The following is a 57671-nucleotide window of genomic DNA, read 5'->3' on the forward strand; positions in this document are numbered from 1 at the left end:
ACCGGGCTGCGCTGGATCGCCGCCCTGCTGGTCTTCGGCTTCCACGTCGGCACCATGGGGATCGTCGCCGAGCCCGACCTCCGGGCCGTGGTGAGCAAGGTCTTCAGCCTCGGCCTCTCGGGGGTGGAGTTCTTCTTCATCCTCAGTGGATTCGTGCTGGTCTGGTCGTACCGCGACGGCGAGCCGCGCCGCACCTTCCTGCGCCGCCGGCTCGCCAAGATCTACCCGAACCACCTGGTGACCTTCGTGGCGGCGCTGGCCGTCGCGTACTGGTTCGCCGACCCGGTCGCGCCGTGGGCCGCGCTCGGCAACCTGTTCCTGGTGCAGGCCTGGATCCCGCTCGACGGCTACTTCTACAGCGTCAACAACGTGAGCTGGTCGCTCTCCTGCGAGCTGGCCTTCTACCTGTGCCTGCCGCTGGTGCTCCCGTGGCTGCGCCGGGCCCGCACCGGGACGCTCCGGGCCGTGGTGGTCGCCGTGCCGCTGCTCATCCTGGCGCTGTGGCCCGGCCAGCTCCTGGTGCCCGAGGAGAGCCGCTGGTGGGTCACCCAGATCTTCCCGGTCACCCGCTCCTTCGAGTTCTGGATGGGCGTGGCCGCCGCGGAACTGCTGCGCCGGAACCGCTGGCGCGGACCGAACCTGACCGTGGCCAGCGTGCTGTTCGTCGCCACCTGGGCGGTCGCGGCGCTGTGGATCCGCGCCGAGTTCTGGGCGGCCCTGCTCGCGGCGGCGTACCTCCTGGTCATCACGGCGGCGGCGGACGCCGACGTGCGGGGCCGGCGCACGCCGTGGCGGTCCCGTCCGATGGTCTGGCTCGGTGAGGTCTCCTTCGCCTTCTACCTGGTGCACGTGCTGGTCATGATGACCGTGCTGCGGCTCACCGGCGACTGGGGCACCGGCCTGCGCGGGTGGTGGGGGCCGCTCGCCGTGCTCGGCTTCCTGCTGCTCAACCTCCTGCTCGCCGCGGCGCTGCACCGCTGGGTGGAGATGCCGATGATGCGCCGCCTCGGCCCGTCGCGCCGGGCCCGTCCGGCGCGGGCGGCCGCCGCGCCGGCGCCCTCCGTTCCCGCCCCACGCGCGGCCCCGGACACCGCCACCAGGCCCGTCGAGTACGCCGGGCGGCGCGACCCGGCGTGAGCCGGGCAGGTCCCACCCGGCGTCGCCGCAGCCGGCACCCGTCCACCCTGGCCGGTGCCGCGCCTGCGGGCCGGTGCGACACGCGCGGCGGCGGTGCGGTGTGGCGGGATCGACGGTAGTTTGTACCCGTGCTGCCGATCGCGCTCACCTGTCCGCTGTGGTGGGTGGCGCGCTGGACCGCCCGGACGCTGGCCACCCTGGCCGTGCTCGTCGCCTGCTCGTTCGGCACGGCGACGCTGCCGCTGGGCGGGGCGGCGACCGCACCGACGGCCCCCACCGTGGTGGCCTCCGCCGAGGGTCCGGCCCTCCGGGCCGCCACCGGGCCGCATCTCCAGGCTGGAGCCGACGGGACAGCCGCCGACTCGGTGCGCGGGCCGGCCTCCCGGGGCGGGGCCGTTCACGCCGCCGCCCCTGGCCTCCGCGGCGACGCCGTCGACGGGCCGGCCCGGCCGGCCGGTGAACCCGGACCGCTGGCGGCGCTCGCGCCCGTCACCCGCACGGCGGACCGCCCCGTGGCCGTGCCCCGCCCGGCGGACCGGCCGCTCGTCCCGGCGGGGCTCGTCCCGGCCACGGTCGGCTCCCGGGCACCGCCCGCCCGCTGACCCGTCGCGGGCCCCGCGCCCGAGCACGCACCGAACCTCACCCCCGCACCCGCCCGTGCGCGGCCCGGCGGCACGCGTCGCCGCCGCTTCGGCGCCGGTCGTGCGGACACCTCTCCACCACGATCTCCCCCGTGAGGTGCCGACCATGTCGCAGACCGTTCTCTACCGTTTCCTGACCGAGGTTCCCGAGGCCGCCGCGATCTGGTCGGCCCTGCTCGTGCTCGCCCTCGGCGTGCTCGCCGCACTCGTCGCCCGCCCCGAGCGGGACACGGCGCCCGAGCCGCCGTCCGACCCGGCCGCCGAGGAGGCCGCCCGCCTGGCCGACCTGCGCCGGTACGCCGACGAGGTGGCGGTGGCCGCCGCCGGCGCCCGGCAGACCGCCCGGCGGCGCCGTGAGCAGTGGGCCGCCGCCCAGGACGAGGCCGACCGGGCCTGGCGGGCGTTCGACGAGGCCGAGGCCGCCGCCCGCCGGTTCGCCAACGCCGGCGCGCTGCCCGCGCCGCAGACCCCGCGCACGCCGGCCGAGTACGCGGCCCGGGAGCGGTGGCTGCACCACGCCGCCATGACGGCGCACTGGCGGGGCGACCTGAGCGCCCGGCAGCTCGCCGACGTGCTGGCCCACCGCAACGGGTGGGACCCGCGCCGGCACCCGGCCGAGCAGGAGATCGTCCTGGCCCGGGCGGTACGCGAGGCCCGCCGGGCCGGTTGGGCGGCGGCCGCCGAGCGGGAGCGGCGGGCGTGGCGGGACGCCGAACTGGCCGCCGAGGCGGCCCGCACCCTGGCCGCGGAGGCGTACGCGGCCACCGGCGCCCTCCGTCCGGCTCCGGCGAACGGCGTCACGCCGGCGACAACCCCGGTCGCGGCGCCCGCCGCCGTCGCGGGCGCCCGCTGGCGTCCGGCCCGCGCCGGCTGACCCTCGGATCGGCCCGGTGCGGCGGCGAATTCGGCCGAATCGTTATCCGAAAACCGTGAGCCCGGTCACCCGGCCCGGGGAAACGGTCATCCGGGGGCAGGCGGTGCGTCCGTGCACCGCAATTCCGGGATGCTCGCCACCGGATGTCCGCTTTTCGCCGCACGGTGCCGCCGGAACTGCTCGTCCCATTGAGTGAAGTCAGTGACGGACTGTTCCGAAATCTGTAGTCGCATCGGAGGTTTACGCAGGTGGGAGTGCTTGGCAGGCGAGGTACCCACCGGTAGTGTCGGCGCGTCCGGAGCGGTTTCCGATCGCAAGAGGCGACGCCGCGCCGACCCGCCTAATCGTGCTTTCACGAACCGGGGAACCACAGCAACACCGGGGTGAATCCGCGGGCCACGGCCCGCGGTAGGGCGAACTTCCCGCCCGAATCCGTCAGCTAACCCGGTCGGCGGTTCTGGAAGGAGTGCCATTCCTCGTGCTCAGCACCCCCCGTTCGTCCCCCCGCCTCCACGGCATCCTGGTGCCGGCGCTCGCCTGACGGCGACCGGACCCGGCAACCGCCCCGACCGCCCGGCTCCCCGGGCGCTCCCTTTCCGCGGCGACCCGCCCCGCCAGCGCGTGTGAGTTCCTCCGCGCGTGGGGCCGGTGTGTGCCGCGCACGCCCCCGTGGAGGAACCCGTGAAGCACCACCTGAAGCGTCAGCTGCGCCGTCTCGTGACCGAGCGCCCGTACCAGATCATCGCCGGCTCCGCCGCGGCGCTCGTGCTGGCCGGCGGCACCAGCGCGGCCCTCGCCGCCACCGACAACGCCGACACCCCGGCCCGCCAGGAGAACACCGCCGCCGTCGCCGAGCTCGGCTCGCGCCTCGGTGAGGTCGCCAGCCGCGGCGAGGCCCGGGCCGCCGTCCCGTCGCCGTCCGTCTCGCCGAGCGCGTCGCCGTCGGCCGTGAAGGCCGCGGCCAAGGCCACCGCCGACCCGGACACCACCCCGAAGGCGAAGCCGAAGCCGCCGTCGACGAAGGTGCTCGACTACACCTACGAGGCGCAGACCGCCTACTGGAACTGCGGCCCGGCCGCGGTGCGCAACGCCCTCAGCGCGAGCGGCGTGGAGACCACCCAGGACGCCATGATCGCCCCGCTGAACGCCGGCGAGAACGGCACCAACTCCGCCGAGGACACCACCCGGGGCCTGAACCAGATGGTCAAGGGCAACCCGTACCGGACCCACATGTTCGGCGGCTCGGCGAGCCCGGCGGAGATGGACCAGCTCCAGGCGGACGTGGTCAAGGCGATCACCGACGGGCGGGGCGTGGTGGTCAACATCGCCGGCGACGCCACCGACACCGACGGCGGCTGGCACTCGTTCCCGGGCGGCCACTACATCGCGGTGATCGGCTACAAGAACGACGGCCGCACCGTCCGGATCGCCGACTCGGCGAACCCGGCGCTGCCCGAGTACTGGATCAGCACCATCGACCTGGCGAACTGGGCCGCCACCCGCGGCTACTCCGCCTGATCGCAGCTTTCCCCCGTCGGGCACCGGCTCCCTGGAGCCGGTGCCCGACGTCGTCGTGCCCGCTGCTCTCGCGCGTGGTGTCCGTCCGGTGGCACACTGCGGCCTATGGGCGACGAAACGGGTACCCGCCATCTGCTGCTCCTGCACGGCATGGGCGCCACCGGCGAGGTGTGGCTGCCCTGGGCGCCGCTGCTGGAGCACTCCTGGGCGGGGCGCTGGCTCGCCCCCGACCTGGCCGGTCACGGCTGGTCACCCCCGCTGCCCGGGTACTCCTTCGACGGCCTGGCCCGGCGGCTGGTCGAGGGGCTCGGCCCGGTGGCCGAGCGGCTCGGTCCCCGCGACCGGCTCGTGCTGCTCGGCCACTCGCTCGGCGGGGTGGTGGCGCTGGCACTGGCCGCGCGGTCGCGGCGCCTGCCCGTCGACGCGGTGGTCGGGCTCGGCATCAAGGCCGTGTGGTCTCCGGCCGACCTGGCGAAGGCCCGCGAGCTGGCCGACCGCCCGGTCACCTGGTTCGCCACCCGGGACGAGGCCGCCCGCCGCTACCTGCGGGTCTCCGGGCTGGCCGGGCTCTTCGCCCCCGACCATCCGGTGGTGGAGGCGGGGCTGCGCCGCGAGGACGGCCGCTGGCGGCTGGCCATGGATCCGGCAGCCTTCGCGGTGGGGGAGCCGCGGCTGCCCGCGTTGCTCGCCGCGGTCGACGTCCCGGTGCTGCTGGCGCGTGGGGAGCTGGATCCGATGGTGACCGACGCGCAGCTCAAGGAGCTGGGCGTCCCGGTCGCCACCCTGCCCGGCCTGGGCCACAACGCGCACGTCGAGGACCCGGCGGCGGTGCTCGCCCTCCTCGACGACCACCTCTGACCGGCGACGGTCAGGCGGCGGGAGAGGGGAGCGGCGCACCGGCTCGCGGGGCAGGCACCGTCCGGCCCGGCGCGAGCTCCCGCCGGGCGGCGTCGAGGAACACCTCGGCGTACGACTCGGCGGGGAAGTCGCCGAGGTAGCGGGACCGGGTGACCCAGCGGGCCGCCGCCTTCGGGTCGGTGTCCAGCAGCTCGGTCAGCACCTCGTCCACGTTGGACATGTCCCGGCGCAGCACGTAGCCGGAGCCGGCGAGGGGGAACCGCTCGACGAAGTGCACACCGTCGACGCCCATGTCGGTGACCGCGTACGGCTTGCCCGAGTAGAGCCAGTCGGAGATCACCCCGGACACGTCCGAGACCAGCGCGTCGGCGCGGTTGACGCACTCGGTGAGGGTCAGCTCGCGGCCGGCGGCGGCACCCCACAGGTGCGGCCGGCCGGTCCGGGCCCGGTCGGCGGAGAGCAGCTCGGTGAGGCGGGCGAGCTGCCGCGCCGAGGCCGGGTTCTGCGCGGTGTACGGGTGCGCGCGCAGGATCACCGTCGCGCCCCGGTCGAGCAGCCGGCGGATCATCGTCTCGGCCACCGGCAGGGAGCAGTAGTCGGCGTCGGCGTGGTGACCGGTCCACGTGGGGGTGTAGAGCACGGTCGGGTGGGCGAGGCCGGTGACCGGCTCCCGGCGTACCTCGATGGCCTCGACCTGGGGGCGGCCGACCACGACGAACTTCTCGGCGGGGATCTCCACGCCGGCCCGGGCGTACCGCTCGATCGCGGCCGGACCGGCCACGAAGATCCGGTCGAAGATCGCCGAGACCGGGTTGACGCTGGGCGCCTTGTCGCTGTCGCCGTGGTGCAGCTGCACGTGGGTGAGCTGCGAGAAGCGGATGCAGTGGCTGTTCTTCGCCCCGTGGTTGACGTAGAAGGCCGCCCGCAGGCTCGGCACCAGCGCCTCGTCCATCGTCTTCAGCGTGGGGCAGAAGACCACCGGGGCGCTGGTCGCGGCGGCCACGGTGGGCAGGAACTCGGGCTCGCGCAGCAGCACCATGAACGGCCGGCCGATCCGCTCCAGGTAGGGCAGCCACATGGTGACCTGGTACTCGGAGCCGGGCGGGGCGGAGAAGTAGAGCACGAACTCGGGCTGGTGCCGGCGCAGGGCCCGGCCCACCGGGCCGCCGCCGGGCGACGGCCGGAACCGGCGCCGCGCGAGGTCGAGGGCGACCGCGCCGCAGCCCGCCCCGACCAGCAGGGCGGCGGCCAGGGCCACCCAGGCGGGCAGGGCCAGGCCGGCGGCGAGCGCCGCCAGGGCGAGCAGCACCGGCAGCGCGTCGCCGAGCCGGGCGGCGACCAGCGGCGTCCAGGACCGGACCGGGAGGTTGGCCGCGCGGATCTCCAGGGCGCCGGCGTCGCGCAGCGGCCCGACCAGCAGCACGAGGCCGAGCAGGACGAGCGCGGTGGCCACCAGCGCCGGGTCGAAGCCGGCGTCGAGCCGGCGGGCGTAACCGACCAGGATGCCGGCGGCGACCAGCACCGTTTCGGCGACGCCGTCGGCGCTCGGCCGGACCCGGCGCTCCCAGGCGGCGGCGGCGAGGGCGGTGACCGCGATCGCCAGCCCCCAGCCGGTCGCTCCGGTGAGCGCCACGACGAGGAAGGCCAGCACCGCCAGCCCGGTGGTCAGCACCCGGGCGAGCAGCTTCCGGACCAGGTCACCACGCATCTGGCTCGTCCCGTCTCGCGGCTCAGGCGTCGATGCCGGCGGGCAGTTGCTCGGACGGATCCGCGCCGGGCTGGGCGGGCACGGCGGCGACCGGCTCGCCGGGTGCCCGGCGGACGTCGATCACCTGGCCGGTCAGCTCGGAGATCAGCACGTCCAGGGAGGCCTGGGCGACCGCCTCGGCGGAGAGCAGGGTGTGCTCCGGCTCCTCGCCGAACGCCTTGGTGCGCATCGGGGTGGCGGTGCGCTCCGGGTTGACGCAGTTGACCCGTACGCCGAACTCGGCCCACTCGTCGGCGAGCGCCTGGGTCAGGTTGACCAGCGCGGCCTTGGTGGCCGAGTAGAGCGCGTAGCGCGCCCGGCCCCGGGTGTAGGAGCTCGAGGTGTAGAGCAGCAGCTGGCCCTTCGTCTGCTGGAGGTAGGGCAGCGACTGCCGGGCGATGGTGACCGGGCCGACGAAGTTGACGTGCAGGAGGCGGTCCATCGTCTCCTCGTCCATCTCGGCCAGGGCGCCCTTCTCCAGGATCCCGGCCGTGACCACCACGTGGTCGATGCGGCCGGTCGCCTCGAAGGCGGTCTTCAGCGCGGCGGCCACGTCCTCGGCCCGCTCGACGTGCGTGCCGGTGGTGGAGCGGCTGAACGGGAAGACCTGGGCGCCGTAGCGGCGGGCCAGCTCGGTGAGGTCGTGGCCGATGCCGTAGCTGCCGCCGAAGACGACGATGGTGCGGCCGGTCAGCTCCTCGGTGTAGCTGCGGTGGTCGCTGAGCTTGGGCGCCTGGGCCGCGGCGAGCTGGAAGAGCTTGTCCGCCAGGTGTACGTCGACCGGGTGGGTGACCTTGATGTTCTCGTCCGAGCCGTCGATCACCTTGATCGGCGTGCCGGGCAGGTAGCGCAGCACCACGCCGCAGTCGTCGGTGGCCGCGAAGTCCGGGTCGCCCTCGGCCCGCCGGTACGCCTCGCGGATGGTGCCGGAGCGGAACGCCTGCGGGGTCTGGCCGCGGCGCAGGCTGGCGCGGACGGGGATGTCGGTGATGCAGTCGTCCCGGTCGACCTGGATGATCGTGTCGGCGGACGGGATGGCCACGTCCACGGCCGCGTAGGTCCAGAGCGCGTTCACGCACTCGCGCACGATGCGGGCGCTGACCAGGGGGCGCACGGCGTCGTGGAAGAGGATGTTGACGTCGCCGTCGCCGACGGCGTCCAGCGCGATCCGGGTGGTGTCGTTGCGGGTGTCACCACCCTCGATCACCTTGCTGACCTTGCGGAAGCCCGCGTTGGCGACGATCCGCTCGGCGTCGGGCACGTGGCCGGCGGCCATCAGCACGATGATCTCGTCGATCTCCGGCGCGGCCTCGAACACCGCCAGGGTGTGCTCGATGATCGGCTTGCCGGCGATCTTGAGCAGCTGCTTCGGGATGCCCAGCCCGAGACGCGTCCCGGTCCCCCCGGCGAGGATCACGGCCACCGTCCGCGAGGGCCGCCAGGGTGCCGGGCTCCCCGGCGCGGCGTCCGGTGCGGGGGTGCGGTCCTGCGTCATTGCCGTTCCTCACTTCTGCGGTGGATGGGGGGTTCGCGCGTCGGTGACCGGGTGGTGAACGTTGGTCGTGGCCGAGGTGAACCTTAACGCGGACGACGGAGCGCACCGACCGGGGCGAGCCCCGCACCGGTGCGCTCCGGGCCGCTACTTCTGGTTCTCGTAGGCGTCGCAGACCTCCTGGGTGGGCCCGTCCATCCGAAGGACGCCGCTCTCCAGCCAGATGGTCCGCTCGCAGGTGTCCCGGATCGAGCCGATCGAGTGGCTGACCAGGAAGACGGTGCCGGCGCTGTCGCGCAGCTCCCGCACCCGCTGCTCGCTGCGGGCCCGGAACTTGCGGTCGCCGGTCGCCAGCGCCTCGTCGATGAGCAGCACGTCGTGCTTCTTCGCCGAGGAGATGGCGAAGCGCAGCCGGGCGCCCATGCCGGAGGAGTACGTCCGCATCGGCAGCGAGGCGAAGTCCCCCCGCTCGTTGATCCCGGAGAACTCGATGATCTCCGGCGCGACCCGCTTGACCTCCTCCGGCTGCATGCCCATGGCCAGGCAGCCGAGCACCACGTTGCGCTCGCCGGAGAGGTCGTTGAGCAGGGCCGCGTTCACGCCCAGCAGGGACGGCTGGCCCTGGGTGTAGACCGCGCCCCGGGCCGGCGGGAGCAGGCCGGCGATGGCCCGCAGCAGGGTCGACTTGCCGGAGCCGTTGCTCCCGATCAGGCCGATGGCCTCACCCTCGTACGCGGTGAAGCTCACCCCCTTGACCGCGTGCACCTCGCGGATGTTCGGGGCGCTGGTCCGGGACACGATGCGCTTGAGGGCGGAGACCGGGCTGTTGGCCCCGGTGGCGCCCTTGTGGATCTTGTAAATCACGTGCACGTCGTCCACCACCACGGTGGGGATGCGCCCCGAGTCCACCACGCCGGCACTGCCCGCCGGCTGCGTGAGGTCAGCCACGGCCGTACTCCTCTTCTCCGCGCCAGAAGTAGACGAACCCGCCGATGCCCATCACGATCGCCCAGGCCACGCCGAGCAGCCAGAGCCGCGCCGGGGGGCTGACCAGCTGCGCCTGGTGGGAGTCGAGCAGCGCGTACCGGGCCAGCTCGATGAAGACCAGCGGCGGGTTGGCCTCCAGCAGGGTGGCGGCCCAGTGCGGCAGGTGCTGCCGGAACAGCGCCACCGGGTAGAGCACGCCGGAGGCGTACAGCCAGGTCCGCATGATGAACGGCATGACCTGCTTCAGGTCCGTGATCTTCGCGCCGAGCCGGGCCGTCACCATGCTGAGCCCCAGATTGAAGATCGTCTGGAGCAGCAGCATGGGCACGATGAGCAGCCAGCGCAGGGTGATCGGCTCACCGGTCAGCAGGACGATGGCGGCCAGCACGACCATGGACATGAGCAGCTGCTGGAGCTGGACCAGCGTGACGGTGACCGGCAGGGCGGCGCGGGGGAACTGCAGGGCCCGGATCAGGCCCAGGTTGCTGGTGATCGCGCTGGTGCCGTTCGAGACCGCGGTCTGGGTGAACATGAAGACGAACACGCCCGTGCACAGGTAGGCGATGAAGTTCGACATGTTCTTGTTCTGCGAGACGATCACGCCGAAGATCAGGTAGTAGACCGCCGCGTTGGTGAGCGGGGTCAGCACCTGCCAGAGCTGGCCGAGCTGGGTGTTGCTGAACGACGAGGCGACCTTCGCCCGCGAGTACGCGGTCATGAAGTGCCGGTACGCCCACAGCCGGCGGGCGTACTCGACCAGGTGCGGGCGTTCCCCGGCGACCCGCAGCCCGTACCGATGGGCTAGCTGGGCCCGGGTGAGCCCGGATTCGGGGTCGGCCACCGCGGTGTTGGCCATGGTCAGGCGCTCCGATCTTTTGTGCCGATGGGGAGCAGGGAGATGTTGTCGCGGCGTGGAAATCTAGCGCGGCCGGGCGGGGAGGGTGCCTCGCTGCTGCCGGAAAGGTAGTCCAAAACACGTCGGGACGCAACCGTAGCGTCGTTGCGCTACATTGTCCCACGTGACGACCGAGAAGAGGCGTGCTCCGGCCGGCGCGGCCGTGCTGCGCGGGGAGATCACCAGTGCCATCCGCGCCGCCGTGATGCAGGAGTTGGCCGAGGTCGGCTACGGCCGCCTCTCCATCGAGGCGGTGGCGCGCCGGGCGGGGGTCAGCAAGACCGCCATCTATCGCCGCTGGCGCTCGAAGCTCGATCTCGTGCTGGACATGGTCTCCGCGGCGGCGGGCCGCAACCTGCCGCTGCTGGACACCGGGAGCCTCCTGGGCGACCTGGAGATCCTGCTCCACGTGATGGCCCGTGCGCTGCGTCACCGCCTGGCCTCGCAGATCATCCCGGACCTGCTGGCCGAGGCGGCCCGCAACCCGCAGATCGCGGAGAAGCTCCAGGCCGCCCTGGACGACTACCAGCAGGCCGTCGGCCGGATCCTGATCGGCCGGGCGGTCGAGCGGGGGGAACTCTCCCCGGACACCGACCGGCGCGCCGCCGTGGACCTGATCGTCGGTCCGGTCTACTGGCGGCTGGCCATCGCGCGGGCGCCGCTGGACCTCGACGAGGTGCCCCGGCTGGCCGCCGCGATCGTCGCGGCCCTGCGGGTAGCATGCTTGGGGCCTGTCCGCGGCGAGGTGGAAGTCTGACCCCCGGGTTCCTGCCCGTGGTTCGCCAGTCGATCATGAACATCAGGTCACATCTGATCGGACAATGGGTGCGATCAGGCTGTTAACGGCACGAACCGCTACCATTCCCCCACAACGTCCCCCAACGAGATTCTGTCGACAGGAGGAAGCCCCATGGTCGGGCCGCATCCAGAGTTCATTCCCCCAGCACGACCGATCATCGGTGAGGCCGAGATCGAGGCGGCTGTCCGGGTGCTGCGGAGCGGCCGGGTCGTGCAGGGCCCCGAGGTCGCGGCGTTCGAGGAGGAGTTCGGCGACCTGGTCGCCGGTCGGCACTGCGTCGCCGTCAACTCCGGCACGTCCGCGCTCCAGCTCACCCTGATGGCGCTCGGCTTCGGCCCGGGTGACGAGGTCATCGTGCCCTCGTTCTCCTTCGCGGCCAGCGCCAACGCCGTCCGGCTGGTCGGCGCCGAGCCGGTCTTCGTGGACATCGAGCCCGGCAGCTTCTGCGTCGACCCGCAGGCGGTCGCCGCCGCGGTCACCCCGCGTACCGTCGCCATCATGCCGGTGCACCTCTACGGTCACCCGGCCGCCATGGACCAGATCATGGCCATCGCCGAGCGGCACAACCTCGCCGTGGTGGAGGACGCCGCCCAGGCGCACGGGGCGACCCTGCACGGCACCCCGGTCGGCGCGTTCGGCACCGCCGGCTGCTTCAGCTTCTACCCCACGAAGAACATGCACGCCCTGGAGGGCGGCATGGTCACCACCGCCGACGCCGAGCTGGCCCGTACGCTGCGGCTACTGCGCAACCAGGGCATGGAGCAGCGGTACGCCAACGAGATCGTCGGCGCCAACATGCGGATGACGGATGTGGCCGCCGCGATCGGCCGGGTGCAGCTCACCCAGCTCGCCGAGTGGACCGAGCAGCGCCGCGCCAACGCCAAGTTCCTCGACTCGAAGATCACCGGCATGGTGACCCCGCCGGTGGCCGACGCCGCCAAGCACGTCTACCACCAGTACACGGTGCGGGTGCAGGGCAACCGCGACGCCGCCATGGCCCGCCTCACCGAGCTGGGCATCGGCAACGCGGTCTACTACCCGACCCCGATCCACCGGCTCAAGCCCTACCTGAACTCCGACGGCAAGCCCGGCCCGTGGGACCTGCCGGAGACCGAGCGTGCGGCCGCCGAGGTGGTCTCGCTGCCGGTGCACCCGTCGCTGAGCCCGGCCGACCTGGAGCGGATCGCCGAGGGCGCGAACCTGGCCGGGGGTGCCCGGTGAGCGCCCGCAAGCTGCGCGCCGGCCTGATCGGCCTGGGCGCCATGGGACGCAACCACGCCCGGGTGCTGTCCAACCTGGACGGCGTGGAGCTGGTCGGCGTGGTCGACCCGGCCGGCGACGTGACCGGCACGCTCCGCGCCCCGGTCGTTCCCGAGCTGTCCGACCTGCTGGCCATGGGCATCGACTACGCGGTGGTCGCCTGCCCGACCGCCCTGCACGAGCGGATCGGCCTGGAACTGGCCGCCAACGGGGTCTGCGCGCTCATCGAGAAGCCGCTCGCCCAGTCCGTCGCGGCCGCCACCACGCTGGTGGAGGCGTTCGAGAGCGCCGGCCTGGTCGCCGGCGTCGGGCACATCGAGCGCTACAACCCGGCGCTGCAGAGCCTGCGTACCCGGCTGGAGGCCGGCGAGCTGGGTGAGGTCTTCCAGGTCGTCACCCGGCGCCAGGGCCCGTTCCCGCACCGGATCGCCGACGTCGGCGTGGTGATGGACCTGGCGACCCACGACATCGACCTGACCGCCTGGGTGACCGGCCGCGAATACACCTCCGTGTCGGCCCGGACGGTCTCCCGCAGCGGCCGGCTGCACGAGGACATGGTCGCCGTCGTCGGCCAGCTCTCCGACGGCACGATGGTCAACCACCTGGTCAACTGGCTGAGCCCGCTCAAGGAGCGGTCCACCGTGGTCACCGGCGACAAGGGCTGCTTCGTCGCCGACACGCTCACCGCCGACCTGACCTTCTACGCCAACGCCGCCATCGACACCGAGTGGGAGGCGCTGCGCGCGTTCCGCGGCGTGGCCGAGGGCGACATGGTGCGCTTCGCCATCCCGAAGCGCGAGCCGCTGCTGGTGGAGCACGAGCGCTTCCGCGACGCCGTCGAGGGCAAGCAGAGCGACATCGTGACCCTGCGGCAGGGCCTGCGCACCGTGCAGGTGGCCGCGGGCCTGCTCGAGTCCGCCGCCGACGGCAAGACCATCACGGTCAGCCCGGCCGACACCGCTCGCGCGGCCGAGAACGCCGTGGCCTGACCCGCTCCGCCGGGCCGGATCGTCCGATCCGGCCCGGCCGGGCCCGGTCAGGCCGGCTCGACGCCCAGCATCGCGTCGAAGTCCGGCGCGTTGACCGACCAGTCCCAGGTGGCCAGCGCGTGGTCCGACGCCGCCGCGCCGGTGGTCCGCCAGACCTCCTCGTCCGCCGTGGTGGCCCGGATGCGGGCGGCCGCCTCGGCCGGGGTGGCGACCACCCAGTCGGCCGGGAAGACCGTACGCGCGCCGTGTTCCCGCCCGGCGAAGAAGGGCCAGTCGCGGACCACGGGCACCGCTCCGCTGGCGGCACCCTCCACCACCGCACAGTGGAAGCTCTCGCGGACGGAGCTGCTCAGGATGACACCGATCTCCGTCAGCACCTTCGGCACGTCGTCGGTGTGACCGATGCGCCGCACCGCCCCGGCCGGCTCCAGCTCGGCCAGGTCCGCCTCCAGCGCCTCGGCGTAGCGGCGGGCCGCCCTGCTGAGGCCGGTGTCGATCCCCTTGCCGACGAGGAACAGGCGGTACCGCTCGTCCTCGGCGCGCAGCCGGCGCAGCACCTCGACCGCCCAGCGCGGGTCCTTGGCGACGGCGCTGGTCCCCACGAGGCCCAGGGTGAAGCGGGCCGTGGCGTCCTTGGGTTGCCGGAACGGCTGTAGATGCAGCGCGTTGGTGAGCACGTGCGACCGGGGCGCGTTCGGGCCGGTGAGCCCGAGCGCCACCGTGGCGGCGAAGTCACGGAGGTGCGTGGAGACGAAGACCACGTCGTCCACCCGGCTGAAGTCGATCACGTGCGGCCACTGGCCGAACGCCTCGTAGCTGTGCAACCGGATGACGACGCGGGTGTCGCCGGGGTCGACCAGGGTGACCATGGCGGCGGTGCCGACGGCCCAGTCGACGAAGACCGTGTCCGCCCAGTCGAGGTGCGGCCGGAGCCAGCGCTCCACCTGCGCGCCGTAGTCCGTGCCGCCGATCAGCGCCTCGGTCACGATCCGGGCGTTCTGGCGCACCAGCTGCGCGGCCACCGGGTCGTCGGCGAGGTGCAGGTAGCGCAACTCCACACCGGGGTGTCGCGCGTACCGCTCGCGGATCTCGCGCAGGAAGTGGGCGCTGCCGTTGACCAGCACCAGCAGTCGCAGCGGCCGGTCGGTGGGCGGTGGGGCCGCCGGCACCGCCCGGCCGCGGGGCGTGAGCAGGGCGCGGCCCACGGCGCTGCGGCGCAGTGCACCGAGGTAGCCGGCGGGGTCGTCGACCAGGGGAGACGTGAGCTGATCGAAGTGCAGCACCCGGTGGGACTGGGTGCGCAGGGCACGGTGCAGTCGCCGGGCCGCCGTCTTCCCGTCGCCCCGCGCGTACGCCTCGTCGGCCGCGGCCAGCTCGGCCTCGACGGCCTCCATGAGGTGCGCGGGGGTCCGGCCCTCGGCCAGCTCGTCGGTGGCCTCCTGGATGAGGAGGTCGGCGCGGGCGGCCGGCTCCACCGCGCCGGCCACCGCCACCAGGGCCGCGCGGGACTCGGCCACCGGCCATCCGGCCCGCCTCATGCCGGTCCGCAGCCGACGGGCCAGCGCCCCCCGGGCCCGGGTGGGCAGCAGCGGCGCGGACGCCAGCCCGCGGATCAGGCGCGCCGCCGCGCGATGCCGGACCACCCGGGGAGCCGTGACCCGGCGCAGCGCACCGTCCACGAGCCGGTTGCCCATCAGGACAGGTCTTCTCGGAGCATGGAACGGTCTCCCGATGGCTGTGCGGAACCCGCCGACCCGCGCGGGCCGACTGAGCACGATCGACAGCGTGCATGTTAACGTGGCGTCGTGTGCACGTACGACGAGGAAGGTTCGGGTGCCGACAACTTCTGAGCGGAACGTCGTCGTCATCACACCGTGGTTCCCGACCCGGGAGCTGCCCTTCCGGGGGTCGTTCGTGCAGGCGATGGTCGATGCCACCGCGCCCGGGTGCGACCAGATGACGGTCTACCACTGCGACGCCTGGGTCGCCGCCCTCGACACCGGGGCCGAGAGCAGGGTCCGTGAGGCCCACCACGCGCTCCTCGCCCGATCCCTGCACCGCACGCCGACCGTCGGCGGCGCAGATCTGATCTTCCTTCCGGTGCCCGTGCCGCGTGGCCTGGGTCACGCCGAGATCGCCGAACGGCACGACGTGGCGCTGCGCGCCGCGCTCGGCGGCCGGCCGATCGACGCGCCCGTCGTGCACGCCCACGTCGGCCTGCCCAGCGGCTGGGCGGCGATCCGCAACGCCGGGCCCGACACCAGGGTCTTCGTCACCGAGCACGCGAGCTTCCTAGACAAGGTGCTCGAAACCCCACGCGGCCGGGAGATGTACGACGAGGTGCTGCACCGGTGCGCCGGTTTCCTCGCCGTCGGCGAGGGGGTGCGACGCCCGCTGGTCGAGGCGTTCCCGCACCACGCCGAGCGGATCGGTGCGATCTCCAACCCGATCTCCTTCGACCAGCAGCGGCCCGAGCCGATCACCGAGCTCCGGCGCTGGCTCTTCGTCGGCGCGCTCTCCGAGCTCAAGGGCGTGCCGCTGCTGCTCGAGGCGTTCGCCCGGTGCCGGTCGCAGGATCCCTCCCTGACCCTGACCCTGGTGGGGGAGGGCGCGCTGCTGGCGAGCCTGACCGCCCGGGCCGCAGAGCTCGGGGTGGCCGACGCGGTCACCTTCACCGGTGCCGTCCCGCCGCAGGAGGCGCTGCGGCTGATGCGCGAGCACGACCTTCTGGTGCACCCGAGCCGCAAGGAGACCTTCGGCGTGGCGGTGCTCGAAGGGATCGCGGCCGGGCTTCCCGTCCTGGTCACCCGCTGCGGCGGTCCCGAGCGGACCCTCGCCGGCATCGAGGAAGCGGCCGGCGTGATGATCGACGTGACGGACGACCCGGAGACGATCGTCGCCGGCTACCAGGAGCTGAAGTCCCGCTTCCCGGCCGGCTTGGACCCGGCGCTCGTCCGTAAGGTGCTGTCCGCCCGCTACGGATACGCCGCGGTCGCCGACACGCACCACCGCCTGTGGTTCTCCGACGAGGCCGCTCCGTCGGCCTGACGCCGGAGCCGGAGCTGATGGAGTGACATGCACGTCCTTTTCCTGTCGGTCGGCGGTGTCCGCCGGCGCGCGGTAGTCGAGGAGTCCGCCCAGGTCATCGCCGACGGTGGCGCGGCCACCGTGGTGGTCGACCGGATGGCCCCCTGGAGCCGCGAGACGTTCGCGGACGGTGTCCGGGTCGTCGAGTTGGCCACCCTGCAGCGGCGCATGCCGATGACGCGGATCGAGCAGGCGGTGCTCTACAAGGCGCCCCGCAAGCTCCTGCGCACCGTCGGACGGGGTCCGCTGCGGGGCTTCTCCCAGCGGGCCGAGCGTGCGTATCAGAAGCGGTTCGCCGACCGGGCCCACCGGGCCTTCGTCCGGCTGCGCGGCGACACCCGGGCGAAGGTGATCGCCCGGGTCGGCGCGCAGCCGCGGGTGGATGTGCTTGTCGTCACTGATCCGGTCGCCATGCCGCACGCCGCGCGCCTGATCGGCGGCGATCACGCCCCGTCGATTCCGAGAGTCTGCTTCAGCTACGACTACGCTGGTCTCACGCCCGAAGGCCAACACCGGCCAGATCCGGACTTCGTCCAGGGGGACAATCAATGAACCGGTCGCGGACGCCGCGCCGACCGCGCATTCTCTACCTCTCGTTCTACTTCCCGCCGTCGCGTGCCAGCGGCGTCTACCGGGCCCGCGCCACCGCGAACTACCTCGCGGCCAACGGCTGGGAGGTGACCGCCTTCGCGTCGCCGCTGAGCTTCCTGCACCGGGTGATCGGCTCGGTGGACGAGCAGCTGGCCGAGACGGTCGACCCGTCGATCCGGGTGGAGCGTCCCCCCATCAGTCACTTCGCCTGGGAACGTGACCTGCGGGAGTACGGGCGGTTCCGGGGCCTCTCGCCGATCCTGGCCCGCAACCTCTACAACTTCGGGTTGAAGAGGTTCTTCCCGGAGCACTACCTGTCGTGGGCGGTCGCCTCGGTCCGCAAGGCCCTGCGCATGCACGCCCGGCGGCGGTTCGACGTGGTGCTGGCCACGGGCAACCCGTTCGCCTCGTTCGCCGCCGCGTGGGTGATCCACAAGGCGACCGGCGTGCCGTTCGTCGTCGACTACCGGGACGCGTGGACGCTGAACATGTTCACCGAGGAGCCGGGCTACGAGCCGGGGCACCCCGCCTGGAAGTGGGAGCGGCGGATCCTGCGCGACGCCGCCGCGTCCGTCTTCGTCAACCAGCCGCTGCGGACCTGGTACGCCGAGCGCTACCCGGACGCCGCCGACCGGATGATGGTGGTGCCGAACGGCTGGGACCCGGATCTGCTCACCCAGCTCGAGTCGGCGGAGCCGCCGACCACCGCCGACCGCACCCGCCCCCTGCGCTTCACCTTCCTGGGCACGATGAACGCCACCCAGCCGGTGGAGCAGCTCGCCGAGGCGTTCCAACTGGCCCGGCGTCATCCCGACCTGGCCGACGCGGAGCTCAACATCCACGGGCACCTGGGCTACTTCAAGCAGAGCAAGGGCGAGCTGATCGACCGGCTCGGTCTGACCCAGGGCGAGCAGGGTCACTCGCTGCCGGACACCGGCATCCACTACCGCGGTCCGGTCTCGAAGACCGAGGTGGGCCGGGTCTACCAGGAGAGCGACGTCCTGGTCTTCCTGGCGGGCGGCGCCCGCTACGTGACCTCCGGCAAGATCTTCGAGTACATGGCCAGCGGCCATCCCATCGTGTCCGTGCACGCTCCCGGCATCGCCGCGCAGGACGTCCTGGCCGGCTACCCCCTCTGGTTCAACCCGGAGAGCCTGGACGTGAACGACATCGCCGAGGCGATGATCGCCGCCGGCAAGGCCGCCCGGGACATGTCTCCCGAGCAGCACGCCGAGGCACGCGCCCATGCCGCGACGTTCACCCGCGAAGCGGTGACCGCGCCGCTGGAGGCCCGGCTGCGCAGCATGGTGAGGCAGAAGATCGCCGAGGGGAGGATCGGATCGTGACGTTCGTCGACCAACACGAGGCGCAGGCCGTGGAGCCGGGTGCGGCCCGGAAGCCGAGGGTCCTGCTGCTGGCGTTCAACCGGAAGCCGCACGAGCGGGTCGTGGCGCTCGCAGAGCGCCTGCTCGACGAGGGCGCCCGGGTCGACGTCGTGGTGCTGAGCGACAAGAACTGGGCGGAGCTGGCCGACCGGCCCGACCTGCGTTTCTTCACACTCGACGAGGCGGAGAAGCGGCATCCGGTGATGCGTGCCGAGCGGATCGTCGTGACCAACGGGCCCCGGCGGGCGCTCAACGGGCTGAGCCGGCTCTCCGGCGAGGGCGCGGCGTCCCGCCCGATCGAGGGTCTCCGGCGCGGTCAGCAGCGGGTGAGCAAGGCCTTCCACAAGCGGGTGTTCATGAAGGTCTACCAGAACTTCCGGCCGTTGGTGCTGGCCCGGCTGTTCGACAAGCGGCTGACCGGGATCGACCTCGAGCACGATCCCGCGGACCTGATCGTGGCCTCGGACGCGCTGTCGATCACGCTCGGCTGGCGACTCGCCCGCCGCTTCCCGCACACGGCCGCCACCACCTCGCTGGTGCCGCCGCCGCTGGCGGAGATCCTCGCGCGCCCCTGACCGACCTGCCGGTCTCCGGGTGGCCGCCCGGCCACCCGGAGACCCGTGCTCACCGGACGTGTTCGGCCAGGACCCGCACGACGTTCTGAGCCGCCCGGCCGTCACCGTACGGGTTGCCCCGTCCCGCCGCCGGCCGGCTGCGGGTGGCCACCTCGGCCCAGGCGGAGCGACCGAGCGCGGCCGGGTCCGGCACGAGCCGGTTCCAGTCGTCGGCCAGGGTCTCCACCCACTCCGTCTCCGGCCGCAGCGTGGTGCAGGGCCGGTCCAGAAGGTAGGCCTCCTTCTGCAGCCCGCCGGAGTCGGTGACCACACCGACGGAGCCGAGCACCGCGGCGACCATCCCGGCGTAGGGCAACGGCCGGCCCACGTGCAGGGCCCCACCACCCAGCTTGATGCCGTGCTCCTCGGCCTTGGCCAGCAGCCGGGGGTGCGCCAGCAGCGCGACCGGCACGGGCAGTTCGGCGAGCGCGGACACCAGGGCGCCGAGCCGCCGCGGGTCGTCGGTGTTCTCCGCGCGGTGCAGCGTCGCCAGCAGGTAGGGGGCGTCCGGGTCGATGCCCTCCGGCAGCTGCGGGCGGGGCTGGCCGCCGGCGCGCACGGCGTCGCGCACGCGGAGGCAGACGTCGACCATCACGTCGCCGACCAGGACGACGCGCTCCGCCAGCCCCTCCGTGGCCAGGTGGCGCACGGCCTCCTCGGTCGGCGCGAGCAGCAGGTCGGCGCAGTGGTCGGTGAGCACCCGGTTGTGCTCCTCCGGCATCCGCCGGTTGAACGAGCGCAGCCCGGCCTCGAGGTGGGCGACCGGCAGGTGCATCTTCACCGCGGAGAGCGCACCGGCCAGGGTCGAGTTGGTGTCGCCGTAGACCAGCACCCAGTCCGGCCGCTCGGCAGCCAGCACCGGGTCGAGCGCGGCCAGGGTCCGGCCGGTCTGCACGCCGTGGCTGCCCGAGCCGATGCCCAGGTGGACGTCCGGGTCCGGGATGCCCAGGCCGGAGAAGAAGACGTCGGAGAGGTCCGCGTCGTAGTGCTGACCCGTGTGCACGATCACGTGCTCGTGGTCCGTGGCGGCGAACGCCGCGGCGATCGGGGCGAGTTTGACCAGCTGCGGCCGGGCGCCGACGATGCTGACGACCTTCATGTGGCTGATTCCTCCGATTGTCCTGTCCGCGGTCGGCGTGGATGTCCGTCTCGCCGGATTGAGGGCGACCCAGGCTAACATCGCCCACCTGTGACCGGGCCCGCGCCGACGCTCTCCGAGCCGACGGGACATGCGGACGCCGCCGGGCTGGTCACGTCCCCCCGCGCCGAGCGGGGTCGCCTAGAGTGTGCCTCGGTCCTGACCGGTGGCGGCTCAGCCTGCGAGCTAGGGAGTCTACGTGAACGAAGCACCCCGCGACGATCCGGCGGGCAGCGGCGGGGGCGTCGACGTGGCGACCGCCGTGGCCGACGACCCGGCGCCCGGGGCGGCTGAGCCGACGTCGACGCCGACGGTGCGGTGGCGGTACTGGCCGGTGGTCGCCATGGTGCTCACGGGTGCGGCGCTGTACGGCTTCTGGCACCTGAGCAAGGTGCTGCCGCCGATCGGCTACGGCTACTTCGCCCGTCCCCCCCTCTACGGGATCATGATCCCCGTCTGGGACCGGCTGGCGCTCACCGTGATCCCCGCGGCGGTGCTGCTGGCCGGCGTGGGCTGGATGATCACCTCCTGGCGGCGGGTGCCGACCTGGCTGGCGCTCACGCTCGTGGTGCTCGCCGGAGCCGTCACCGCGACCACGGTCAACCTGGTGCGCGGCGACGCCGGTGATCTCACCCGGGGCATCGACACCGGTCCGAAGTCGCCCTATTACACGTCCGACCTGCACCTGGTCTACGAGTACGGGCTGCGGGGTTTCGTCGAGCGGCACGCCGAGCTCACCGACCGGTTCCACTCGTACAGTTCGCGGACCCACCCCGCGGGCGTGTTCGTCTTCCTCTACCTGCTGTTCCGGGTCCTCGGCGCGTCGCACGAGCTCCGGATCGCCGCGGTCATCGCCGTCGTCGCCCTCACCTCGGCGGTCTCCGCCTGGCTGATCGGCCGGACCCTGGGCGGCGAACGGGCCGGCCGGATCGGCGCGGTGCTGTTCGCCGCGGCTCCCGGGCCGCTGATGCTCGCGTACAGCAACCTCGACACCGTGTACGCGGTGCCGATGTCGCTGAGCGCGGCGCTGTTCGTGCTGGCCGCTCAGCGGCGGTCGGTACGGGTGGCCGCGGTCGCGGGTGCGGTGCTCGGCGTCGGCACCCTGCTGACCTTCGCCACCTCGTTCATCGTGCTCGCCACGGCCGTCGCCCTGGTGATCCAGGTGGGCTGGCGCACCGCTGTCCGCCTGCTGGCCGCCGCGGCAGGCGGCGGGGTGGCGGTGCTGCTGCTGGCCTGGCTGACGCTCGGGTTCGACATCCTCGCCTCCTACCAGGTTTCGCCCTCGTCGTCGTCCAACAACTACCGCTGGTACTGGCTGCTGGGGAACCCGGCGGCCCTGCTGATGTACGCCGGGGTCCCCCTGGCCGCCCTCGGGGTCTACGCGCTGTTCCGCCGGGTGCCGGGGGCCGGACGGCCGCTGCTGGTGACGGTGCTCGTGCTCGGCCTGCTCGTCTGGGCGGCCCTGCCGCCCGAGGTGACCAAGCTGCGCCAGGGCGAGATCGAGCGGACCTGGGCCTTCCTCTACCCGATGATCGCGGGCTGTGCCGGGCTGGTGGTGGATCGGTGGACCGCCGGGTTCGACCGGCGCTGGCTGCGCGGCGCTGTCGTCGCCGCGCTGGTGCTCGTGTCGGTCGGTCAGGCGGTCCTGCTCCAGGGCCTCTACGACAACATCTTCTGATCCGCCGGCCGGCGCCGGGTGGACGGGGCCGGCCGGCCCGGGTTTCGTAGACTCTTGCGCCATGACCACGTCCGGGCCCGAGACCCGAACCCACGACGGCGCTCCCGCCGACGCCGACGCCAGGCAGGCGCCGGTGGACTCCGGCGACAGCGGAACCGCGGAGCAGTCGGCCGGGGCGCCGGGGGCCGGCACGCCGGCCCGGTGGTGGCGGCGGGTTCCCGTCGACCTCGTGGTCGCCGCGGTGTTCCTGGCCGGTGCCCTCCTGGTGACGGCGCGCGGCTGGCGGGACGTCGACGGCCGGCTCCTCGGCACGCGCCCGGACGACCAGGGCTTCAACGAGTGGATGCTGGCGTACGCCGCCCACGCGGTCAGCCACCTGGAGAACCCGTTCTTCACGACGCTGCAGAACGCGCCCGACGGCGTCAACCTGATGACCAACGTCGGCATGCAGCTCCCGGGGCTGGTGCTCACCCCGTTCACCCTGCTCTTCGGGGCCTCCTTCTCCTACCTGCTCCTCATCACCCTCAACCTGGCCGGCACCGGCTACGCCTGGTACCACGTGCTCTCCCGGCACGTCGTGCGCTCCCGCCTCGCCGCGTTCGTCGGAGGCGTGTTCTGCGCTTTCGCGCCGGCCCTCGTGTCGCACAGCAACGGGCATCCGCACATCACGGCCCAGTGGCTGGTCCCGTTCATCGGGTGGCGGGTGCTCGTGCTCGCCCGGCACGGCCGCGTGGTGCGGGACGGTCTGCTCCTCGGTGTGCTGATCGCCGCCCAGTTCTTCGTCAGCCTGGAGATCCTCTTCCTGCTCGCGCTCTGCTGCCTGATGGTCGTCGTCGCCCACCTCGTCGTCGAGCCGCGCGTGGCGCTGCGCCGTGCCGGCCGCCTGGCCGGCGGCCTGGCGGTCGCCGGATCCGTCGTCGCGGTCGCGGCCGCCTACCCGCTCTGGATGCAGTTCGCCGGTCCGCAGCACCGGGTGGGCCACCCCGGTGCCGCGGACGTCTACGCGCTGAAGCTCGGCTCCTACGTTCGCTACGCGACGGAGTCGATCGCCGGCAGCCCGACCAGCGCCAGCGGCTGGGGGCCGAACACCACCGAGCAGGCCAGCTTCTACGGCTGGTCGTTGCTGGTGGTCGCGCTCGCCGCGGCGTGGTGGCTGCGCCGGGAGGTGACCGTCCGGGTGCTCGCCCTGGTCGCCGTGTTCTGCGGGCTGCTGTCCATCGGCACCACCTGGACGTGGGGCACCGAACGGACCCGCATTCCGGCGCCGTTCGCGCTGGTGGAGCACCTGCCGGTCTTCGACTCGGTGGTGGTGGCCCGCTTCGCGCTGATCACCACCGGCGCGATCGGCGTGCTGCTCGCCCTCGCGGGGGACCGGCTCGTCGCGCGGAGCAGGGCGGGGCAGCCGGGGGACCGCCTGCTCCTCCGCCTCGCCGGCGTGGCGACGGTGGCCGCGCTGCTGCCGATCCTGCCCACTCCGCTGGCGGCACAGGGGCGTCAGCCGGTGCCGCACTTCGTCACCGGAGGCGCGTGGCGGGATCACGTCGCGCCCGGCCGTACCCTGGTGCCGGTTCCGGTGGTCAACATGACCTCGGTCTACTGGAGTTCGGCGGCGCTCGCCGGGTTCGCGGTCCCGCAGGGCTACTTCCTCGCTCCGGTCTCGAAGACGGACGCGACCGGCCGCTGGGGGGTCGAGCCGCAGCCGACCGCGAAGCTGCTCACCGAGGTGGCCGCGGGCCGGCGCGGCGCTGCGGTCACGCCGGCCGAGATCGCCCAGGCCCGCGCCGACGCCCGGTACTGGCGGGCGGACGCCGTGGCGCTGCCGGCACACCGCCGGCAGGCCGAGCTCCGGTCGGTGCTCGACGCGCTGTACGGCCCGGGCCGGCGGGTGGACGACGTCTGGCTCTGGGACGTGCGGCCGTTCAGCCGCTGAGCCGCCCGGGGCCGGGCGGCCGCGGCGCGCTCACGGGGAGCGGTTCCAGATCATCAGGACGTACCCGCCGAAGTAGGCGGAGAGGATGGTCAGGGTCGCCAGGACGGTGATCGCCCGCGCCCGGCCCGCCCGGGCCAGCGCGACCGCGACCGGCAGCAGCAGCGGGAAGGCGGGCAGCAGGAAGCGGGCCTTGGCGTGGTAGTAGCCGGCGGCGCCGAGCGTCGTGGCCAGGACCAGCCCGCTGTACAGCAGGAGCTGCCACGGCTGCCGGTCGATCAGGCTGATCACGAACAACGCCACGGCCACCAGCACCACCAGGGTCACCACGTACATGGCCAGCGCGGACGGATGCGCGAGGACCCGCTGGCCCACCCGCACCGTGTCCACGCCCAGGTCGAACGTGGTGCCCCAGCCGGCGTCCTGGATGTGGAACCACCCGTCCGGGCGCCCGGTGCGCCAGCCGACCCAGGCGAGGTAGCCGACCCAGCCCGCCGGGGCGAGCAGCAGCGCCGCCCAGGGCCGCCAGCCGTCCCGGCGCTTCAGCACCGCGATCAACGCGGCGAGACCGACCGCCGCGACCAGTGCCGAGCCGGTCGGCCGGGTGAGACCGGCGCACAGGCAGAGCAGCCCCGCGGTGATCCAGTTGGCGCGCAGCAGGGCGTAGAGGGACCACGCCGCGAAGGCGGTGAAGATCCCCTCGCTGTAGCTCATCGACTGGACGATGCTGTGCGGCAGCGCACCCCAGAGCACGGCGAGCAGGATGCCGACCCGCCGGTCGTACACGTGTTCGCCGACGGCGAACAGGCCCCAGGCGGCGGCGAGCGCCCCGACGGCGGCGACGGCCAGGGCCGTGTTGCGGGCCCCGAGCGGGGTCAGCGGTTCGAGCGCCCCGACCAGGTGGGGGTAGAGCGGGAAGAACGCCATGTTGCTCTGCGTGCGCTCGAACGCGTCGTAGCCGTGCTCGGCGATACCCAGGTACCACCTGCCGTCGGATTCGGTCAGCAGGCTGCCGGGCCGCTCGCCGACGTTGCGGGCCCAGACGTAGAGGGTGACCAGCCCGACCAGTCGGACGACCACGTAGCCCGCGAGCGCGGGCAGGGCCGACCGGAAGGCGGCGGCCAGCCGGGCCGAGGCGGTGGCGCGGGCGGGCCGGTCCGCGGTCGCCGACTCCGGCGGCCGGTGCTCCTCGCTCGTCAGCAGCGTCATCTCCGAGTCCTGTCCGCGTGGTGTCCGCCGTGCCCTGACCGGCCCGGCTTCGGCGGCTGGCCTGCGGTGACGTGGAGCGGGTCACGCTCAGGAGCCGCAGGCAGGGTAGCAATGGCCGCGACGCGGCCCGGAACACCCAGTGGTGGAGACTTCCGGCGGCCCGGTTGTCGTAGACTCGCTCGGGTCCGCGGGTGCGGTGCTGGTTGACACGGAGACGGACGGGCATGGGTTCTGACAGCACGATCGCGGCGGCAGGCCTGCGGGCGGGCGACCCGGGGCGGGGCGACGCCATGATCGGCTCCGGGCCACGGCCGCGGAAGGCGGCAGGCCGGTGACGCAGCCGGACGTGACCGTCGTCATCGCGGTCTACAACACCATGCCGGATCTCACCACCTGCCTCGAATCCCTCGTCAACCAGACGATCGGGCACGACCGGCTCGAGATCGTTGCGGTGGACGACGGTTCGACCGACGGCAGCGGCGCCGAGCTGGACCGCTTCGCCGCGGCCCACCCCGATGTGATCAAGGTCCGGCACCAGGACAACTCCGGCGGTCCGGCGGCGCCCAGCAACCGGGCGCTGGAGCTCGCCACCGGGCGGTACGTGTTCTTCATCGGCGCCGACGACCACCTCGGCCCGGAGGCGCTGGAGCGGATGGTGGCGGCCGCCGACCGGTGGGGCTCGGACGTGGTGCTCGGCCGGATGGTGGGTGTCAACAAGCGGTACGTGCACCAGGAGATCTTCGAGCGGACCCGGTCCGACGTCGACCTGTTCACCTCGGCGCTGCCGTTCGCCCTGTCCAACACCAAGCTCTTCCGGCGCGAGCTGGTGGAGCGGCACAACCTGCGGTTCCCGGAGGACATGGCGGTCGGCAGCGATCAGCCGTTCACGCTGGAGGCGTGCTTCCGGGCCGGCCGCATCTCCGTGCTCGCCGACTACGACTACTACTACGCGGTCAAGCGGCTCAACGCCGGCAACATCACCTACCGCAGCGACCACCTGGCCCGCCTGGACTGCGCCGAGCGCGTCGTCCGGTTCGTCGCCGGGCTGATCGAGCCGGGGGAGCGGCGCGACGCGGTGCTCCGGCGACACTTCGCGTGGGAGCTCACCAAGCTGTTCCGGTCCGACTACCTCGAGCTCGAACCCGACGCCCAGGAGCAGATCCGCGGCCGCGTCGGCAAGCTCGTCCGGGAGCACCTGACCGATCGCATCCGCGACGGGCTCGAGATCGCGGCGCGGGTGCGGCTCGGCACCGCCGCGTACGGGCGGCGGGCGGACCTCCTGGCCATCATCGGGCAGGACCCGAAGGACGGGCTCCCGCCCACGGTGGTCAAGGATCAGCACTGGTACGCGGCCTACCCGGGCTTCGGTGATCCGGAGTCGGGTGTCGCCGACGAGTGGTTCGAGCTGGACACCTCCGCGACGCGGTGGCTCGCCAGGCTGGACGCGGTGTCGGTACGCTGGGTCACCGGAGCCGACGGTGATCGGGGGATCCAGGTCTTCGCCCGGAGCCCCCGCTCCGACCTCGCCGAACTGGTCGGCGGTGACCTCTCCGTGTTCGTGGGTGACGTGGAGGCCGCTGTGCGGCCGTTGCCGCCGGACCCGATGGGCACGACCGTGGACGCCACGTTCCGGGTCCAGGACCTGGTGGCCGCGCTGGGCCCGGCCGGGGGTACCCGGGCGGTCCGTGCCCGGGTGGCCGGTGGTCCCGGCACCCCGCTACGAGGCCCGCGGCCGGCGACGGTGCAGCGGGTACTGCACCGCGACGGTGGCCAGTTCCATCTCGTCACCGTCACCAACAACCACAGAGGTCAACTGGCGTTCACCGTCTCGCCGGTGACGCTGCGCCGCGTGGTGGCCCGCCTTCGCCGCCGGCTTCCCCTAGGAGGAAAGTAGTTTCATGAACATCTGCGTCGTCGCGCTCGGCAAGATCGGTCTGCCGCTCGCCGTGCAGTTCGCCTCGAAGGGGCACCGGGTGATCGGTGCCGACGTCTCCGAGCGGGTCGTCCAGTTGGTCAACGACGGTGCCGTGCCGTTCCCCGGCGAGGCCGACCTGGACGTCAAGCTCAAGGAGGCGGTCGCCGCCGGGCTGCTGTCGGCCACCACCGACACCGCCGCCGCGGTGGCCGAGTCCGAGGCCGTCGTCGTGGTCGTCCCGCTCTTCGTGGACGCCGAGGGCGTGCCGGACTTCGGCTGGATGGACGACGCCACCCGGGCCATCGCGCGCGGCCTCAAGCCGGGCACCCTGGTCAGCTACGAGACCACCCTGCCGGTCGGCACCACCCGCAACCGCTGGGCCCCCATGCTGGAGGAGGGCTCCGGCCTCACCGCCGGCACGGATTTCCACCTGGTGTTCAGCCCGGAGCGGGTGCTCACCGGCCGGGTCTTCGCCGACCTGCGCCGCTACCCGAAGCTGGTCGGCGGCATCGACGAGGCGTCGGCCGAGCACGGCGTGCGCTTCTACGAGGCGGTGCTCGACTTCGACGAGCGGGCCGACCTCGACCGCCCGAACGGCGTCTGGGACCTCGGCTCGGCCGAGGCGTCCGAGCTGGCCAAGCTCGCCGAGACGACCTACCGCGACGTCAACATCGGCCTGGCGAACCAGTTCGCCCGCTTCGCCGACACCGTGGGCGTCGACGTCACCAAGGTCATCGAGGCCTGCAACACCCAGCCGTACAGCCACATCCACTCGCCCGGCATCGCCGTGGGCGGCCACTGCATCCCGATCTACCCGCGGATGTACCTGTGGAACGACCCGGCCGCCACCGTGGTCCGCTCGGCCCGCGAGGCCAACGCCGCCATGCCGGACTACGCCGTCGACCTGCTCGCGGCCGCGTACGGGGACCTGACCGGGGTGGGCGTGCTGGTGCTGGGCGCGGCCTACCGGGGCGGCGTCAAGGAGACCGCGTTCTCCGGCGTGTTCCCGACCGTCGAGGCGCTGCGCGCGCGGGGCGCCGTTCCGTACGTCTCCGACCCCATGTACACCAACGAGGAACTGGCCGCGCACGGCCTGCCCGGTTACGAGGGCGAGCCGGTCGGCGCCGCGGTCATCCAGGCCGACCACGCCGAGTACCGCAACCTCACCCCGGCCGACCTGCCGGGCGTGACGGTGCTGGTCGACGGCCGCCGGGTCACCGACCCCGCGCGCTGGACCGGCGTCCGCCGGGTGGTCATCGGCGGCTGACCCGACCGTCCCCGCTCACGGGCCCCGGCCGTTCCGACGGCCGGGGCCCGCTGCGTCGCGCCGCCCGGCCCGGCCGTGCGGCTGGCCGGCCCCGCCGCGTGCTCAGCCCTGGTGCGGCGGGTTGTCGACGTCCCGGGAGACGACCTCGCCCTTCTCGTCGACCCAGCCCTTGGGCCGGGCCGGGTTGCCGGCCACCAGCTGGTACGGCTTGACGTCCTTCGTGACCACGGAGCCGGCGGCGATCATCGCGTACTCGCCCACCTCGATGCCGCAGACCAGGGTGGCGTTGGCGCCGATCGAGGCGCCCCGGCGGACCATGGTCGGGGTGATGGTCCAGTCCGGGTTCTGGGCGCGCGGGCGGAAGTCGTTGGTGAACACCGCGCAGGGGCCGACGAAGACCTCGTCCTCGATGGTCACGCCCTGGTAGACCGACACGTTGTTCTGGATCTTCACCCGGTCGCCGACGGTGACGTGCGCGTCGACGTACACGTTCCGGCCGATCACGCAGCCGGCGCCGACGTGCGCGCTCGACCGGATGTGGGCCAGGTGCCAGACCTTGGTGCCGTCGCCGACCTCGGCGCCGGGCTCCACGTCGGCCGTCGGGTGGACGAAGACGGAGGCGGACCGGTCGTTGGTGTCAGTCATGTCAACTCGCATCGTCGCAGGGCGCGTCGTCGCGCCGTCGGTGCCGGACGGCCGCGCCGGCGGACCGCCGCGCGCGCCCGGGCCGGGCCAGGACCACCCGGCCGCACCGGGCTCCCGGAGCCGGCGCGCGGGCCCGACGAGCATAGCGAGCCGTCAGGCCACGAGCTCGGCCACCGCGTCGGCGGCGGGTCGGTCGGCGGGCAGCGGGTGCGCGGCCACCACCGCGTCCACCGGGAGCGCCGCGTAGAGGTGCGGGAAGAGCGCGCCGCCGCGGGACTCCTCCCACCGCAGCGCGTCGCCGAGCCGCGTCTCGTCCACCGCCAGCACGGTGAGGCCGGTGGCCCCGCCGAAGAACCGGCGCGCCGTCTCCACCACCTGGGCCGCCGCGGACAGGTGGATGTAGCCGTCCTGGCGGTCCATGGCGGTGCCGGTGAACCGCCCGGCCGCCCGCGCCTGCTCCCACTCGCTGTCGGCCAGAATCTTGTAGATCACCACCGCAGCCTAGAGGCCCGACCCGCCACCGCCCTCCCGTACCGCCGCCCCGTCTGCCACCATTCGCAGGGCAGCACGTCGAACGGTTGGAGGCACGGGGTGCGGATCCTCCTGGTCGAGGACGATCGGCGGGTGGCCGCCGCCCTGTCGTCCGCGCTCACCCGGCGCGGGTACGAGGTGGAGCACGCCGCCACCGTCGGGGCCGCGTTGTCCGCCGCGCCCTGCGACCTGGTGCTGCTCGATCTGACCCTGCCGGACGGCGACGGCACCGACCTGTGCCGGGAGCTGCGCCGGCGCAGCAGCCAGCTCGGCATCATCGCGGTGACCGCCCGGGGCGAGGAACGCGACCGGGTGCTCGGGCTGCGGCTCGGCGCCGACGACTACGTGGTCAAGCCGTTCTCGATGGTGGAACTGCAGGCGCGGATCGAGGCGGTGTTGCGCCGGGCCGCCCACACCGCGCCGGAGCGCACCCTCATCGAGGCCGGCGCCGTCCGCATCGACGTGGGCGGCCGGACGGTCACGGTGGCCGGCCGGCCCGTGCCGCTCACCCGCAAGGAGTTCGACATCCTGGTCTCCCTGGCCCGCCAGCCCGGGGTCGCCGTGCCGCGGGACCGGATCCTGCTCGACGTCTGGGGCACCACCTGGGCGGACCGGCACACCGTGGAGGTGCACGTGGGCTCGCTGCGCGGCAAGCTCGGCGACCCGACGCTGGTGGAGACCGTCCGCGGGGTCGGCTACCGGCTCCGCGGCGAGTGAGGGGCCCGCTGTGCGCCGCCGACTGGTGATCAGCTACCTGCTGCTGATGGTGCTCGTGCTGCTCGCCCTGGAGACCCCGCTCGCGGCCACCCTGGCCACCCGGGAGACCGAGCGGGTCCGTGCCGACCGGCTCGCCGACGCCACCCGGTTCGCGTCGCTGGCCGGCCCCGCGCTGCGCGGCGGCACCCCGGGCCCGCTGGACGCGGAACTGGCCGCCTACGACGACCTCTACGGCATCGGCGCGGCGGTCGTGGACCGGGACCGCCGGACCGTGGTCGCCTCGACGCGCTGGCAGGTCGGCGCGGTCACCGACCTGGCGCTGGACACCGCGCTGGCCGGGCAGCAGTTCAGCCTGCCGGACGCGGTCCGCCCCTGGGTGGACGGGCCGGTCGTGGTGGCGGTCCCGATCAACGACGGCGGCGAGGTGCTCGGCGCCGTGGTCACCACCACCCCGGCTGCCAAGGTGCGCCGCACCGTCACGGCCTGGTGGCTGCTGCTCGCGGGCATCGGCCTGCTCGTGGTGCTGGCCTGCGTCCTCACCGCGTTCGGGCTGGCCGGCTGGGTGCTGCGCCCGGTCACCGAGCTGGACGCGGTCACCCACGAGATCGCCGGGGGACACCGGCGGGCCCGGGTCCGTCCCCGGCTCGGCCCGCCCGAACTGCGCCGGCTGGCCACCAGCTTCAACGACATGGCCGACGCGGTCTCCGACGTGATGGACCGGCAGCGGGCGTTCGTCGCGCACGCCAGCCACCAGCTGCGCAACCCGCTGACCGCGCTGCGGCTGCGCGTGGAGGAGCTGGGGCCGAGCCTCACCGACCCCGACGGCCGGGCCGAGCACCGGCTCGCGCTGGAGGAGACCGACCGCCTGGCCACCGTGCTCGACGCGCTGCTGACCCTGGCCCGGGCCGAGCGGGAGGAGAACCAGCGGGTCACCGTGGACGCCGCCGGGATCGCCGCCTCCCGGGTCGCCGCGTGGCTGCCGCTGGCCCGGCACCGGTCGGTCACCCTCGCGCTCCACGGCACCGGCACCCCCGCGTACGCCCGGACCGTGCCGACCGCCATCGACCAGGCGCTCGACGCGCTGATCGACAACGCGGTCAAGTTCAGCGGCGCCGGGGGAGCGGTCACGGTGACCGTACGGGCGGCCGACGGCGGGGTCACGCTGGAGGTGCGGGACACCGGCCCCGGCATGACGGCCAGCCAGCTCGACCAGGCCACCGAGCGGTTCTGGCGGGCACCGGACGTGCAGAACGTGGACGGCGCCGGGCTCGGCCTGACCATCGTGGCCGTGCTGGTCGACGCCTCCGACGGCCGGCTGACCATGCGCCAGGGCGAGCCGCGCGGGCTGGTCGCCGAGCTGTGGTTCCCGGCCCCGGACGACGAGCTGCCCGAGCCGGACGAGCCCGGTCCGGCGCTCGGGGACGACCCGGCCGAACCGGTCGGCTCCGAGGCCGGCCGCCGCTGAGCACGCCTCAGGGCTTGGTGGCCCGGTACCAGTCGGCCGCGCCGGGGTGCAGCGGCAGCGGGGTGGTGACGATCGCGGCCCGGGGACTCATCCGGCCGGCGGCCGGATGCGCGGCGGCTAGTTCCTCCCGGCGGTCCATGAGCAGCCGGGTCACCTCGCGTACCAGCGCCGCCGGCAGGTCGGCGCGGGCGATCAGGTAGTTCGGGTTCGCCACCGTGCTGACCGGTTCCGCCCGGTAGACCGAGCGGGGGATGTCCCGGGTGACGTAGACCTGCCCGTACGCGCGGCGCAGCGGCTCGGTCCAGTCGCCCAGCTCGACCATCCGCACCGAGGTGCTGCCGGCCAGCTCCGCGACACCGCGCACCGGCAGGCCGCCGGAGAAGAAGAAGGCGTCGATCCGGCCGGCGCGCAGGGCCGCCACCGAGTCGTCCAGGCCGAGGTGCTCCTGGCGTACCTGACCGCCGAGCTGGGCCACGGCCAGCAGCCGCTGGGCGGTGACCTCGGTGCCGGAGCCGTTCGCGCCCACCGACACCCGCCGGCCCCGCAGGTCGGCGAGGGTGCGCACCGGGCCGCCGGCCGTGGTGACCAGGTGCAGCAGGTCGTCGTAGACGCGGGCCACGGCCAGCACCGCGGGGTGCTCCGGCGCGTGGGGCGGCAGCACGTCGGCCTGGGTGAAGCCCAGCTCCGCCTCGCCCGAGCCGACCAGCCGGACGTTCTGCGCGGACGCCGCGGTCACCACCACGCTGGCCTGCACGCCGGGCAGCTCGCGGTTGAGCAGGGCGGCCAGCGACTGGCCGAAGGCGTGGTAGACCGCCGTGGGGCTACCGGTGGCGATCCGGATCCGCACCGGCTCGCGGGGCTCGTCCCGGCATCCGGCCAGGCCGGCCACGAGCAGCAGGAGGAGCGCCAGCGGGGCCGCGGTCCGGCGCCGGCCGCGCACAGACCAGTGTCGGCTCACGGGCTGCACTCTGCGCCGGGAGGCACCCGCCGCGCAAGCCCGGCCGCGCACCGCGGCGCCCGGAGCCGCCCCCGCGGTGCAGCCGGGGGCCGGGCCGGGTGACGCCGCGGGCGGGTGGGGTCAGCAGGCGGCCGCCGGGGCCAGCGCCGCGCTCTCGGTGATCCGCGCCCGGTGCGGGCCGTTGGCCACGCTCACCAGGAAGCAGCCCGAGCCGGGCCTGAGCACGGCCGGGACGTCCAGCAGCGCCGCACTCCGGACCAGCACGGCGGCCAGGTCCCGGTCGGCCAGGCGGATGCCGAGGCTGTGCCGGCGCACGTGCCGCCCGCCGGCCAGCAGCGCCGCCCGCCACGCCGCGGCGGCCAGCCGGGGCCGCCACACCCGGCGGGCCGTGGAGGCGCCGGGGAAGGGCCCGCCGAGCAGCTCGCGGCGCCCCTGCCGCCAGCCGGCCTCCAGCAGCGCCGCGTACGCCGACCGGTGCTCCCGGGGCACCGACAGCCGGTGCAGCTCGTACCGGCGGCGCAGCCCGCCCGTGGTCAGCTCGTGCTCCACCGGCACGTCCAGCCGCTCCAGCAGCTGCCGCATCCGGTGCGCCGTGTCCTGGCGATTGAACTCCGCGACCCCGCCCCGGTAGGTCCCGGCGTCGCCCCGACGGGCGTCGGTGGCCGGCGGCGGGGTGCAGCGCAGCAGGCAGGCGACCTCGAAGGCGTCGGCCAGGGTGAGCCAGTCCAGCGGCGGGGGCGGTGTCGACCGGCGGGGCCGGTCGAGCAGGGTGGCGGACTCGGGGGCCATCGGAACAGCTCCTTGGTCGGTGGCGGGGCTCCCTAACCGTGACCCCGGCGTCTACGCCGCGAAACCGCTGCGCCCGAGCCTTGAGCAAAATTTGCGGCAACCGGCGCTCAGAGTTCGGTGACCACCACGTCGAGCTGCCGGGGCCGGCCGGCGACCCGCGGCTGTTCCTCGACCGCGTACTTCAGCTCGCGCAGCGCCCCGACGAGCGCGTCGGCGGTGCGCGGGCGAGCGCCGGCGGTGAGCAGGTCGCGGACCAGCCGGCCCTTGGTGGCCTTGTTGAAGTGGCTGACCACCGACCGGGTCGGCACCCCGTCGACCTCCCGCTCGTGCAGCACCCGCACCGTCACGGTGCGCTCGGCCACCGTCCCGCGCGGCGCCCACGTGGCCGCGTACGCGCCGGAACGCAGGTCCAGCACCGGGCCGGTTCCGGCGGCCGTCGCCATGGCGGACGCCAGCGACCGGCGCCAGTACGCGCCCAGCGCCCCGATCCCCGGCAGCCGCGCCCCGATCGGGCAGCGGTAGGGCGGGATCCGGTCGGTGAGGCGTACCGCGCCCCAGAGGCCCGAGCTGACCAGCACCGAGCGGCGGGCCAGCCGCTCCGCCGCCGGCGGCAGCGTGGCCAGGTCGAGGGCCTCGTAGAGCACCCCGGTGTAGATCCGGCCGGCCGGCGCCGTGGCCGCCGCCCGCAGCCGCGCGTTGCGCCGCAGCTCGCCGCGCTGCCCCTCGCTCAGGCCCAGCGCGTGCCGGGCCGCCGCCTCGTCCGGGCCGGCGCACAGGTCGACGAGGGCGGCCAGCACCGCCTCCCGGGCCGGGTTCAGCTCCGGCAGCGAGAGCTTCGACAGGTCCAGCCGCCGGCCCGTGCCGGCCTCGGCCTTCCCCTCCGACGGGGGCAGCAGGATGAGCATCGGCACAGCGTACGGCGCGGGTTCAGCGCCACGGCCGCACGGCGGCCTCCGGGTGGTACACCCGATAGCCGCCGACCTCGGCCACCACCGCCGCGTCGGCCCGGTCGCCGAGCAGCCGGCGCAGCCCGCGCTCCGCCGACGAGCCGACGGCCACCACGTACCCGGGCCGGGCCGCCCGCCCCACCCGCTTCCAGTACGCCGGGTAGCGGTTCTGGCCGGGGCTCAGGTCGCCGTCGAGCACCGCGCAGACCACCGCCTCACCGGTGTTGAAGATCAACCGGTTGCAGGTCCAGTAGTCCCCGTACACCTCGCGCAGGCCGGCCCGGCGCACCGCGTCGGCCAGCTCCCGGGCCTGGCGCTCCTCGGCCCGCAGCGCCGGGGCGTCCGCCACGAACGCCACCGTGCCGGCCAGCGTGGCGGCCACCAGCGCGGCCAGCACCAGCGCGGCCAGCACACCGCCCGCCCGGGCCACCCCGCCCGCCGTGGCCCGCACCGCGCGCGCGGCGGCCCGCCAGAGCGGCCAGAGCACCACCGGCAGCGAGATCTGGAGCACCGACAGGTACCGCGCGTTGCCCAGCGGGTCGGTCGCGGCGAGCGGGCTGCGCACGTACGCCAGCAGGGTCAACGCCGCACCGACGACCAGGGCGAGGATCGCCACGGCCCGGACCCGCGCGGCCGGGTCGGTGGCCCGGCGGAGCGCGACCAGCCCGAGCACGGTGGCGGCCACCAGCAGCGCCGGGTAGAGCAGCCCGAACCACTGGGCCCAGCGGGCGCAGCCGTCCATGGGGCAGAGGCCGGAGGCCAGTGGCACCCCCTCCAGCAGCCCGCCGTGCAGCCGCTCCGACAGCGACGGCGTCGCCCCCTCCTTGGTACTGATCTCCCGGAACACCGACAGCGAGTCCTGCCCGTCCGGCGCGACCAGGTTGTCCTTGACAACCGGCGCGACCCCGACCAGGAAGCCCGCCACCAGCAGCACCCCCGGCCAGCCCACCAGGTCCCGCGGCGCGGCCCAGACCAGCACCAGCCCGGCCACCGCGAGGTAGGGCACGATCAACCAGTCCGACCAGAGCGCCAGCCCGGCCAGCAGCCCGAACAGGCCGGTGGCCAGCCAGCGGTGCCGGACCCGGCGCTCGCCGAGGGCGACCGCGATCAGCAGCATGGCCAGCACCGCCGGCTTCACCTCCGGCCGGCCGCCGACCACGGTGAGCTGGTCGCGGACGACCCGTTCGGAGCCGAGCGCCAGCAGGCCCACCACGAGGGTGGCCAGCCAGGGCGAGAAGAGCCGGCGGGTCAACCGGTACGCCAGCCACAGGAAGACCGCGAACAGCACCAGCAACGGCAGCCGCAGCAGCGGCCAGCTCGCTCCCGCCCAGCCCACCAGCGGGGCCGCCAGGTAGGACTCCAGCACGCCCATGTAGCGCTGGCCGTAGAGGAAGACCGGCCGCTCATGCCCGCCGGCGATGTGCAGGGCCGCCAGCCCGAAGGTCGCCTCGTCGCTGTTCGAGGTGGGCAGGGTGAGCAGGGTCAACACCAGCCGGTAGCCGACCCCGGCCGCGCCGAGCACCAGCGCCACCAGCGCCGGCCGGTCCAGCGCCGGACGCCACCGTCCCGGGTCCCGCTCTGGTGTCGACACGACCAACGCCCCCGTCGTCGCCTCGACCGCAGTCTGACACGGGGGCGCCGGGCGGCGGGGTGGATCGGCCCAGACCACTCGCGTGGCCGGACGGCGCGGGTTGTGGCAGGGTGACAGCGTGCCACCCACACCACCGGACCAACTGGCCGTGCCGCAGCTGCACCACGCCGCGCGGATCGAGGACGCGCTGCACAACCTGGTGGCGCGGCGGCTGCGGCGCACCGGGTGGCAGATCAACATCGTCGCGTACGCCGGGTACGGCGCCCCGGGCTGGGCGCGGGTGCTCGGCCGCGTGCTGCTCGGCCGCCCGGACACCCGGCAGCGCGGCCGGCTGGAGAAGGTCCGGGGCTGGCGCAGCTTCACCACGCTGCCCGCCAAGCACGCGAAGGTCACCATCGAGGCCGGCGGCGTCAGCCAGGAGGCGACCGCCGACCGCAGCGGATTCGTGGACGCCGTCATCAAGGCCGACTTCACCCCGGGCTGGGGCTGCGTACGCCTCAGCGTGCCCGACGCCGAGCCGGTGGAGGCTTTGGTCCGCATCCTCGACCCGGAGGTCCGCTTCGGCATCCTCTCCGACATCGACGACACGGTCATGGTGACCGCGCTGCCCCGGCCCCTGCTCGCCGCGTGGAACACCTTCGTCCTCGACGAGCACGCCCGGGCCGCCGTCCCCGGCATGGCGGTGCTGTACGAGCGCCTGGTCACCGCCCACCCCGGCGCCCCGGTCTTCTACCTCTCCACCGGCGCCTGGAACGTCGCGCCCACGCTGACCCGGTTCCTGTCCCGGCATCTCTACCCGGCCGGCCCGCTGCTGCTCACCGACTGGGGGCCGACCGCCGACCGTTGGTTCCGCAGCGGCCGGGAGCACAAGCGGGCCACGCTGGCCCGGCTGGCCCGGGAGTTTCCCGACGTCCGCTGGCTGCTCATCGGCGACGACGGGCAGCACGACCAGGAGATCTACCGCGAGTTCGCCGCCGCCCACCCGGACAACGTGGCCGGGGTGGCGATCCGCCGGCTCTCGCCCACCCAGTCGGTGCTCGCCGGCAGCCTGCCCACGCCCGCGGGGCGCCCCTCCGCCGGCCCGGTGGGCCAGAAGTGGCTGGCCGCCCCGGACGGTGCCGGCCTCTGGAAACTCCTCCGCGAAGCCGGCCTGGTCTGACCCTCCCGCCCGCCCTCCCCGCCTCCGCCTGGTCTCCCGCCGCCTGGCGGCCCGCCGCCTGGCCTGCACCGTCGATCATGAAGTTGGCGGCGAAGATGATCTCCTTCAGTGCCGCCAACTTCATGATCGATCGGGGATGACGGGGTTTGTCGCCGCTCGTCGGTTGGTTGAGGGCTAGTTGGTGGTGGTTTCGGTCGTGCCTTCCTTGGCCGGGTCGGCGGTCATGTCGGGTGCTTTCGAGCCGCTCTGCTGGCCGCTGTCAGAGCTCCCGGCTCCGGCGTCCTGGCCGGGGTCGCCCGGGGCGCAGCCCGGCACGCTCGGGTCGGCCACCATGTACGCCTGGCCCTGATTCCGGCCCGCCTGGTTCATTCCCTGCTTCTGGCCGGCCTGGCCCTTGCCCTGGCCTTGGCCCCTACCCTTGCCTTGGTTGCCCTGACCCATGCCCTGGCCCTGGCCGGCCTGGTTCATGCCCTGGCCCTGAGCCGCCTCGTCCACGCCCGAGCCGGCGTCCTGTCCACCGCCCGCCTGGTCGGCGTCCTGGCCCTGACCCATGCCCTGGCCCTTCCCCTGGCCCTGGCCGGCGTTCTGGCCCTGGCCGCGCTGCTTGGCCGCGGCCTGGCGGGCGGCACGGATCTGCTGGACGATCGCCCGGAGCTGCTGGATGCGCGCTCGGACCTGCTGAATCCGTTGGGCGATCTGCTTCCCGGCGGCTGCATCCTGCTGTTCGTCCGCGGCCTGACCGCCGTTCTGCTGCCCGGCGGCCGCCTGCTCGTCCTGCTGCTCGGCCGCGCCCTGCTGATCGGCTGTTGCGCCGGCGTCGCCGCTCTGCTGGCCCGCGCTGTCCTCGCCGACGCCCTGCTCGTCGCCCGCCTCCTGGCCGGCCTGCTCGTCGCCTGCCTGCTGGCCGCCTGCCTGCTCGTCGCCTGCCTGCTGGCCATCGCCTGCCTGCTGGTCGCCGTCGGCCTGCTGGGCCGCCTGCACGATGGCGGCGATCTGCTCCAGCAGGCCGCCGATCGCGTTGATGATGTTGGCAGCCCGATCCGCCCCACTCGCCGCGCCGCCCGCGTTGCCGGCGTCACGGGCGTTGCCAGCGCCGCCCGCGTTGTCGGCGTCACCGGCGTTGCCAGCGCTGCCCGCGTTGCCGGCGTCACCGGCGTTGCCAGCGCTGCCCGCATCGTCGGCGGCACCTCCGGGTGCCCCGGCTGCGCCCCCAGGCGCCTGGGTTCCGTCGGCCGCAGCTCCGGCCTTCCCGGCCTGTGCGTCCTGGGCGCCCTGCACGATTCCGCGGACGCCGCCGAAGAGGCTCGCGAGCCGTTTCACCCGCGCCTCGGTCACCCGCGGGTCGACGAGCTGGCCGGAGCGCTCGCCCCGCATCTGTCCGGTGACCGCCCAGGCCCGGTCGAGCTGGGTGGCCATCGCCTGCTCCCACGGCACCTCGGGGCACGCCGCCCCGGCCACCTCGACCGTGCCGGTGCAGCCGGCCGCGGCCCGGCGTTGCTGGATGAGGTCGACCACGGCCTGCCGGTTGGCGATCCGGGCCGCCGAGTTGGCGTCCGGGTTCTGGCGCTGACCGGCGATGAAGGTCAGGTTGTTGCGCAGGGCGGTGTCCAGGCCCTGGCAGTTCTCGGCGGCCTGGCCGGTGCCGGTCGCGACCGCGAACGCCGCCCCGGCCGTCATCGCCAGCGCCACGCCGCCCGCGATCTTCCGGTTCCGGGAGCTGGTCGCCGTTCCTCGCCGCCTGGTTGTGCCTCTGCTCCACGCCATCGAAGGTCCTCCGCCTCGTCCGTCGGGTGTCCGGCATCCGTCCAGCGGTACGGCCGAACCGCCCCGCCCGTTCAGGCGCGCACAGCTGTCACCCCGATTTCTCGACGCAGCGTCATCCTTGAGTGACGGCCGGTCGACGCCAGCTCGCGGGAGGTGGCGGTATCCACGCCGCGCTGATGCCGCCAGCCCGTCGAGCTGGAGTCGATCACGCGACGTGGGTCAAGCGGGGCGGGCCAAGCGACGTGGGTCAAGCGGGCCGGGCCAAGCGACGCGGGCCAAGCGGGGGTCAGGCGGGGCGGAGCCAGAGGACGCCCAGCGGCGGCACGCGCAGCGCCGCCGACGCCGGCATCCCGTGCCACGGCACGCTCTCCGCCTGCACCGACCCGAGGTTGCCCACCCCGGACCCGCCGTAGTGGTGGGCGTCGGTGTTGAGCAGCTCGGTCCACGTGCCACCGGCGGGCAGGCCGACCCGGTAGCCCTCCAGCGGCAGCGCGGAGAAGTTGGCCACGCAGACCAGGGTCTGGCCGTCGGGGGCGATCCGGATGAACGAGACGGCGTTGTGGGCGACGTCGTCCCCGGCGATCCAGCGGAAGCCGGCGGGGTCGGTGTCCTGTGCCCAGAGCGCCGGGGTCTCCCGGTAGACCCGGTTCAGGTCGCCGACGAGGCGTTGCACGCCGGCCCGCGCCGGGTCGTGCAGCAGGTACCAGTCGAGGCCGCGCTCCTCGCTCCACTCGCGGTCGTCGGCGAGTTCGCAGCCCATGAAGAGCAGCTGCTTGCCGGGGTGCGCCCACATGTACGCGAGCAGCGCCCGCACGTTCGCCAGGCGCTGCCACGTGTCGCCGGGCATCTTGCCGGTGAGGGAGCCCTTGCCGTGCACCACCTCGTCGTGGCTGATCGGCAGCACGTAGTTCTCGCTCCAGGCGTACGCCAGGGAGAAGGTGAGCTGATGGTGGTGGTGCTGCCGGTAGATCGGGTCCTTGGAGGTGTAGAGCAGGGTGTCGTGCATCCAGCCCATGTTCCACTTGAAGCCGAAGCCCAGCCCGCCCTCGGCGGTCGGGCGGGTGACGCCCGGCCAGGCCGTGGACTCCTCGGCGACCATCACGACACCGGGGTGGTGCTTGTAGACGGTGGCGTTGACCTCTTGGAGCAGCGCGATGGCCTCCAGGTTCTCCCGGCCGCCGTGCACGTTGGGCGCCCACTGGCCCTCCTGCCGGGAGTAGTCCAGGTAGAGCATCGAGGCGACCGCGTCGACCCGCAGGCCGTCGACGTGGAACTCGTCCAGCCAGTAGAGGGCGTTGGCGACCAGGAAGTTGCGCACCTCGCGGCGGCCGAAGTCGAAGACGTACGTGCCCCAGTCGGGGTGCTCGCCGCGGCGCGGGTCGGGGTGCTCGTAGAGCGGGGTGCCGTCGAAGCGGGCCAGGGCCCACTCGTCCTTGGGGAAGTGCGCCGGCACCCAGTCGAGGATCACCCCGATGCCGGTCTGGTGCAGCCGGTCGACCAGGTGGCGGAACTCGTCGGGGTCGCCGAACCGGGCCGTGGGGGCGTAGTAGCCGGTGACCTGGTAGCCCCAGGAACCGCCGAACGGGTGCTCCATGACGGGCAGGAACTCGACGTGGGTGAAGCCCAGTTCGGTGACGTACGCGGTGAGCTGTTCGGCGAGTTCCCGGTAGCCGAGGCCGGGACGCCACGAGCCGAGGTGCACCTCGTACACGCTCATGGGCTCCTGGTGCGGCTGCCGGCGCGAACGGCGGGTGAGCCAGCCGGCGTCGCCCCAGGCGTACCGGGAATGGTGCACCACCGAGGCGGTGGCCGGCGGCACCTCGGTGCGGGCGGCGAGCGGGTCGGCCTTGTCCCGCCAGTGCCCGTCGGCCCCGAGGATGCGGTACTTGTACCGGCTGCCGACGGCGGCGCCCGGCACGAAGATCTCCCACACGCCGCTGGAGCCGAGCGAGCGCATCGGCCAGCCGTCGTCGGGACCCCAGCCGGTGAAGTCGCCGACCACCCGCACACCGCGTGCGTTGGGCGCCCAGACGGTGAACGCGACGCCCTCGTCGAAGACCCGGGCGCCGAGCGCCTCCCAGAGCCGCTCGTGTCGGCCCTCGCCGATCAGGTGCAGGTCGAGCTGGCCCAGGGTGGGCGGGTAGCGGTAGGGGTCGTCGTGCACCGTGCCGTCGACCTCGACCCGGTAGTCGAGCACCTCGCCGGGTAGCACGGCCTCGAAGACGCCCGCGTCGTGCACCCGCTTCATGGGGTGCCGTTCGTCGCCGGCGAGCACCGTCACGTCGGCCGCGCCCCGGCGCAGGGTACGGATGGTGGTGCGCCCCCCGGCGGGGTGCGCGCCGAGCGTGGCGTGCGGGTCGTGCGCCTGGCCGGCGATCAGCTGCTCCATCGTGCGTCGTCCTTCGCGGCCGGTGCGGTCGGGGCGGTGCCGCCGGAGAGGTCGGCGGGTACGTCTTCGACGGTCAGGCCGGCCGCCGCGGGCGCCGGCGGCGCGGGCTCGGGCTGGGCCGGCGGGGCGGGCCGGCGCACCGTGAACACGTGCGCGGGTTGCAGGTACGGGTCGAGCCGCACCGCGTTGCGCTGCCCCCAGTCGTAGTCGGTGCCGGTCAGCTCGTCGTGGACGGTGAACCGCTCGTGCCAGTCGAAGCCGAGCGCTGGCATGTCCAGCGTGGTGTTGCCCCACTGCACGGCCCGGGAGTCGAACGAGCACACCACGATCACCGTGTTGCCGGTGTCCGGGTCGTGTTTGGACCAGCAGAGCAGGGCCGGGTTGTCGATGTCGTGGAAGCGCAGGTTGCGCAGCCGGTGCAGGGCGGGGTTCTCCCGGCGGACCCGGTTGAGGGTGGCGATGAACGGGGCGAGCGACCGGCCGTGCTCCTGCGCGCCGGCCCAGTCCCGGGGGCGCAGCTCGTACTTCTCGTTGTCCAGGTACTCCTCGGCGCCGGGGCGGGCGACGTGCTCGAAGAGCTCGTAGCCGGCGTAGATGCCCCAGGAGGGGGAGAGCAGCGCGGCCAGCACCGCCCGGATCTTGAACATCGGCGGGCCGCCGTGCTGGAGCGACTCGTGCAGGATGTCCGGCGTGTTGGGCCAGAAGTTGGGTCGCATGTAGTCGGCCGCCGCGACCAGCTCCGCGCAGTACTCCCGCATCTCGGCCGCCGACGTGCGCCAGGTGAAATAGGTGTACGACTGGGTGAAGCCGATCTTCCCGAGGCCGTGCATGATCGCCGGGCGGGTGAACGCCTCGGCGAGGAACAGCACGTCCGGGTCGACCTTCTTGACCTCCCAGATGAGCCAGTGCCAGAAGTCGAACGGCTTCGTGTGCGGGTTGTCGACCCGGAAGATCCGGATGCCCTCGCCGACCCAGTGCAGCACCACCCGCAGGATCTCCGCCCGGATGCCCTCCGGGTCGTTGTCGAAGTTCAGCGGGTAGATGTCCTGGTACTTCTTCGGCGGGTTCTCCGCGTACGCGATGCTGCCGTCGGCCCGGGTGGTGAACCACTCCGGGTGCTCGGTCACCCACGGGTGGTCCGGGGCGCACTGCAACGCCAGGTCCATGGCCAATTCCAGGCCCTGCTCGGCGGCCGCCGCGATGAAGTCGCGGAAGTCCTCCGGCGTACCCAGGTCGGGGTGGATGGCGTCGTGGCCGCCCTCGGCCGCGCCGATCGCCCACGGCGAGCCCACGTCGTCGGGCCCGGCGGTGAGCGCGTTGTTGGGGCCCTTGCGGTTGACCCGGCCGATGGGGTGGATCGGCGGCAGGTAGAGCACGTCGAAGCCCATGGCGGCGACGCCGGGCAGGCGCTCCAGGGCGGTGACGAAGGTGCCGGACCGGGCGGGCGCGTCGACGGTGGCCGGGATCGCGCCCTCGGAGCGGGGGAAGAACTCGTACCAGGCGGAGAAGAGCGCCCGCGGCCGGTCGACCCAGAGGATGTGCTCGTCGCCGGTAGTGACCAGCTCGCGAACCGGGTGGTCCCAGAGCAGGGGGGCCAGGTCGAGCGCCGGGCCGACCCGGCGGGGCAGCTCCTCGTCGTCGTCGCGCAGCGCGGCGACCGCGGCCCGCACCCGGTCCAGGTCGTCCTTCGGCACGAGGTCGAGGGCGGCTTCGAGGACCCGGGCGCCCTCGGCCAGGTCGTTGGCCAGCTCGGCCGGGCCCTGGCCGGCGGCGACCTTCTTGGTGACGGCGTTCTGCCAGGTCAGGTACGGGTCCTGGAACGCCTCCACGGTGAACCGCCAGGTGCCGACCGCGTCGGGGCGGATGGTGGCGTGCCAGCGGTCCTGGCCGGGTTCGCCGGGGCGCATCCGGGTGAAGGGGCGGGCGGCGCCGTCCGGGCCGAGCCAGACGACGTTGCAGCCGAGCGCGTCGTGGCCCTCGCGGTAGGCGCGGGCCGACACGGGCACGATCTCGCCGACCACCGCCTTGGCCGGGTAGCGACCGCAGGCGACGACGGGGGAGACGTCTTCGATCGGGAACCGTCCAGTCACCGGTTCAACCTACTGCCCGAGATCGCTTCGCGCTCGGGTCAGCCGGCGGCGCCCACCGACCGGTACACCTCCAGCGTCCGCTGCGCGATGGTGTCCCAGGAGAAGTGTTCGACGGCCCGGCGGCGGCCGGCGAGACCGAACTCCTCGGCCCGCTTCGGGTCGGCGAGCAGGTCGTTGATGGTCGCCGCCAGGTCGGCGACGAAGCGCTCCGGGTCCAGCGGCCGGCCGCTGCCGTCGCCGGCCTGCTCGATGGGGACCAACAGCCCGGTCTCGCCGTCGGCGACCACCTCGGGGATGCCGCCGGTGGCGGTGGCCACCACGGCCGTCTCGCACGCCATCGCCTCCAGGTTGACGATGCCCATGGGCTCGTAGACGGACGGGCAGACGAAGATGGTGGCGTGGGTGAGCACCTGGATCACCTCGTGCTTGGGCAGCATCTCGGCGATCCAGATCACGCCCGAGCGGCCGGCCCGCAGCTCGGCGACCAGGCCCTCCACCTCGGCCGCGATCTCCGGGGTGTCGGGGGCGCCGGCCAGCAGCACGAGCTGGGTGTCGGCCGGCAGCTCCCGGGCCGCCCGCAGCAGGTACGGCAGGCCCTTCTGCCGGGTGATCCGGCCCACGTAGACCACGCTGGGGCGGGCCGGGTCGATGCCGAGCCGGTCCACCACGTCGGTGCCGGGATCCGGGGCGTACTGCGCGGTGTCGATGCCGTTGTAGACGACCCGCACCCGGTCCGGGTTGACCTCCGGGTACGCGGTCAGCACGTCGCGCCGCATCCCCTCGCTCACGGCGATGACCGTGTCGGCGGCCTCGAAGGCGACCCGCTCGCACCACGACGAGAGCGCGTAGCCGCCGCCGAGCTGCTCGGCCTTCCACGGGCGCAGCGGCTCCAGGCTGTGCGCGGTCACCACGTGCGGCACCCCGTGCAGCAGCTTCGCGGTGTGTCCGGCCAGGTTGGCGTACCAGGTGTGGCTGTGCACGACGTCGGTGCCGGCCGTGCCGGCGGCCATCTCCAGGTCGACGCCCATGGTGCGCAGCGCGGGGTTCGCGCCGGCCAGCGCCGCGGGCTCGGCGTACGCCGTGACGCCCGGCTCGTCGCGGGGCCCGCCGAAGCAGTGCACGCGCACGTCGGCGAGGCGCCGCAGCTCGCGCGCCAGGTACTCGACGTGCACCCCGGCGCCGCCGTAGACCTCCGGCGGGTACTCCCGGGTCAGCAGGTCGACGCGCAGCCGTGCGGAATCGCTCATGCCCGGCACCCTAGCGCGGTTTCGCGCCCCGCACCGGGTGCGGAAACGTGCCCGTACGAGTGGTGAAGTCGGTGCGGTATGGATAGCGTCTGAGCATGGCTGCCAAGGTGCTCGCGATCGTCCTGGCCGGCGGGGAGGGCAAGCGCCTGATGCCCCTCACCACCGACCGGGCGAAGCCGGCCGTCCCCTTCGGCGGGATGTACCGCATGGTCGACTTCGTCCTCTCCAACCTGGCGAACGCCGGCTATCTCAAGATCGTCGTGCTGACCCAGTACAAGTCCCACTCGCTGGACCGCCACATCACCCAGACCTGGCGGATGTCGACGATGCTCGGCAACTACGTCACCCCGGTGCCGGCGCAGCAGCGCCGCGGCCCGTGGTGGTTCGCCGGCTCGGCCGACGCGATCTACCAGAGCTTCAACCTCATCAACGACGAGCAGCCCGACCACGTGATCGTCTTCGGCGCCGACCACATCTACCGGATGGACCCGCGGCAGATGGTGGAGGACCACATCGCCTCCGGCGCCGCCGTGACCGTGGCCGGCATCCGGCAGCCGCTGTCGATGGCCGACCAGTTCGGCGTCATCGAGGTCGGCGAGGACGGCAGGCGGATCCGGGCGTTCCGCGAGAAGCCCACCGACGCCGTGGGGCTGCCCGACGCGCCCGACCAGATCTACGCCTCGATGGGCAACTACGTCTTCAGCACGAAGGCGCTGTGCGAGGCCGTCGAGCGCGACGCCGAGGACAAGACCAGCAAGCACGACATGGGCGGCAGCATCATCCCGATGCTGGTCGAGCGCGGCGAGGCGAACGTCTACGACTTCAAGGACAACGAGGTGCCCGGCAGCACCGACCGGGACCGCGGCTACTGGCGCGACGTGGGGACGCTCGACTCCTTCTACGACGCCCACATGGACCTCATCAACGTGCACCCGGTGTTCAACCTCTACAACTTCGACTGGCCGATCTACAGCATGCAGCCGCCGTACCCGCCGGCGAAGTTCGTCCACCAGTGGGGCGAGCGGGTCGGCCGGGCGGTCGGCTCGATGGTCTCGCCAGGCGCGGTGATCTCCGGCTCGCTGGTGGAGAACTCGATCGTCTCGCCGAAGGTGAAGGTGCACTCCTGGGCGCACGTCGACGGCGCGGTGCTCATGGAGGGCGTCGAGATTGGCCGGCACGCCGTGGTCCGGCGGGCCATCCTGGACAAGAACGTCTACGTTCCGGAGGGCGCCGAGATCGGCGTCGACCTGGAGAAGGACCGCCAGCGCTACACCGTCTCCGACAACGGCATCGTCGTCATCGGCAAGGGCCAGCGCGTCGAGGCCTGATCCACCCGCACCAGCTCAGGAGGTTCCCACCGTGGCCCACCCCCGTGCCGGCCAGCCCGCCGAGCCCGCCGACCTCGTCGACGTGCCCCGGCTGGTCACCGCCTACTACGCCGGGCACCCGGACCCGGGCGACCCGGCGCAGCAGGTCTCCTTCGGCACGTCCGGGCACCGCGGGTCGAGCCTGCGCAACGCCTTCAACGAGGACCACATCCTCGCCGTCACCCAGGCGCTCTGCGACTACCGCCGGGAGCAGGGCCTCGACGGGCCGCTCTTCCTGGCCCGGGACACCCACGCGCTCTCCGCGCCGGCCGAGGCCAGCGCGCTGGAGGTGCTCGCCGCCAACGACGTCACCGTCCTGGTGGACAGCCGCGACGGCTACACCCCCACCCCGGCGCTGTCGCACGCCGTCCTCACCCACAACCGGGGGCGCACCGCCGGGCTCGCCGACGGCATCGTGATCACCCCGTCGCACAACCCGCCGGACGACGGCGGCTTCAAGTACAACCCCACCCACGGCGGGCCCGCCGACAGCGACGTCACGAAGTGGATCCAGGACCGCGCGAACAGCATCCTCGCCGCCGGGCTCAAGGAGGTGAAGCGCATCCCGTACGCGCGGGCGCGCGCCGCCGACACCACGGGGGAGTACGACTTCCTGGCCCGCTACGTCGACGACCTGCCCGCCGCGCTGGACATCGACGCGATCCGGGACGCCGGGGTGCGCATCGGCGCCGACCCGATGGGCGGGGCGAGCGTGGCGTACTGGGGCGAGATCGCCGACCGGCACCGCCTCGACCTCACGGTGATCAACCCGACGGTCGACCCGACCTGGCGGTTCATGACCCTCGACGGGGACGGCAAGATCCGGATGGACTGCTCCTCGCCGAACGCCATGGCCTCGCTGATCGCCGCCCGCGACCGGTTCCAGATCTCGACGGGCAACGACGCCGACGCCGACCGGCACGGCATCGTCACGCCCGACGGCGGCCTCATGAACCCCAACCACTACCTGGCCGTGGCCATCCGCCACCTCTTCCGTACCCGGGAGCAGTGGGGGCCGGCGGCGGCCGTTGGCAAGACCCTGGTCTCCTCCTCGATGATCGACCGGGTCGCCGCCGACCTGGGCCGGCCGTTGCTCGAGGTGCCGGTCGGCTTCAAGTGGTTCGTGCCCGGCCTGCTCGACGGGGCGGTCGGCTTCGGCGGCGAGGAGAGCGCCGGCGCCTCCTTCCTGCGCCGCGACGGCGGCACCTGGACCACCGACAAGGACGGCATCCTGCTCTGCCTGCTCGCCTCCGAGATCGTCGCCACCACCGGGCGGACGCCGAGCGAGCACTGGGCCGAGCTGGCCGAGCGCTTCGGCGCGCCCGCGTACGCCCGGATCGACGCCCCGGCCAGCCGTGAGGAGAAGGCGGTGCTGGCCAAACTGTCGCCCGAGCAGGTCACCGCGACCGAACTGGCCGGCGAGCCGATCACCGCGACCCTGACCACGGCGCCCGGCAACGGCGCGCCGATCGGCGGGCTCAAGGTCAGCACGGCGTCCGGCTGGTTCGCGGCCCGGCCGTCCGGCACGGAGGACGTCTACAAGATCTACGCCGAGTCGTTCCAGGGCCCGGAGCACCTCACCCGGATCCAGGAGGAGGCGCGGGCGCTGGTCTCGGAGGTGCTGAGCAAGGCCTGACCCCGCCGGTCAGCAGGGCGGTTCCAGCTCCCGCTGGTCACGCTCCCGCCGCAGCTCCTCGGGCAGCAGCTCGCGGAGCTGGTCGGGCAGGAAGGGCAGGTCGAGCAGGCTCAGCTTCAACTGGTTGCGCTCCTGGTAGCGCTGCGGGTCGAAGCGGACCACCCGGCCGGCGTCCCGCCGGTAGCGGATCTCCACCGCGCCCTCGGTCGCCGCCTCCTTGATCACCAGCCCGTCCATCTCGACGGCCACCGCCGCCGTCTGCGGCCGGAGGTCCAGCCGGATGCTCTCCGACGGGGCGAGCACCACCGACCGGGAGATGCCCGCCATCGGCGACGACGGGGTCACCACGACGGCGTCCGCCGCCGGCGAGATCAGCGGCCCGCCCGCCGCGTAGCTGTACGCGGTCGAGCCGGTCGGCGTGCTGACCACCAGCGCGTCGCAGCGGTAGTAGCCGTACCGCTGGCCGTCGACGGCCAGGGTGGCGGTGACGAACCCGGAGCCGGGCTGGCGCACCAGCGCGATGTCGTTGAACGCCACCACGTCGTCGCCGCACACGTCGCAGGCGAGACAGGCGTGCGACTCGACGGTGAAGTCCTTCGACGCCAGCCGGCTCAGCGCCTCCGGCAGGTCCGGCGGCTCGACCTCGACCAGGAAGCCGAGCCGGCCCAGGTGCACGCCGAGCACCGGCTTCGGGTCGCGTACCGCCAGGCGCAGCGCGCCCAGCATCGTGCCGTCACCGCCGATGCTGATGAGGGCGTCGGCGCGCACGGCCAGCTCGTCGGCGGGGACCGGCTCGACGCAGGACGGCACCCGGTGCTCGTCCTCGGCCCGGACCAGCAGCGTCTTGCGGTGGCGCGACGCCCACCGCTCGATGATCCCGACCACCTCGGAGACGTCCCGGGTGGGGTGCAGCACCAGACCCAGCCCCGCCACCCGTACAGCTCACCACATCCCGGGGCGGTCGGCGGGGCGTACGGGCAGGGGAGTGCCGCCGGCCTGCCTGCCGGGGCTCACAGGTCGCACGTCTCGAACGAGGTCGCCACCGACGCGTTCACTGTCGGGCGGGCAGCACCGAATCGAGTACGCGTTGGAGCCGTCCGGCCATCACGGTCCTCGATCTGTTCTCTTGGATGTACCGCCGGCCGCGTCGGCCCATCTCGCGCAATGAGCTGCTGTCGAGTTCGGTGATCTTCCTGATCCCGGCGACCAGGTCCGAAGAATCGACCGCCATCCCGGCCCCGGTCTCGTAGACGATGTCGTGGGGGTCGCCCGGACAGTTGGTGACCACCGGCAGGCCGGCGGCCAGGTAGTCGTACAGTTTGTTCGGGCTGGCGCCGTGCCTGAACACGGCAGCGTCCGCGAGCACGTGGATGCCGACGTCGGCGGCTCCGATGATGCCGGCCAATTCACGCTTCGGAATCATGTCGAGAAAATGAACGTTGGTCAGGCCCTCGCCGGTGGCCCGTTCGACAAGTCGGGGTTTCTCGATTCCGTCGCCGATGAGTGCGAAGGTGTGGTCGGGGAGTTCGGCGGCCGCGTCGAGGAGTGCGTCCAATCCGTTGGCGGGGCCGTGTGCGCCGGTATACACGAACAGCTTTCCGTGTACGGGGAGTCGGTCGCGCAGCGGGCGGCAGTCGTCGGGACGTAGGTCGAAGTCCGCAGGCTCCGCACCGTTGCTCACCCACTCGACCTTGGCGCGTTCGATGCCCAGCGCAGCAAGGTACTCGTGCCATCCGGCAGCCACGATCACAATCCGGTCGGCGCGGCGGTAGAGCCACACCTCCAGAGCCTTGAGTGCTCGATGGGTCAGCGATCCGGGCCGGAGGTGACCGAGGTCCACCATGGAATCGGGCCACAGGTCCCGGATCTCCAGCACGAATCGAGCCCGCCGCATCCGGGCTGCGAGCCAACCGGCGACCGGTGTCAGGATGTGGGGGGAGGATGCGTAGACCACATCGACCTGGCCTGGGCGGAAAGCCGTGGCGAGAGCCCCCAGGCAGTAGGTGAGCCAGTTCAGCACACGCCGGTGGTTGTTGCCCTCGTAATCCGACACGCGTACGCGCTTGAAGTGCTTTTGATCGGCCTCGACCCGTTGGCGCGAGTAATAGTCGCGATCACCCGTCACTATCAGATAATCCCAACCATCGAGGCGACCGAACAACTCGATGTGCCGGGTCCCCCCGGGCTCGGAGAGTGGCTTCGCGTACTGGTTGAACACGAGCACGCGACGAGTGCGAGCTGTTGCGGCCAACGGTCTTCCTTTCCTGCGCGGACAGAATCCGCTTCCCTTCGGCTTGCCGAACCACTACGTGCCGCACCCTTTTGCGGACAGTCAATTTCTACCGAGCGATCGTGTGGCCGGGATCTGGTTCACGTTTGGCGAGGAGAAATGACTTTCTCTTCCGTTCTGTCGTCCGGTCGCGGTCGGCCCGACGGTCCGCCGTTACTGGTGCTGCCGAGGACTCCTCCCACGAATAACGCCCGTTTGTGCGGGAGGTAACCTCGCGGGCTTCCGGTCGTTGAGTCGAATGGCCTTGCCATAAGCGGTGGATGCGTGGGCACCCGAAGGTGTGCCCACGCTCATTGCTGTACGAGTGGCCGCACTGCCGTCGTCAGGACGGGCGAGGCGGTGCCGGGCGACGGTGGACACCAGATCTGACCGGCGGAGGGAGATGTCGTGCGAGGGGTTCGTTTCTCCGGGACTTCGCACGGTCAGTGGCGCTTCGACGCGGCCGGTGGTCGCCCCGGTCCCACCGGGCACTTCGCGCCGCTCTCACCGGTGCCGGGCCCCATGGGCCTCGGGGCCCTGGAAGGCCACACGCCGGCACGTGGCTTGCTCACGCCGGTCGCGCTCCTGATGTTCCCGGCGCTGGCAGCGTTGGGGCGCTACGCGACCGCCGACCTGTCTCCCGCGATCTTTCCGAACTTCTACGTGCTGCTGTGCGCTCTCACCGTCCTGCCGGCGCTGGCCGGCCTCCTCAGGTCCGGCGCTTCGCGTCGGGCCGTGCCGACGGCCTTCCTGATCCTGGTACTGCTGTGGGTGCTGTGGGCGCCCCTCACCCTGGTCTGGGCCCCCGATGTCAGCTTCGGCGTGAACCGGATCTCACTCGCCTCCGCGGCGCTCGTCAGTGGCCTGTGTGTGCTCGGACTGGCCGCCGCCACGTCGAACGGTCTGCACATCCTCAGGATGGGCTGGACGCTGGCGTTCGTGGTGACCGGCGCCGTAGCCCTGTGGGAGTTGGACACGGGCCGGCACCTCGACACCAATCAGGCGGTGGTGCAGTCCAGCATCCACGTCGTCGCCAGCACCTTCTACAACCCCAACAACTACGCGGGTTTCCTCCTCGCCTGCCTGCCATTCCTGATCTGGAACGCCATCGTCGCGAGAGCCGCCTGGTCGCGGTATCTCCACATCGCGCTGGTCGCGGGGTGGTGGGTGCTCATCGCGGCCACGCAGAGCCGGACCGGCATCGTCGGTGCCGTCGTCGCGGCGCCGCTGCTCGTCTACTGGTTGATCCGATCGGCGATGCTCAGACGGCGTCAGATCGCCCTGCCACTCATGCTCCTTGCCTTCGGTGTGGTCGCCGGCCTGTCGTTCCTGCCCCTGGCAGCGCTGGGGCAGCAGGCCCTGACGGACCTGCAATCGCAGTTCACGCCCGGTGACGGCATCAGCGCCTCGGACCAGGCGAGGCTGAACCTGACCATGCTCGGCTGGCGGATGTTCCTCGATTCGTGGATGCTCGGCCACGGCGCCGGAGCGTTCGCGAGCAACGCCAGTTACTGGGGCGGGCTCGAACTGTACGGATTGACGAACGCGCACAACGGCATCGTCGAGATCGCGGCGGAATATGGCCTTCCGCTGCTGCTGCCGCTGGTCGCCGTGATCTTCGCGGTGGCGCGCGCGGCGATCGCCCGGCACCCGGCCGCCACCCGCGCCGACCTGCTCGACTTCCGCATGGTGGCCGTGCTGGGGCTGAGCGCGGTCGTGGCGAGCAACCTGGTCGCGAGTTCCATCCTGTTGTCGCCCTGGTGGTGGCTGCTGCTCGGCCAACTGGCGGCGCAGGCGTGGCTGCTGCCGCGGCAGTGGATCGACGCGGAGCGGACGCGCGCGGAGGCCGTGAACGGCCGCGGCCGCCACCGGATCCGGACGGGTGGCGGCCCGCCCGATCCCCGAAGGCCGTTCGCGGATGCCCGGGTGGCGGGCTACTAGACGTGGCCCCGCCCTCTCTCCGCCGACGGCGTGCGGCTCCCTTCTTTCGACACATCTCGTTTCTGGCGGTCGGCACCGTCGTGTCCCAGGCGACCCTCGTCGGAGCCTCGGTGCTGCTGGCAAGGCTCTACACACCGCACGAGTTCGGCGAGTTCGCAGTGGCGCTCTCGTTCGCGACGATCCTCGCCGCGCTCGCCACGCTGCGGCTGGAGATGGCGGTACCGCTCGCCGAGGACGAGCGGGAGGCCAGGGCCGTCGCGGCCAGCGCCTTGTTCTTCGCCGTGGTGGTCTCGCTGGGGCTGCTGGTGGTGCTGGTGGCCCATCGCGCGGTGACCGGCCACACCTGGTCAGCCCTCGGAGCCGGCAGCTCCATCTGGCTGGTTCCCTTCGCGGTGGCAGCGCTGGGCGCGCTCGCTACGGTGCGGATGCTCCAGAGCCGCCGGGAGAACTTCCGGGCGGTCAGCCTCTCCCGGGTGACCGCGTCCGTCGTGCAGAGCGTGGGCCAGCTCGCGGCCAGCCCACTGGGCTCACTCGGGTTGTCTGCGGGATTCGTCGTCGGCACCGTCTGGAACGCGGTGTCCCTCACGCGCCGCTCCGGCCTCCGTGGAACGTCGTGGGCACAAGGCCGCCTGGCGGCGGCGAAGTGGCGCCGTCTCTCCCTGTTCCTGCTGGTACCCAGCGTCCTGAACACGGCGACAGTCGGCGCGGTCGCGCCTGCTGTCGCACTCTTCTACGGAGTGGCCAGCTCCGGCCTGTTCACCTTCTCCGCGCGGGTGCTCGCGTTGCCCGCCACGATCATCGGACAGGCCGTCAGCACGGCCTTCTTCCCGAAAGTCGCCGAGCTGGAGCGCAGGGGAGCGCTCCTGACATCCTCGATACACCGGGCGGTCACCGGGCTGGCGATGGTGTCCGCCCCCATCTTCGGCCTGGTCGTGCTGGCCGGCCCGGAGCTGTTCGGCCTCGTCTTCGGCCCCGAGTGGCGTGCGGCGGGCGAGATATCGGCCGTGCTTGCGCCCTGGCTGGCCCTGGCCTTCATCTCGTCACCGCTCAGCACACTCATGACCGTCAAGAACCAGCTGCGCCGACTGCTCGTCCTCTCGATCATCGAGGCCTCGCTGCGGCTGGGATCGCTCTCGGTCGGGCTGATCGACGGGCGGGCGATGACGGGGTTCATCGCCTACTCGCTGTCCGGTTGCCTGATCTGTCTGTACTACGTCAGGTGGTCGCTGCGCCTCGCCGGTTCGAGCCTGCGCGGTTGGCTGCGGACGGTTCGCGGATACCTGCTGGTGATCGGCGGAGCGTACCCCGCATTGCTGGCCACCAAGGGCAGCCTGCCGATCAGGTGGTTCGGCGTGCTCACCGCGGCGCTCACGCTGCTGCTGTTCGGCTGGACGGCGGTATGGCTCTACCGGCATGCGCTGGTCCGGGCCGCGCCCCCGGCCGAGTATCACGCCGCGCCGCCGGCGGAACTCGCGACACACGGCTCCGGGGCAGGAACGGCGCGATGACTGCTTCCTGCGCAAGCTCGGACACCTCAGGGGAGAGCATGGGTCATCGGCGGGAACCAGCCGACCGAAGGCTGGCAATCGGGCCGGCGAACTTCGCCGAGCAGGCATACCAGTGGGCACGGGCGGTCGAGCGGCACCTGGAGCTACCGGCCGTCTCGTTCGCTCTCAAACCGGTGCCACTGCGCGGGAGAGGGTTCCAGTTCTCAGCGCACCATCGCATTCCCCATCCCCGGCTGATGACGCCGTGGGGCCGCGCGGTGCGTCTCAACCGGATCCTGCACGGCGCAACCCACCTCGCGGTCGACGGCTTCATCCCGCTGCACCGGGCCGGTATCGCGGCCGACCTTGCCCGGGCGTCGCGGCAGGGCATCCGGATGGCCCTCATCGCGCACGGCAGCGACATCCGCGACCCGGACGCGCACATGGCTCGGTTCGGTTTCTCGTACTACGCTTCGGCGCCGAACGAGTGGGTCGACAAGCTGCGCCGCCGTTCACGCCGGAACCGATCGATCGCGGTCGCACTCGCGCTCCCGCTCTTCGTCAGCACCCCGGACCTGCTTCTGGACGTCCCCGAGGCCACCTGGCTGCCGCTGTCGGTGGATGTCGAGCGGTGGCAGGCGGCGCACCCGGCGCTCGGGGGCGGAACGCCCACGGTCCTGCATCGCCCCAGCTACAGCAAGCCGCCGATCAAGGGCACCGATGTGATCGACCCGGTTCTCCGTAATCTGGCGGCGCTCGGACGAATTCGCTACCTGGCACCGGAGCACGTGTCGCACGACGCGATGCCGGAGCTGGTAGGGCAGGCGGACATTGTCGTGGACCAGATTCGCACCGGCTCGTACGGGGTCGCGGCGGTCGAGGGACTCGCTGCCGGACGGCTCGTCATCGGCTTCCTCGGTCCGGCGACGCGCGCACTCATGCCCGAGGAGCCGCCCATCGTGGACGCCTCGCCGGAGCGCTTCGCCGCAGTGATGAACGGGATCCTGGACGACCCGGAGACGTTCTCCGAGCGAGCGGCGGCCGGCCCCGGCTTTGTGCGGAGGTGGCACGACGGCGCCGCGTCCGCCGCTGCCCTGAAGTCTTTCCTCGCCTGAGACTGACCGCGGGTCTCTGGCCCCGCTTCACCATCGGCCGTCTTGCGACGGGCGGGTACCGGTGCCATCGACAACAGCAGGGGGCAGCACCTGGCCGGTGCCGCCCCCTGCGTCGCTCGTCTGCCGACCGGCTCGTCCCGGACCCGGTTCAGCGCTCAGCGGTCAACGACGACAGATGCACGCTGACCGGCTCGGTACCCACGGACTCGACCGGCTGGGCAGCGAGCAGCGCGAGCTGTTCGACAATCTCGGCGGGCTCGGCGTACGGGTCGAGTCCGCTCACCTCCATCGGGTCCAGTGCCGGCACGGCGACGTGGGAGACGAGGGGGTGGAACGGCCGGCTGTCCACTTCGCCGGTGCCGAGCAGATCCTCGTGCAGCTTCTCGCCCGGGCGCAGGCCCGTATAGACGATCGGGACCGAGCTGGACGCCTGCTCGGCCATCTGGCGGGCCAGCTCGACGATCCGCACCGGCTCTCCCATGTCGAGCACGAGAGCTTCCCCGTTCCGCCCGATCGCGGCGGCCTGGAGGACCAGGTGCACCGCTTCCTGAACGGTCATCAGGTAGCGGGTCACGTCCGGGTGCGTGACGGTGAGCGGCGCCCCGGCCTCGATCTGCCGTTGGAACGCCGTCACCACCGAGCCGCGACTGCTCAGTACGTTGCCGAAGCGGACGCTGAGGAAGGTGCCGGGAAACCGGGAGGCGGCGTGCGCGGTCAGTCGCTCGGTGATCCGTTTCGAGTAGCCGAGCACGCTGATCGGGTCGGCGGCCTTGTCGGTGGAGATGTTGACGAACATTCCCACGTCCTGGCAGGCGTCCAGCACGGACAGGGTGCCCCAGACGTTGGTCTTGACGGCCTCACCGGGATGCCGCTCGAGCAGGGTCAGGTGCTTCAGAGCCGCCGCATGGAAGATGACCTCGGGGCGACGCTCCCGGATGATCCGCCGGATGGCCTCGTCGTCACGCAGGTCCGCGAGAATCAACTCCGGCCCGTCGAGCAGCGCGCGTCCGGAGAGCGACATCTGGAGACTGTGCAGCGCGGATTCGTCGCGGTCCAGCATCATCAGCTCGCCGGGGTCCGCCTTCATCACCTGCCGGCAGAGCTCGGAGCCGATGGAACCGCCGGCGCCGGTCACCAGGATTCGTCGCCCGGTCAGCCCGGTGGCGCTGATCGGTAGGTCGCCGGTGACCTGGCGGCGACCCAGCAGGTCGCTGATCTGCACGTCCCGGACTGCGGTCACGGTGATCCGGTGGTCGACCAGGTCCCGCACAGGCGGTAGCACCTTGAACGCCGCGCCGGTCTGGAGAGTGGCTTCCCGGATCTCGCGAATCAGGCCGGAGGGAGCGTTTGCCACCGAGCAGATGACGGTGGTGGCGCCGGTGCGCTGGACGGCCGCGGCGATGTCAAGGCGGCCCCCGAGCACCCGAACGCCGCCGATCCGCAGATCGTGCTTGTCCGGGTCGTCGTCCAGCGCTCCGACCGGCAGGTAACGGCCGCGGGGATCGCTCAGCATGGCCCGCAACAGTCCCTGGCCGGCGTCCCCGAGGCCGAACAGCAGCACGGGCGTGGAGGACCGGACGTCCGGACGCATCGCGAGATCGTGTCGGTGCCGGTAGGCGAACCGCGCACCGAGCATGAACAGGAGGGCCAGGGCACCGCCGACCAACGGAGTGCTCGCCGGCACCGGTCGGTCGGCGAAGGGCAGCAGGCTGAGCAGCACGATCGCGACCGTCGTGATCGTGCTGCCGGCGACTCCCTGCACCTCCTGCAGGCTGCCCAACGGATGACGTCCGGAGTAGAGCCGACGCAGTGAGGCCACCGCCACGTGCACGACCGCGGCTCCGCCTCCGATGATCGCCGCCCGGCTGAGCAGGCCGGGAGGAAGAGCGAACTCGTACCTGCTCCAGACGGCTGCGATGTAGCCGCCGACCCAGGCGGTGGTGTCGGTGGCGAGGAAACCCACGGTACGGAGCCGGGCTCTCACCCGACGCGTCCGCTGCTCCTTGCGATCCGTGCTCACTGTGTCCTGCGCCATGTGGTGGCTCCCCTGTCGCGTGTGCTGCCGCTTCCGCCCGATGGCCGAAGGAGACTCGACCTCGTTGTCCTTGTTACAGGCAGATTCGTGCCTGATGGCCGTTTTGAGGATTATCGAGAATTTTGCCTCCCAGCGATCAGTGGCCGCGTCACGCGGACAACGCTGGGGCCCGGGTGGCCAGGAACTCGTCGATCGCACCCAGCACCGTGGTGATCTGCCGCTCCGTGAGGGCGCTGCTGCTGGGCAGCGTCAGCCCTTCGGCGAAGAGCTCGTCGGCGGCACCGGTGAGAAGGCTCTCCGAGCCGGCGTACGCCGGCTGCCGGTGCATCGGTTTCCACACCGGTCGCGTCTCGATCTCCTGGTTGCGGAGGTGCGCGGCCAGGTCGGCGGCACGCCAACCGGCCCGGCCGGGGTGAACCCGGATCACGGTCAGCCAGCAGTTCGACTGCTCGTCCTCGCTGCCGAGCAGCTCGACCCCGGGCACCGGGGCGAAAAGCTTCGCGTACCGGTCCCGCAGCTGGCGGCGCCGGCCGATCATCCCGCTCAGTCGGACCAGCTGCGCCCGGCCCAGGGCGGCGAGCAGGTTGCTGAGCCGGTAGTTGTAGCCGGTCTCCAGGTGCTCGTAGTGCGGCGTGGCCTCGCGCGCCTGCGTGGCCAGGTGTCGTGCGCGGGCCAGCAGCGACACGTCGTCGGAGACGAGCATGCCGCCCCCGGAGGTGGTCATGATCTTGTTGCCGTTGAACGAGAGCGCGCCGGCCTGTCCGAACGAGCCCGCCGCCCGGCCCTGGTGCATCGCACCGAGCGCCTCTGCGGCGTCCTCCACCACCGGCACCTCCGCCTCGGCGCAGATGGGCAGGAGAGCCGTGTAGTCCACGCAGGTGCCGAACATGTCCACCGGAACCACCGCGCCGACCCGCTCGCCCCGGCGGCGTAGCTGACGCAGCAGCTCCGCGAGCAGCGGGACGTCGACATTTCCGGTACGCACGTCACAGTCGACGAAGACCGGCCGCGCCCCGGTGTACCGGACGGCGTTCGCGGTCGCGACGAACGTCAGCGTCGGCACGACGACCACGTCGCCAGGTCCGACGCCGACTCCGAGCAGGGCCAGGTGCAGCGCCGCCGTACCCGAGCTCACCGCTACCGCGCCGCGCGTGCCGACCCGGGCCGAGACCTCGGACTCGAATGCCTCCAGGTCAGGGCCCGTGGGCGCCACCCAGCCGGAGCGCAGGGCGGCGATCAGGTACGACTCCTCGAGCGGGCCCACGTCGGGCGCGGAGAGGTACACCAAGGACTTCGTGTCCGGGCGATCCGACCCGGTATCCGGACGAAGCGGGCCCTCGGTTGCCAACCGTTCAGGAAGTGGCACTTCCTACCTCCCGCGCAATCGCCGAACGGAGAAAGGGATTCGCGTGCCCTGCAGGTAGGAACTACGCAAACAGGACGGGTGGGCGGTGATCCCGCCAGATCAACCGTTCAGGGCACGGAGAGGACACGGGTGACCGCACTCGTACCGCGCCGTCG

Annotated in this window: 45 protein-coding genes and 1 riboswitch (1 of these 46 running past the window's edge); of the genes, 24 read left to right on the forward strand and 21 right to left on the reverse strand. The window is 72.9% G+C overall.

Annotated elements, in window-relative coordinates:
- The 5 genes from GCE86_RS03850 to GCE86_RS03870 form a co-directional block, all read left to right on the forward strand.
- Nucleotides 1-1137 carry the 3' portion of an acyltransferase family protein gene (locus GCE86_RS03850; RefSeq protein ID WP_154225632.1) on the forward strand. It extends 45 nt beyond the left edge of the window, so 1137 of the gene's 1182 nt are visible here — the last part of the coding sequence; its start codon lies off the left edge, out of view; its stop codon occupies nucleotides 1135-1137.
- A 128-nt stretch (nucleotides 1138-1265) separates the two neighbouring features.
- Complete coding sequence (locus GCE86_RS03855; RefSeq protein ID WP_154225633.1) at nucleotides 1266-1739, forward strand: hypothetical protein; 474 nt, start codon at nucleotides 1266-1268, stop codon at nucleotides 1737-1739.
- Between the two features lie 145 nt (nucleotides 1740-1884).
- Nucleotides 1885-2652, forward strand: coding sequence for a hypothetical protein (locus tag GCE86_RS03860; protein WP_154225634.1), 768 nt, complete (start codon nucleotides 1885-1887; stop codon nucleotides 2650-2652).
- 327 nt (nucleotides 2653-2979) lie between these two features.
- Nucleotides 2980-3121: riboswitch (cyclic di-AMP (ydaO/yuaA leader) on the forward strand.
- A gap of 200 nt (nucleotides 3122-3321) precedes the next feature.
- Nucleotides 3322-4170 carry a C39 family peptidase gene (locus GCE86_RS03865; protein ID WP_208818069.1) on the forward strand — a complete coding sequence of 283 codons (849 nt, stop codon included), beginning with the start codon at nucleotides 3322-3324 and terminating at the stop codon, nucleotides 4168-4170.
- Nucleotides 4171-4275: 105 nt separating this feature from the next.
- The gene (locus GCE86_RS03870; protein WP_154225636.1) at nucleotides 4276-5028 is read left to right on the forward strand and encodes an alpha/beta fold hydrolase; all 753 of its coding nucleotides are present in this window, start codon (nucleotides 4276-4278) and stop codon (nucleotides 5026-5028) included.
- Nucleotides 5029-5038: 10 nt separating this feature from the next.
- On the opposite strand, the gene GCE86_RS03875 is transcribed toward GCE86_RS03870, so the two are convergent.
- The 4 genes from GCE86_RS03875 to GCE86_RS03890 all read right to left on the reverse strand — a co-directional run bounded on the left by GCE86_RS03875 (nucleotide 5039) and on the right by GCE86_RS03890 (nucleotide 10110).
- Nucleotides 5039-6736 carry a CDP-glycerol glycerophosphotransferase family protein gene (locus GCE86_RS03875; RefSeq protein WP_154225637.1) on the reverse strand — a complete coding sequence of 566 codons (1698 nt, stop codon included), beginning with the start codon at nucleotides 6734-6736 and terminating at the stop codon, nucleotides 5039-5041.
- Between the two features lie 22 nt (nucleotides 6737-6758).
- Nucleotides 6759-8270: a bifunctional cytidylyltransferase/SDR family oxidoreductase gene (locus GCE86_RS03880; protein ID WP_154225638.1), complete on the reverse strand. Its 1512-nt coding sequence runs from the start codon at nucleotides 8268-8270 to the stop codon at nucleotides 6759-6761.
- A gap of 144 nt (nucleotides 8271-8414) precedes the next feature.
- The gene (locus GCE86_RS03885) at nucleotides 8415-9215 is read right to left on the reverse strand and encodes an ABC transporter ATP-binding protein (protein ID WP_154225639.1); all 801 of its coding nucleotides are present in this window, start codon (nucleotides 9213-9215) and stop codon (nucleotides 8415-8417) included.
- A complete protein-coding gene (locus GCE86_RS03890) occupies nucleotides 9208-10110 on the reverse strand; it encodes an ABC transporter permease (RefSeq protein WP_154225640.1) in 903 nt (300 codons plus the stop codon). The genes GCE86_RS03885 and GCE86_RS03890 overlap by 8 nt, the downstream gene beginning before the upstream one ends.
- 163 nt (nucleotides 10111-10273) lie before the next feature.
- Here GCE86_RS03890 and GCE86_RS03895 point away from each other — a divergent pair, with 163 nt between their 5' ends.
- The 3 genes from GCE86_RS03895 (at nucleotide 10274) to GCE86_RS03905 (ending at nucleotide 13197) form a co-directional block, all read left to right on the forward strand.
- On the forward strand, nucleotides 10274-10906 hold the full coding sequence (locus GCE86_RS03895; protein WP_154225641.1) for a TetR/AcrR family transcriptional regulator: 633 nt from the start codon (nucleotides 10274-10276) through the stop codon (nucleotides 10904-10906).
- 153 nt (nucleotides 10907-11059) lie between these two features.
- Nucleotides 11060-12169, forward strand: coding sequence for a DegT/DnrJ/EryC1/StrS family aminotransferase (locus tag GCE86_RS03900; RefSeq protein ID WP_154225642.1), 1110 nt, complete (start codon nucleotides 11060-11062; stop codon nucleotides 12167-12169).
- A complete protein-coding gene (locus tag GCE86_RS03905) occupies nucleotides 12166-13197 on the forward strand; it encodes a Gfo/Idh/MocA family protein (protein ID WP_154225643.1) in 1032 nt (343 codons plus the stop codon). The genes GCE86_RS03900 and GCE86_RS03905 overlap by 4 nt, the downstream gene beginning before the upstream one ends.
- A gap of 47 nt (nucleotides 13198-13244) precedes the next feature.
- Here GCE86_RS03905 and GCE86_RS03910 read toward each other — a convergent pair whose 3' ends face one another.
- Nucleotides 13245-14891 carry a glycosyltransferase gene (locus GCE86_RS03910; RefSeq protein ID WP_154225644.1) on the reverse strand — a complete coding sequence of 549 codons (1647 nt, stop codon included), beginning with the start codon at nucleotides 14889-14891 and terminating at the stop codon, nucleotides 13245-13247.
- Between the two features lie 139 nt (nucleotides 14892-15030).
- Here GCE86_RS03910 and GCE86_RS03915 point away from each other — a divergent pair, with 139 nt between their 5' ends.
- The 4 genes from GCE86_RS03915 to GCE86_RS03930 all read left to right on the forward strand — a co-directional run bounded on the left by GCE86_RS03915 (nucleotide 15031) and on the right by GCE86_RS03930 (nucleotide 18835).
- The gene (locus GCE86_RS03915) at nucleotides 15031-16245 is read left to right on the forward strand and encodes a glycosyltransferase (protein WP_244317171.1); all 1215 of its coding nucleotides are present in this window, start codon (nucleotides 15031-15033) and stop codon (nucleotides 16243-16245) included.
- Nucleotides 16246-16365: 120 nt separating this feature from the next.
- Nucleotides 16366-16836, forward strand: a complete 471-nt coding sequence (locus GCE86_RS03920) for a hypothetical protein (protein ID WP_154225645.1) — start codon at nucleotides 16366-16368, stop codon at nucleotides 16834-16836.
- Nucleotides 16833-18221: a glycosyltransferase gene (locus GCE86_RS03925; RefSeq protein WP_167537025.1), complete on the forward strand. Its 1389-nt coding sequence runs from the start codon at nucleotides 16833-16835 to the stop codon at nucleotides 18219-18221. Before GCE86_RS03920 ends, GCE86_RS03925 begins: the two co-directional genes overlap by 4 nt.
- On the forward strand, nucleotides 18218-18835 hold the full coding sequence (locus tag GCE86_RS03930; RefSeq protein WP_154225646.1) for a hypothetical protein: 618 nt from the start codon (nucleotides 18218-18220) through the stop codon (nucleotides 18833-18835). Before GCE86_RS03925 ends, GCE86_RS03930 begins: the two co-directional genes overlap by 4 nt.
- Nucleotides 18836-18884: 49 nt before the next feature.
- Here GCE86_RS03930 and wecB read toward each other — a convergent pair whose 3' ends face one another.
- On the reverse strand, nucleotides 18885-19973 hold the full coding sequence (wecB, locus tag GCE86_RS03935; RefSeq protein WP_154225647.1) for a non-hydrolyzing UDP-N-acetylglucosamine 2-epimerase: 1089 nt from the start codon (nucleotides 19971-19973) through the stop codon (nucleotides 18885-18887).
- Nucleotides 19974-20211: 238 nt separating this feature from the next.
- On the opposite strand from wecB, the gene GCE86_RS03940 reads away from it, so the two are divergent.
- Nucleotides 20212-21690 (forward strand): glycosyltransferase family 39 protein, encoded by a 1479-nt coding sequence (locus GCE86_RS03940; protein ID WP_154225648.1) that lies wholly within the window; start codon nucleotides 20212-20214, stop codon nucleotides 21688-21690.
- A gap of 61 nt (nucleotides 21691-21751) precedes the next feature.
- A complete protein-coding gene (locus GCE86_RS03945; RefSeq protein WP_154225649.1) occupies nucleotides 21752-23620 on the forward strand; it encodes a DUF6311 domain-containing protein in 1869 nt (622 codons plus the stop codon).
- Nucleotides 23621-23650: 30 nt separating this feature from the next.
- Here GCE86_RS03945 and GCE86_RS03950 read toward each other — a convergent pair whose 3' ends face one another.
- A complete protein-coding gene (locus tag GCE86_RS03950; protein ID WP_154225650.1) occupies nucleotides 23651-24826 on the reverse strand; it encodes a hypothetical protein in 1176 nt (391 codons plus the stop codon).
- A 331-nt stretch (nucleotides 24827-25157) separates the two neighbouring features.
- Between GCE86_RS03950 and GCE86_RS03955 the strand changes: the two genes are divergently transcribed.
- Nucleotides 25158-26720, forward strand: a complete 1563-nt coding sequence (locus GCE86_RS03955) for a glycosyltransferase family 2 protein (protein ID WP_154225651.1) — start codon at nucleotides 25158-25160, stop codon at nucleotides 26718-26720.
- A 4-nt stretch (nucleotides 26721-26724) separates the two neighbouring features.
- A complete protein-coding gene (locus GCE86_RS03960; protein WP_154225652.1) occupies nucleotides 26725-28008 on the forward strand; it encodes a nucleotide sugar dehydrogenase in 1284 nt (427 codons plus the stop codon).
- A 102-nt stretch (nucleotides 28009-28110) separates the two neighbouring features.
- On the opposite strand, the gene GCE86_RS03965 is transcribed toward GCE86_RS03960, so the two are convergent.
- The gene (locus tag GCE86_RS03965) at nucleotides 28111-28653 is read right to left on the reverse strand and encodes an acyltransferase (protein WP_154225653.1); all 543 of its coding nucleotides are present in this window, start codon (nucleotides 28651-28653) and stop codon (nucleotides 28111-28113) included.
- Between the two features lie 153 nt (nucleotides 28654-28806).
- The gene (locus tag GCE86_RS03970) at nucleotides 28807-29145 is read right to left on the reverse strand and encodes a DUF952 domain-containing protein (RefSeq protein ID WP_154225654.1); all 339 of its coding nucleotides are present in this window, start codon (nucleotides 29143-29145) and stop codon (nucleotides 28807-28809) included.
- A gap of 99 nt (nucleotides 29146-29244) precedes the next feature.
- Here GCE86_RS03970 and GCE86_RS03975 point away from each other — a divergent pair, with 99 nt between their 5' ends.
- The gene (locus GCE86_RS03975; RefSeq protein WP_154225655.1) at nucleotides 29245-29901 is read left to right on the forward strand and encodes a response regulator transcription factor; all 657 of its coding nucleotides are present in this window, start codon (nucleotides 29245-29247) and stop codon (nucleotides 29899-29901) included.
- Nucleotides 29902-29911: 10 nt separating this feature from the next.
- Entirely contained in the window at nucleotides 29912-31366 is a 1455-nt protein-coding gene (locus GCE86_RS03980) for a sensor histidine kinase (protein ID WP_154225656.1), read from the forward strand.
- A gap of 7 nt (nucleotides 31367-31373) precedes the next feature.
- On the opposite strand, the gene GCE86_RS03985 is transcribed toward GCE86_RS03980, so the two are convergent.
- From GCE86_RS03985 to GCE86_RS04000, 4 genes are all read right to left on the reverse strand, one after another.
- Entirely contained in the window at nucleotides 31374-32324 is a 951-nt protein-coding gene (locus tag GCE86_RS03985; RefSeq protein WP_154225657.1) for a TAXI family TRAP transporter solute-binding subunit, read from the reverse strand.
- A 120-nt stretch (nucleotides 32325-32444) separates the two neighbouring features.
- Complete coding sequence (locus GCE86_RS03990; RefSeq protein ID WP_154225658.1) at nucleotides 32445-33113, reverse strand: hypothetical protein; 669 nt, start codon at nucleotides 33111-33113, stop codon at nucleotides 32445-32447.
- A gap of 107 nt (nucleotides 33114-33220) precedes the next feature.
- Nucleotides 33221-34018 (reverse strand): peroxide stress protein YaaA, encoded by a 798-nt coding sequence (yaaA, locus tag GCE86_RS03995; protein ID WP_154225659.1) that lies wholly within the window; start codon nucleotides 34016-34018, stop codon nucleotides 33221-33223.
- 22 nt (nucleotides 34019-34040) lie between these two features.
- A complete protein-coding gene (locus GCE86_RS04000) occupies nucleotides 34041-35651 on the reverse strand; it encodes a hypothetical protein (RefSeq protein ID WP_154225660.1) in 1611 nt (536 codons plus the stop codon).
- Nucleotides 35652-35769: 118 nt separating this feature from the next.
- Between GCE86_RS04000 and GCE86_RS04005 the strand changes: the two genes are divergently transcribed.
- Nucleotides 35770-36810 carry an App1 family protein gene (locus GCE86_RS04005; protein WP_244317173.1) on the forward strand — a complete coding sequence of 347 codons (1041 nt, stop codon included), beginning with the start codon at nucleotides 35770-35772 and terminating at the stop codon, nucleotides 36808-36810.
- A 174-nt stretch (nucleotides 36811-36984) separates the two neighbouring features.
- Here GCE86_RS04005 and GCE86_RS31780 read toward each other — a convergent pair whose 3' ends face one another.
- The 4 genes from GCE86_RS31780 to glgA form a co-directional block, all read right to left on the reverse strand.
- Complete coding sequence (locus GCE86_RS31780; protein WP_204343062.1) at nucleotides 36985-38499, reverse strand: hypothetical protein; 1515 nt, start codon at nucleotides 38497-38499, stop codon at nucleotides 36985-36987.
- Between the two features lie 361 nt (nucleotides 38500-38860).
- A complete protein-coding gene (glgB, locus tag GCE86_RS04015; protein ID WP_154225662.1) occupies nucleotides 38861-40963 on the reverse strand; it encodes a 1,4-alpha-glucan branching protein GlgB in 2103 nt (700 codons plus the stop codon).
- A complete protein-coding gene (locus tag GCE86_RS04020; protein ID WP_154225663.1) occupies nucleotides 40951-43053 on the reverse strand; it encodes an alpha-1,4-glucan--maltose-1-phosphate maltosyltransferase in 2103 nt (700 codons plus the stop codon). Before GCE86_RS04020 ends, glgB begins: the two co-directional genes overlap by 13 nt.
- A 38-nt stretch (nucleotides 43054-43091) precedes the next feature.
- Nucleotides 43092-44300 (reverse strand): glycogen synthase, encoded by a 1209-nt coding sequence (gene glgA, locus GCE86_RS04025; protein WP_154225664.1) that lies wholly within the window; start codon nucleotides 44298-44300, stop codon nucleotides 43092-43094.
- A gap of 95 nt (nucleotides 44301-44395) precedes the next feature.
- On the opposite strand from glgA, the gene glgC reads away from it, so the two are divergent.
- Nucleotides 44396-45628 (forward strand): glucose-1-phosphate adenylyltransferase, encoded by a 1233-nt coding sequence (glgC, locus tag GCE86_RS04030; protein ID WP_091263386.1) that lies wholly within the window; start codon nucleotides 44396-44398, stop codon nucleotides 45626-45628.
- 31 nt (nucleotides 45629-45659) lie between these two features.
- A complete protein-coding gene (pgm, locus tag GCE86_RS04035; protein ID WP_154225665.1) occupies nucleotides 45660-47303 on the forward strand; it encodes a phosphoglucomutase (alpha-D-glucose-1,6-bisphosphate-dependent) in 1644 nt (547 codons plus the stop codon).
- A gap of 9 nt (nucleotides 47304-47312) precedes the next feature.
- Here the strand turns inward: pgm and GCE86_RS04040 are convergent, their stop codons facing one another.
- Nucleotides 47313-48236 carry an NAD(+)/NADH kinase gene (locus GCE86_RS04040; RefSeq protein WP_154225666.1) on the reverse strand — a complete coding sequence of 308 codons (924 nt, stop codon included), beginning with the start codon at nucleotides 48234-48236 and terminating at the stop codon, nucleotides 47313-47315.
- 118 nt (nucleotides 48237-48354) lie between these two features.
- Nucleotides 48355-49527 carry a glycosyltransferase family 4 protein gene (locus tag GCE86_RS04045; protein WP_163636935.1) on the reverse strand — a complete coding sequence of 391 codons (1173 nt, stop codon included), beginning with the start codon at nucleotides 49525-49527 and terminating at the stop codon, nucleotides 48355-48357.
- A 453-nt stretch (nucleotides 49528-49980) separates the two neighbouring features.
- Between GCE86_RS04045 and GCE86_RS04050 the strand changes: the two genes are divergently transcribed.
- From GCE86_RS04050 to GCE86_RS04060, 3 genes are all read left to right on the forward strand, one after another.
- Nucleotides 49981-51513, forward strand: a complete 1533-nt coding sequence (locus GCE86_RS04050) for an O-antigen ligase family protein (protein WP_154225668.1) — start codon at nucleotides 49981-49983, stop codon at nucleotides 51511-51513.
- Between the two features lie 110 nt (nucleotides 51514-51623).
- Nucleotides 51624-53021 (forward strand): oligosaccharide flippase family protein, encoded by a 1398-nt coding sequence (locus tag GCE86_RS04055; protein ID WP_163636933.1) that lies wholly within the window; start codon nucleotides 51624-51626, stop codon nucleotides 53019-53021.
- Nucleotides 53022-53059: 38 nt separating this feature from the next.
- A complete protein-coding gene (locus GCE86_RS04060) occupies nucleotides 53060-54115 on the forward strand; it encodes a glycosyltransferase (RefSeq protein ID WP_154225670.1) in 1056 nt (351 codons plus the stop codon).
- Nucleotides 54116-54263: 148 nt separating this feature from the next.
- Here GCE86_RS04060 and GCE86_RS04065 read toward each other — a convergent pair whose 3' ends face one another.
- The gene (locus tag GCE86_RS04065) at nucleotides 54264-56150 is read right to left on the reverse strand and encodes a nucleoside-diphosphate sugar epimerase/dehydratase (RefSeq protein ID WP_154230323.1); all 1887 of its coding nucleotides are present in this window, start codon (nucleotides 56148-56150) and stop codon (nucleotides 54264-54266) included.
- Nucleotides 56151-56298: 148 nt separating this feature from the next.
- Nucleotides 56299-57435, reverse strand: coding sequence for a DegT/DnrJ/EryC1/StrS family aminotransferase (locus tag GCE86_RS04070; RefSeq protein ID WP_244317175.1), 1137 nt, complete (start codon nucleotides 57433-57435; stop codon nucleotides 56299-56301).
- Between the last annotated feature and the right edge of the window lie 236 nt (nucleotides 57436-57671).

Source organism: Micromonospora terminaliae, assembly GCF_009671205.1.
GTDB lineage: Bacteria > Actinomycetota > Actinomycetes > Mycobacteriales > Micromonosporaceae > Micromonospora > Micromonospora terminaliae.

What these genes read in the sequence shown, in the direction of transcription:
- glgA (WP_154225664.1), bottom strand. Translation starts at nt 44,300, where the DNA reads ATGAGCGATTCCGCACGGCTGCGCGTCGACCTGCTGACCCGGGAGTAC.
- wecB (WP_154225647.1), bottom strand. Translation starts at nt 19,973, where the DNA reads ATGAAGGTCGTCAGCATCGTCGGCGCCCGGCCGCAGCTGGTCAAACTC.
- GCE86_RS04060 (WP_154225670.1), top strand. Translation starts at nt 53,060, where the DNA reads ATGGGTCATCGGCGGGAACCAGCCGACCGAAGGCTGGCAATCGGGCCG.
- GCE86_RS03890 (WP_154225640.1), bottom strand. Translation starts at nt 10,110, where the DNA reads ATGGCCAACACCGCGGTGGCCGACCCCGAATCCGGGCTCACCCGGGCC.
- GCE86_RS03900 (WP_154225642.1), top strand. Translation starts at nt 11,060, where the DNA reads ATGGTCGGGCCGCATCCAGAGTTCATTCCCCCAGCACGACCGATCATC.
- yaaA (WP_154225659.1), bottom strand. Translation starts at nt 34,018, where the DNA reads ATGCTCATCCTGCTGCCCCCGTCGGAGGGGAAGGCCGAGGCCGGCACG.
- GCE86_RS04065 (WP_154230323.1), bottom strand. Translation starts at nt 56,150, where the DNA reads ATGGCGCAGGACACAGTGAGCACGGATCGCAAGGAGCAGCGGACGCGT.
- GCE86_RS03870 (WP_154225636.1), top strand. Translation starts at nt 4,276, where the DNA reads ATGGGCGACGAAACGGGTACCCGCCATCTGCTGCTCCTGCACGGCATG.
- GCE86_RS03990 (WP_154225658.1), bottom strand. Translation starts at nt 33,113, where the DNA reads ATGGCCCCCGAGTCCGCCACCCTGCTCGACCGGCCCCGCCGGTCGACA.
- GCE86_RS03925 (WP_167537025.1), top strand. Translation starts at nt 16,833, where the DNA reads ATGAACCGGTCGCGGACGCCGCGCCGACCGCGCATTCTCTACCTCTCG.
- GCE86_RS03880 (WP_154225638.1), bottom strand. Translation starts at nt 8,270, where the DNA reads ATGACGCAGGACCGCACCCCCGCACCGGACGCCGCGCCGGGGAGCCCG.
- GCE86_RS03860 (WP_154225634.1), top strand. Translation starts at nt 1,885, where the DNA reads ATGTCGCAGACCGTTCTCTACCGTTTCCTGACCGAGGTTCCCGAGGCC.
- GCE86_RS03965 (WP_154225653.1), bottom strand. Translation starts at nt 28,653, where the DNA reads ATGACTGACACCAACGACCGGTCCGCCTCCGTCTTCGTCCACCCGACG.
- GCE86_RS03945 (WP_154225649.1), top strand. Translation starts at nt 21,752, where the DNA reads ATGACCACGTCCGGGCCCGAGACCCGAACCCACGACGGCGCTCCCGCC.
- glgB (WP_154225662.1), bottom strand. Translation starts at nt 40,963, where the DNA reads ATGGAGCAGCTGATCGCCGGCCAGGCGCACGACCCGCACGCCACGCTC.
- glgC (WP_091263386.1), top strand. Translation starts at nt 44,396, where the DNA reads ATGGCTGCCAAGGTGCTCGCGATCGTCCTGGCCGGCGGGGAGGGCAAG.
- GCE86_RS03960 (WP_154225652.1), top strand. Translation starts at nt 26,725, where the DNA reads ATGAACATCTGCGTCGTCGCGCTCGGCAAGATCGGTCTGCCGCTCGCC.
- GCE86_RS03875 (WP_154225637.1), bottom strand. Translation starts at nt 6,736, where the DNA reads ATGCGTGGTGACCTGGTCCGGAAGCTGCTCGCCCGGGTGCTGACCACC.
- GCE86_RS03910 (WP_154225644.1), bottom strand. Translation starts at nt 14,891, where the DNA reads ATGGGCAACCGGCTCGTGGACGGTGCGCTGCGCCGGGTCACGGCTCCC.
- GCE86_RS03950 (WP_154225650.1), bottom strand. Translation starts at nt 24,826, where the DNA reads ATGACGCTGCTGACGAGCGAGGAGCACCGGCCGCCGGAGTCGGCGACC.